We start from the raw sequence: 57379 nt of genomic DNA on the forward strand, positions 1-57379 counted from the left end.
CGAAGGCGGTGGATCATCCAACACCTCAGTTGACTGCCAGGCCGCCTTCGCGAGCAAGCCCGCTCCCACAGGGCCCCCCTCTGGAACTACTTGAAGATCAATGCCTGCGGCACATCCACATCCCACACCACACCAGGATCATCCACGCTCACTTCAACCACCCGCCCTTGGGCGAACAGCGGCTTGGCGCCGCGATCCCCCGATAACGCCATCAACCCCGCCGCGAAGTCCCGTCCGAACCCGACCGGATGCCCGTACCCGCCGTCCTGCACGGGCACGCTGATACTGTCATCGCCAATCCCCGCCACCACTTGCTCGATACTCGATGGCAGGATGAACGGCATATCCCCCAGCACCATCAGCCAGCCATCGAGTTGCTTGCAGGTAGCGACTCCCGCGGCAATGCTGTCGCCCATTCCCGTCGATTCGATCAGCACAATCTCGCAGCCATAGGCCTGAGCCATGCGAATCACTTGCGGGCGGTCAGCAGTGGTCACCAGTACGCGCTTGTCCAGCCTCGCCGGCAGGTTGACCAATGTGTGCTCGATGACGGACCGCACCACGCCGTCACGCCCGGTGCAATCGGCCACCAATTTATCCTTTTCGGCACCCGCCACCTGACGAAACCGGCTGCCCTGCCCCGCTGCCAACACGATAACGCCGATGGATTTGCTCATACGCTCTCCCGCAGGGCTTTCTTCTGCTTCAGTTCGATGCCGTTTTTGACCGCCACGATTTCCGCCATGAGCGACAAGGCAATTTCCGCTGGATTATGACTGCCGATGTGCAAACCGATCGGACCATGCAAGCGGTCAATCGCCGATTGCGACAACCCCAGTTGAGCCAGGTTTTCCCGGCGCTTCTGGCTGTTGACCCGCGATCCCAGCGCTCCGACGTAAAAAGCCCTGGAATCCAGGGCCGTGAGCAGCGCCATGTCATCCAGACGCGGATCATGGGTCAAGGCCACGATAGCCGTGCGTTCATCGGTCTGGATATTCAATACCGCCTCATCCGGCATGCCCGAAACGAATCGTCCGTGCTGTTCCTCCCAGCCGTAGACGAACTCGCTACGCGGGTCGCAAATCAGCACCTCAAAATCCAGCAGCCGGGCCATTTCCGCCACATAGCGCGACAGCTGCCCCGCGCCGATCAGCAGCAAGCGCCAGCGCGGGCCATGGATCACCCGCAAGGTCTGTCCATCGAACGTCAACACGTCAGTTTTACTGGCCGACTGCAAAAGTACTTCGCCGGTGGTCAGGTTCAGTTCACGCGCAACGATTTCATGGGCCTCGCAACGGGCGAGCAATTGCTCGACCCAATCCCCATCGTCGATACGTTCCTCGGTCAAGCGCAAGGTGCCACCACAGGGCAAGCCGAAACGTGCGGCTTCCTCGCGGGTCACGCCGTAGGTGATCAATTGCACCGGCGGCCCGTCAAGTGCGAGGCGTCCGTCGTGCAACCGGGCAATCAAGTCATCTTCGACACACCCGCCCGAGACCGAACCAATCACCATGCCGTCTTCGCGCAAGGCCAGCATGGCGCCGGGTGCCCGGGGCGCAGTGCCCCAGGTTTCGACCACGCTGTACAACACCACCCGCTGACCGGCGCGATGCCATTGCAACACGCTGCGCAGGACGTTCAGATCGGCGCTGTCCATCAGGCGCCGGCCTTCTGCCAACCCGACAGCTGATAACGAACCGGCAGATTGCGGATGCGTTTGCCGGTGGCGGCGAAGATCGCGTTGCACAGTGCTGGCGCAATCGGTGGCACGCCCGGTTCACCCACACCACCCAACGGGACATTGCCCGGCGGTGTCACCAGATGCACCGCCACTTCTTTCGGTGCCAGGGACATGCGCGCCACTTCGTACATATGGAAGTTATCCTGCTGGACCTTGCCGTCCTTGAAGCTGATTTCCCCCAGCACTGCATTACCCAGGCCCATGACGCAGGCGCCTTCGAATTGCGCGCGAATCCGCTCGGGGTTGATCTGCGGCCCGCAATCGACGGCGATGTCAGCCTTGTGCACCACCAGCGTACCGTCGTCCTTGACCTCCACCTCGATCACCGCCGCCACATAGGTCACGAAGCTGTAATGCACTGCCAGGCCCAGGCCGCGTCCCTTGGGCAACTCACGCCCCCAACCGGCGGCTTTGGCGGCGGTCTCCAGTACCGTGCGCAGGCGCGCGGTGTCGATCGGATAACGCTCGGGGGATTCGCCGTAGTTCCACTCTTCACTCAAGGTACGCGGATCGATCTGACGGTCCGGGCCGAGCAATCTGATCTGGTACTTCAGCGGATCCTGCCCGGCCTTGTGCGCCAGTTCATCGATAAAACTCTGGATCGCGAAACCATGGGGAATGTTCGACACCGAGCGATACCAACCTACCCGGGTATGCACCATTGCCTCGGGGTTTTCCAGGCGAATGTTGGGGATCGCATACGCCATGTTGGTGAACCCCATGCCCAGTTCGAACGCCGCCTCATGGTTCATGCCCGGCGCAAACAACGCGGTGATGCTCGGCGCCACCGTACGGTGCAACCAGCCGGATGGCAGGCCATCCTTGTTCAGGCTGGCCTTGAGGTATTCGGCCGACACGGTGTGAAAATAGGAACAGTGGATGTCGTCTTCGCGGGTCCATTGCACCCGCACCGCTTTGCCGGGGAATTCCTTGGCGAGGATGGCGGCCTCGATGATGAAGTCAGGCTTGGACTTGCGTCCGAACCCGCCCCCGAGCAGGGTCACGTTGAACGTGACCTTGTCGAACGGCAGGCCCAGGCGCTCACCGATCCGTTCCCGGGTGACCTGCGGCGCCTGGCTTGGCCCCCAGGCTTGGCACGCACCGTCCTTGAACCGCGCAATGGCGACCATCGGTTCCATCGGCGACTGTGACAAATGCGGCAAGTAGTAGGAGGCTTCCAGCGTGCTATCGGCGCTGGCCATGGCCTCATCGAGGTTGCCGGTATTGCGCACCACCTTGCCGGGCTTGAGCGAGGCGGCTTCGAGTTCCTTGCGATAGGCAATCGAGTCGTAGCTGGCGTTGGGGCCGTCGTCCCATTCGATTTTCAGTGCCTCACGGCCCTTGATCGCCGCCCATGTATTGCTCGCCACCACGGCGATGCCGCCCAGGGGTTGGAACTCCGAAGGCAACGGACGGCTTTCGATCTGTACCACTTTGACCACGCCTGGGACTTTCATCGCCGCGCTGCCATCGAAGCTTTTGACCTTGCCGCCATACACCGTGGGCCGCGCGATGGTCGCGTACAGCATGCCGTCGAAATGCACGTCGGCGCCGTACACCGCACGACCATTGACGATGTCCTCACCGTCGATGGCCTTGGTGCCTTCCTTACCGATATATCGAAATTCCGAAGGTTGCTTGAGTCTCAGGTTTTCTCGCGCAGGCACGGCCAACGCGCCAGCGGCGGCGGCCAGCACGCCATAGCCCAGTTCGCGGCCCGACGGTTTATGAATGACTTTATGAAGTTGGGCCTGGCACTCGCCGACTGACACTTTCCATTGGTCAGCGGCGGCTTGTTCCAGCATCGCGCGTGCGGCGGCACCGCAGCGACGCATCGGCTCGTACCAGTGACGCATGCTGCGCGAGCCGTCGGTGTCCTGGTTGCCGAAGCGCACTTCATCGCCGGGGGCCTGCTGTACCTTGACCATCGCCCAGTCGGCTTCCAGTTCATCGGCCACCACCATGGTCAAGCTGGTGCGCACGCCCTGGCCCATCTCCGAGCGGTTGCAGATAACGGTCACCGTGCCATCGGCGGCGATACTCACATAGACTTTCGGATCGTCGACCCAACCGTGGGGCATACCGTCGGCGCCGAACTTCTTCTCTTTCTCTTCGGCAAACGCGTCTTGCCAGCCCCAACTCGCGGCGACCACCAGCGCACCGGTCGCCCCCACGCCCTTGAGAAAACCACGGCGACTGAGGTTGCTCAGGGCGAAATCATTCGGTAACCGGCTCATGCCTTGGCCTCCTTCAGGTGAGTGGAAGCCTGACGGATCGCGGTCTTGATACGGTTATAGGTGCCGCAGCGACAGATGTTGCCGACCATGGCTTCTTCGATCTGCTCGTCGCTCGGGTTCGGATGGGTCTTGAGCAGTGCCGTCGCCGACATGATTTGCCCGCCCTGGCAGAAGCCGCATTGAGCCACTGCCGTGTCGAGCCAGGCTTGCTGCACGACTTTGCCGATCGGGTCGGCGTGCAGGTTGTCGATGGTGCTGACATTCTGCCCGACGACTGAACCGATGGGCGTAATGCAACTGCGTGCCGGAGCCCCTTCAATATGAATGGTACAGGCGCCGCACAGGCCCATGCCGCAGCCGAATTTGGTGCCGTTGTAACCGGCCACGTCGCGGATCGCCCAGAGCAGCGGCATGTCCTCGGTGACGTCGAGTTGATGGTCTTGACCATTGAGTTTCAGGGTAATCATGGGCACGCCCGCATAGGTCTTGAGTTATGGGGTCGAGCAATCTGCCGCTGGATCTCGGTGGGTCGCACGCAGATCGACTCAGGCTAATGGGCTCTCTTATGCGGACGCAAACGGTCTGCACCGGGCCTTTGGTGGAGCAAGAGTGTGCATCGTTAGCTAACTAAGTTAACCGAGCATTAACAAAAAAGCCCTGCACAATAAACATTGTGCAGGGCTTTTTGATCCGTCTTGAAAGCTTAGCTCAATACCGGTTCGGCTCCATTTCCAGATCGACATGGAAACGCTCGAGAATGTCTTTCTGGATGCGCTGCGCCAGGTTCAGCAGTTGCAGGCCCGTCGCGGCTCCATAGTTGACCAGCACCAGCGCCTGCAATTTATGCACGCCAGCATCGGCTTCACGGAAACCTTTCCACCCTGCCCGCTCGATCAGCCAACCGGCGGCCAGTTTCATCTGCCCGTCGGGTTGCGCATAGGCCACCAGGTCCGGGTATTCGCCCTTGAGCCGTGCAGCCAGCGCCGACGACACCAAAGGGTTCTTGAAAAAGCTGCCGGCATTGCCGAGTACGGCCGGGTCCGGGAGTTTTTCGTTGCGGATGCTGCAAATGGCCTGGCTGACATCGCTGGCGGTCGGATGCTCGATGCCTTGTTCGGTCAGGCGCTGGCGCACCGGGCCGTACTCCAGGTGCAGATGCGCGGCGCGGTCGAGGGCGAAACGCACACGCAGGATCAACCAACGCCCCGGCTCCTGCTTGAACAGGCTGTCGCGGTAGGCGAAGTTGCACTCTTGCAGGGTAAAGTCGCGCAGTTCGCCGGTCTGGCGATCGAGGGCGGTCAGGCCGGCGAAGACGTCCTTGATCTCGACGCCATAAGCGCCGATGTTCTGCATCGGTGCCGCACCGACAGTGCCGGGAATCAGGCTGAGATTTTCCAGGCCGGACAGCCCCAGGGACAGTGTGTGTTGCACAAATGGATGCCAGGGCTCGCCTGCCTCGGCCTCGATCACCACTTTGCCGCCCTCATCGCTCAGCACGCGAATCCCGCGCGTGGCCATGCGCAGAACCAGTGATTCGATATCCGCCGTCAGCAACAGGTTGCTGCCGCCGCCGATCACCAGCACCGGGACCTTGTGCTCCAGCCCGTAGGCCAGAGCTTCGCGCACATCGGCGTCGCTATGGGCCTGGGCAAACAGCCGGGCCTGGACATCCACGCCAAAGCTGTTGAACGGCTTGAGCGAAACCTGTGATTGAACCTGCAAACTCATAACCGTCCCTTCAATTCGATCACCAGCAAATCACTGGCGTGCTCGATCAGGTCCAGCACCTGCTCGAAGCCTTGTTCGCCGTCGTAGTACGGGTCCGGCACTTCATCGACTGGCGACTGGTAGCGACGCAGGAACAGGTCCAATTCGGCCTTGCCCTTGGCCGGCTGCAAGGCCTTGAGGTTGCGCAGGTTGCTGTTGTCCATCGCCAGGATCAGGTCGTAGGTGGCGAAATCGGCACGACTGACTTGCCGGGCGCGCTGGGCGGACAAGTCATAACCGCGCAGCTTCGCCGCGGCCTGACTGCGCTTGTCCGGCGCCTTGCCGACATGCCAGTCACCGGTGCCGGCGGAAGCGACTTCGACCTGATCGGCCAAGCCGGCCTCGCGCAGCTTATGCCGCAGCACGCCTTCGGCCGTGGGCGAGCGACAGATGTTGCCCAGGCAGACAAACAAAACCCGCATCACGCCTCCAGCAGGCGACGAACGCGCTCAAGGTCTTCAACGGTGTCGACACCGGGTGGCGGCGCGATCAGTGCATCGGCGACGTGAATTCGTACGCCGTGCCACAGCGCACGCAGCTGTTCCAGACACTCGGTGTTTTCCAGCCAGCATGGACCCCAGCTGACGAAATCCTGCAGGAATCCGGCGCGATAGGCATAAATGCCGATATGGCGGCGGTACGGCACACCTTCGGGCAACTGCTCACGGTTCACGGCGAAGGCATCCCGCGCCCAGGGCAAGGTAGAACGACTGAACGTCAGCGCCAGGCCATTGAGGTCGCTGACGACCTTGACCACGTTGGGATTGAACAGGGTGTCCACGTCTTCGATCGGCTCGGCCAGGGTGGCCATGCGCGCTTCGGCGTGGGCTGCCAGGTTGGCGGCCACCTGATCGATCACGTTCGGCGGGATCAGCGGTTCGTCGCCCTGGACGTTGACCACGATAGCGTCGGGCGCCAGGCCCAGCTTCATCGCGACTTCGGCCAGGCGATCGGTGCCGGAGTTGTGATCTTCGCGGGTCAACACCACTTCGGCGCCAAAGCCATTGCAGGCCTCGACGATGCGCGCGTCGTCGGTGGCCACCACTACCCGCTCGGCGCTGCTTTTACTCGCCTGTTCCCAGACGTGCTGGATCATCGGCTTGCCGGCGATCAGCAGCAGCGGCTTGCCGGGCAGGCGTGTGGAGGCGTAACGCGATGGAATGACGACGGTAAAGGCTGTGGTCATTTATCCAGGCGCTCGTCGGTGGTCAGGGTGCGCGCTTCGGATTCGAGCATCACCGGGATGCCGTCGCGAATCGGGTAGGCCAGGCCTGCGCCCTTGCTGATCAGCTCGGTCTTGTCGGCGCTGAGCTTGAGCGGGCCTTTGCAGACCGGGCAAGCGAGGATATCGAGCAATTTGGTGTCCATGAGCATTCCCTGGAAAAAACGGAGTTAAGGCAACAAACGAGCCGGCAGCAGGCGCATCAACTGCGTGTCGAACCAGGCCACGAAGGCCGGCGACGGCACAGCATCGACCGCCAGGTACCACCAGTCGGCGGCGGCAAAGGCACGGCATTTCACCGCGTCCTTTTCCGTCATCACCAACGGCAATGACGGCGTGAAGTTCAACGCCTCCACGCTGTATTCGGCGTGGTCGGCAAACGCATGTGGAACCGGCTGCCAGTGTAGCGTTTCGAGGGTCTTGAAGAAACGTTGTGGATTGCCGATGCCGGCCACCGCGTGCACGGCCTGGCCTGCGCCAAAGTGGTCGAGGGGACGCCGTTCGCCGCTGCGCAGGTTGACCAGCGCGGTGGGTTGCAACAGGAAGGCAAATCCATCGTCGCGGTCGGCCACGGCACCGTTGTAGAGGACCGCGTCGACGCTTTGCAGGCGCTCGACCGGCTCACGCAATGGCCCGGCAGGCAGGCAACGGCGATTGCCCAGGCCACGGGCGGCGTCGATCAGCACCAGTTCCAGGTCACGGGCCATGCGGTAGTGCTGCATGCCGTCGTCGGACAGGATCAGGTCCAGCGGCTCACTGGCCAACAAGGTTTTGACGGCGTTGCTGCGATTGGGGTCGATCATCAGCGGGACGCCCGTGCGCTGGACGATCAGCAACGGCTCGTCACCGGCGACGTCGGAGCTTTGCTCGGCCTCGACTCGCCATGGCAGTTGCGGCGGTTTGGCGCCGTAGCCGCGGCTGACCACGCCGACCCGCAGGCCGCTGCGCTGGCAGTGCTCGATCATCCACAGAATCAGCGGTGTCTTGCCGGTGCCACCCACGGTGATGTTGCCGACCACGATCAGCGGCACCGGTGGCTGATAGATCTCGCCCTCTCCGGCCAGAAAGCGCTTGCGCTTGTTCATGACCACGCGCCGGTACAGCCATTCCAGCGGCTGCAACAGTTTCAGGGCCGGATGACCTGCGTACCACGCGGCGAGCAATCGATCGGACATGGCCATCAGGACGCGGGGGGCGCCGCTTCGACAGTGGTCATGCGCAAATGGCTGAAACCGAGCTTGCCGGCCGCATCCATGGCGGTGATGACGGACTGATGCTGTGTCTTGCCATCAGCGCTGATCGACAGTGGCCGGTTGGTGTCGCCATTGGCTTCCTTTTGCAGCGCGTCCATCAGCGAAGCCAGGTCGCTTTTCGGCAGGATCTGGTTGTTCACCGAGAACACGCCGTCGGCACTGATGGCGATGTCCAGAGGCTTGTTCTGATCGTCGGCCGGCGCGCCGCTGACCGCTTCCGGCAGATCGACGCGCAGCTGGGTTTCACGGGTGAAGGTGGTGGTCACAACAAAAAACAGCAGCAGGATGAACACCACGTCGATCAGCGACGCGAGGTTGATGTCCACCGTTTCCCGTGGTTTGCGGCGGAATTTCACGCTTTGCTCCCGGCCAGGTCCACATCGCGGTCGCCCTGCACTACCTCGACCAGTTTGATCGCTTCCTGCTCCATCCCTACCACCAGTTCATCGATCCGGCGTTGCAGGAATCGATGGAAGAATACCGCCGGGATACCAACCATCAAACCGGCAGCCGTGGTGATCAGGGCCTTGGAAATACCACCGGCCAGTACCGAGGCGTTGGTGGTCATGCCTGAGCCTGTGAACGCGCTGAAAATATCGATCATGCCCAGCACGGTACCGAGCAAGCCCAGCAACGGGGCCATGGCAGCAATGGTGCCCAGGGCGTTGACGTAGCGTTCGAGCTCATGGATGACCCGTTGAGCGGCCTCTTCGATGCACTCCTTCATGATCTCGCGGCCATGCTTGGAGTTGGCCAGGCCGGCCGCCAGGATCTCGCCCAAAGGCGAATTGGCGCGCAGTTCCTTGAGCTTTTCCTTATTGAGCTGTTTGTCCTTGATCCAGACCCATACCTGCCCGAGCAAGTGCTCCGGGGTCACGCGGCTGGCCCGCAGGGTCCACAGACGCTCGGCAACGATCGCCATGGCCGCGATGGAACTCAAAATGATCGGCAGCATCATCCAGCCGCCGGATTTGACCAATTCCCACACAGTGACAGCCCCCTCGAAAAAGTGCGCCACTCTAACATAGGGGGTGGACGCACCGAAGACCGTGATGTCGCATCCGGTCGGGCTTTGATAACGCTCGGTTATGGGTTCAAGGGCGGCGGATCGAGCCAGAAACGCCGTTCCTGGCGCAATGACCACGGCGGCTCGAAGCGTCCCAGTTGCAGACGAATGGCACCCTGTTCGACGCTGTCGTAGATCGCCATTCCACGTTTTTGATAACGCGCGATGACCGTGGGATGCGGATGGCCAAACGAATTGCCCTGCCCGCGGGAGATCAGCGCACCTTTGGGTTGCAGGACATCCAACAGGGCATTGGACGACGAGCTGCGACTGCCGTGGTGTGGCGCCTGCAGCCAATCGGTGGGCCGGGCCAACGGACTGTCCAGCAGGGCTCTCTCGGCGGCGGCATCGATGTCGCCACTCAACAGCAGCCGTTCGCCATTGGCCTCGATCAGCAAGATACAAGAGTTCTGGTTGCTATCGCCGGCCAATGGCCAGTGCCAAAGCTGGAAATCGACTTCATCCCAGGTCCATCGCCGACCGCTCTCACATCTCCCGGCCTGCAGTTGCGCAGGCAAGTCTGACGGTTCACCACTGACCACCTGTTTCACCGGCAACCCCCTGGCAATCGCCGAGGCACCGCCGGCATGATCGGCGTGGGCGTGGCTGATCAGCATCAGGTCTATGCCCTTCACCCCCAGTTTGCGCAATGCCGGCAGCACCACCCGTTCCCCCTGGTCGAGTTCTCCGAAACGCGGTCCGGCGTCATACAGCAACGTGTGATGCCGAGTGCGCACCAGGATCGCCAGGCCTTGACCGACATCCAGTTGCCAGACTTCCGCCATGCCCTCCTGCAACATCGGCCTGGGCGAAAAAACCAGCATCAACAGCATGGGCCACCCTAACGGGCGCATCGGCAAGCCTCGCGGCAGCAAGAGCAAAAAGGCGCCAATAGCACCGATTGCCCAGGCCCATAGCGGGACTGCCGCGGGCACCCACGCAGGAACCTGACCGGAGACGAACCCCAATCCGCTGAACCAACCGTCGATCAGGCCGCCCGCCAACCACAGCAGTTTCTCACCCACATAAGGCACCGGCAGCAACAGCGTCCCGAGCAACGCCGGTGGCAATACCACCAGACTGATCCAGGGCACCGCAAACAAATTGGCCAGCGGCCCGCTCAGACTGATGGGCAACCCCAGTGCCAATAACAACGGGCACAGCCCGATTGCAATCAGCCACTGGGCACGGGTCCAGGTCTGCCACCAACGCCACGGCCCCAAACGTCCGCCGAAGGTCAATATCAAGACTGCCACGGCCGCGAAAGACAGCCAGAAACCAGGCTGGAGACTCGCCAGCGGCGCCAGCAGCAAAATGCCGTTGAGTGCCAACAACAGTGGCCACCACGCACCGAGATGACGGAACCGCAGACGCCACAACAACACCAGACCAATCATCAAGCAGGCCCGTCGCACCGGCACCTCGAAACCGGCCAGCATCCCGTAGCCGAGCGCAGCGGCGAATGCCAGGCCACACGCCTAGGGCAACCATGGCAGACGGTTCGGCCATAACCCAAAGCGGGCCAGGCCGGCGATCAGCAGATACACGACGCCCGCCAGCAATCCGATGTGCTGCCCGGAAATCACCAACAGATGAACCGTGCCGGTGTCCTGCAATACCTGCCAGTCTTCGCGACTCAACCCGGCGCCGTCCCCGAGCACCAACGCCGTCAACGCGCCGTTTCGCCCTTGGGCATCCACCGCCAGCAAACGCTGACGGATTGCATCGCGCCAGGCCCACTGGGCTGGCGCAAGGCGTTCGCCCTGCTTGATCGTCCCGGTCGCCCCGATGCGTTGTGCCAGCAACCAGGCCTGGTAGTCGAAGGCCTGCGGATTGAGCAGCCCGACCGGACGCTTCAACTTGACTGCCAGGCGCCAGCGCTCGCCACTGTTCACCGGCGGCCCGCCATACCAGGCCAGACGCATTTGCTGCGGCAGCCGGGTACGTCGGGACTGGATGTCGGTCAACTCGAAACGCACGACACCGTCGTCATGCCGGGGCAAGCCAGTGACCCGCCCTTCGACCCAACGGGTTTCTCCGTCCAGCGCCGGCGGTAACCGGTCATCCAGCGCCCACTGCGCATTCGCGCAGGCCCAACTCAGGCCGAACAGGTAAAACGCCACCGGATAAGTCCTGAACGGCAGCAACATCAACCCCGTCACCGGCATCGCCAGCCATAACCAGACCGGCGGTAATGCCGGTAAAAAACGCAAGGTCAAAAGACCCAACGCCAGCGCCATCATCCCTGTGCGCATAAGCCCGTCCTTGAAAGTCCCCTTCAAGGCTTAGCCCGCTCGTCGCATGGGCGCCGTCAATAATTGTCACAAAATCTGAATAGGCAGTTCATGGAATCCAGACATACTTGCCGCCCTGACCGACCGAGAAGCCTTATGCCCCGGCGCTTATTCAAACGCTACATGCCAGACCCGATGAGCATCAGGGAACACAAGTCCTTACGCTTTCTCGGCACGCTGTTGCATGACCCGAACCTGTGGCACCTCAACCGCCACTCCGTTGCCCGCGCCATGGCGGTGGGGCTGTTCGCCGCGTTCCTGCCGATCCCGCTACAGATGCTGCTGGCGGCAATCCTCGCCATCATCGTGCGCGGTAACATGCCGATTGCCGTGAGCCTGGTCTGGCTGACCAATCCGATCACCATGCCTGCCGTGTTCTTTTGCACGTACCAGACCGGCGCCTGGCTGATGGACGTTCCCGCCCGGCAGTTGCCGGACTCACTGAACTGGGAATGGATCACGGGTGAAATCTCGACCTTGTGGCAACCGTTTCTGTTGGGCTCAGTGGTAACGGGGCTGGTACTCGGCGCACTGGCCTACTTCCTGGTGATGATGTATTGGCGCTGGTGGGTGGCCAGGCAGTGGAAGCGGCGCAAGAAGAGCCGGATGTGAGAATGCAAACGGCCTCCACTTGGGAGGCCGTTTTTTTGCGGTGTCCGGGCTGACGCCATCGCGAGCAAGCTCGCTCCCACAGGGATCTTCAGTGCTACATGGATCCATGTGTGGGAGCGGGCTTGCTCGCGAAACAGACGACTCGGTATTTCTCAGGTACGCATCCCGCGCCCGCTGACCAGCAACCTTGCACTACCGAAATACAGCACCGCGGTCGCAACCAGCATGAAGGCGATGGCCACGCTGATGCGGATATCCGATACGCCAAGGATGCCGTAGCGGAACGCGTTGACCATGTGCAGCACCGGGTTGGCCAAGGACACGGTCTGCCAGAACGGTGGCAGCAAGGTGATCGAGTAGAAGACCCCGCCCAGGTAGGTCAGTGGCGTCAGCACGAAAGTCGGGATGATCGAAATGTCATCGAAGTTGCGCGCAAACACGGCGTTGATGAAGCCCAGCAACGAGAAGATGGTCGCGGTCAGCACCACCACCAGAATGGTCACGCCCAGGTGATGCACCTGCAAGTGGGTGAAGAACAGCGACAGCAGGGTCACGATGATCCCCACCATCAGGCCACGCAGTACGCCGCCCAAGGTATAGCCAATCAGAATGGTGTGCGGCGACAACGGCGAGACCATCAATTCTTCAATGGACCGCTGGAACTTGCTGCCGAAGAAACTCGACACCACGTTGCCGTAGGAGTTGGTGATCACCGACATCATGATCAGCCCCGGCACGATGTACTCCATGTAAGTGAAGCCACCCATGTCGCCGATCTGCCGACCGATCAGATTACCGAAGATCACGAAGTACAGGACCATGGTGATGGCCGGCGGCAGCAGGGTCTGGGGCCAGATCCGGGTGAAACGCCGGACTTCACGGTAAACGATGGTGTTGAGGGCAACGAGGTTGGGGCGCAGCTCGGAACTCATACCGCCACCTTCGACAGATTTTTCTCCACCAGGGACACGAACAACTCCTCGAGGCGATTGGTTTTGTTACGCAGGCTCAGCACTTCGATGTTCTGCTGCGCCAACTGGGTGAACAGCGCGGTGATGCCCATGGACTTTTCCACCTGGACTTCCAGGGTGTGGCTGTCGATCAGCCGGGACGGATAGCCGAGCAACTGCGGCGCCGCTGGCAGGTCGCCCTTGAGGTCCAGCAGGAAGGTTTCGACATGCAACTGGCTGAGCAACTGCCGCATGCTGGTGTTCTCGACGATGGTGCCGTGGTCGATGATGCCGATGTTGCGGCACAGCTGCTCAGCCTCTTCCAGATAGTGGGTCGTGAGGATGATGGTGATGCCTTTCTGGTTCAGCTCGGTGAGGAAGCTCCACATCGAGCGACGCAGCTCGATATCCACCCCGGCGGTCGGCTCGTCGAGGATCAGCAGACGCGGTTCATGAACCAGCGCGCGGGCGATCATCAGGCGACGCTTCATGCCACCGGACAGCGAGCGCGATGGCACGTCCTTCTTGTCCCACAGGCCGAGCTGGGTCAGATACTGTTCGGCGCGTTCCTTGGCGATTTTCGCCGGGATGCCGTAGTAGCCGGCCTGGGTCACGACGATGTCGAAGGTCTTTTCGAACTGGTTGAAGTTGAATTCCTGAGGCACCACGCCGATGGAGCGCTTGAGCTGCGCAGGATTCCTGTCCAGGTCGTGACCGAAGATGTTCACCGTGCCGCTGGTCTTGTTCACCAGGGTCGAGAGAATGCCGATGGTCGTGGACTTGCCGGCGCCGTTCGGGCCGAGCAAGGCGAAAAAGTCACCTTCGGCGACATCCAGATCGATACCACTCAGGGCCTGGAAACCGTTGCCGTAGGTTTTGGTTAGCTGCCGGATGGACAGAGCGGAACTCATATCTGATTTACGCACCAAGAAGGGAAGAAAAGGATAAGTATGGGCGGCGGCGAACAAAACAACCGCAGCGGAGTGGCACAATGGTGCTTGTCGCCGCCACACAAGTACAGTCAAGCGTGTCGATAGTGAGTATTAAGTCAACGCGGTCATGACCGCCTTTTGATACGCCGGACGCTGTTTCAACCGGCCATACCAGGCCTGCAGATGCGGTTGTGGCGCACGTTCGATCGGCATCTCGAACCAGGCATAAATGAAACTGCCCAGGGGAATATCGCCCATGCCGATCTCGTCTCCGGACAGGTAGGGCTTGTTCGCCAACGCCTGATCGGCCATTGCCAGCAGCGTGTCGCACTCCTTGATCGCCGCCTTGATGGCGGGCCAGTCCTGCTGGTCTGCCGGGGTACGCAGCACACCCCAGAACACGGTACGGAACGGGCCGGCAAAGCTTGAGGTGGTCCAGTCCATCCACTTGTCGGCAGTGGCCCGCGCCTTGGGACTATTCGGGTACCAGGCCGTGCCGCCGGCATGCAAGGCCATCAGGTAACGCACGATGGCGTTGGACTCCCACAACACAAAACCGTCGTCTTCAATGACAGGCACGCGACCATTGGGATTCATGGCGCGGTATTCGGGTGTATCGACGACACCAAAGGCGCCACCGGCATCGATCGCCTCGTAGGCCAGTCCCAGTTCTTCGGCGGCCCACAATGGTTTTCTGACATTCGACGAGTTTTTCCGACCCCAGATCTTCAGCATGACCGCCTCTTTTTCGGTAAGTGGGCAGGCAGCATACGCCGGATCAGGCGCGACTCAAATCGCTCTGCATATCGCCCAATAGTGGTTGCTGTTGCTCACCGAACAGGTGCGGATAGCACTTTTCCAGGTGTTCGAAAAAGAACGCTTCAGGTACGTCGGCGAACTGGCCGTGATCGACCAGGTACTCCATCAGCTTCGCGCCATCGCGGTTGAAGGGATGAAAAACGCTGTCGTTGATCCCGTCGAATTCCAGCGGCGCCACATTGAACAGGTCGCAGAGTTTGCGGTTGAACGCGGGTGTCGCCTTGACCCAGCGATCCTGCAAGTAAAACTCGGTGTAGCCGTGCATGGCGAACATGTCGCTCTTGAGCAATTCGAGCAGCCGTGGCGTCGACAAATGATTGCGCACATCCGCCAGGCCGATCCGCGCGGGAATCCCGCAATGCCGCGCTGCACCTGCCAGCAACGTGGCCTTGGGCACGCAGTAACTCTCCCCGGCCGCCAGCGCATAACTGCCGCGCAGGGTCTGCGGGTCGCGACTGAACGTGTACGGGTTGTAGCGCACCGCTTCGCGCACGGCGTAATAGAGACTGATCGCCTGCTCTAGCGGATCGCGACTGGCGCCACGGTGCTTTTCGGCGAACTCCACCACGGACGGATGGTCACTATCGATGAAGCGGCCGGGACTCAGATACTCGCGCATGAAAATAATCTCCTGGGGAAGCCCCGAGTCTAGCGAGAGCTTCAGCACAGAGATAACGACGTTTCGGCCAAACATGGCCGCTTTGCCGCTCGCTCAATGAACGTATTTCCCACGTGTGCGGCCCATTTGTCGCACGAAAATCATGCTGGGTTTCCCACGACTCGAATCACATCGCTCCAACCAGCCTGTTTCGCGGATGCCGTCTAAGCTCTGTGGGCTGGTTCGCCCTGGTTTCACGGAGGAATGAATATGCTGTTGTTGTGGATACTGGTTTTGCTGGTCGGGATTGCTTATTTGGCCCACCGCCGCATCGCCCCGCTGCCCGCCTTGGTCATCGTGGCCATCTATGTCGTGGCCATGGGCGCTTTCAGCCGCGCACCGGGCTGGCTGCTGCTGGTTTTCTGGGCGTTGATCGCCGCCGTCGCCGCGCCTTTGCTGCTGCCCGACCTGCGCCGCAAATTGTTCAGCGCGCCGATGTTCAACTGGTTCCAGAAAACCCTGCCGCCGATGTCGCAAACCGAACGCGATGCCATCGACGCTGGCACGGTCTGGTGGGACGGCGAACTGTTCAGTGGCCGTCCGGACTGGAGCAAGCTGCTGTCCTATCCCAAGGCGCAATTGAATGAAGAGGAACAGGCCTTCATCGACGGGCCGACCGAAACACTCTGCGCCATGGTCAGTGAATGGCAGCTCGGTCAAACCATGGACCTGCCGCCGCAAGCCTGGACATTCATCAAGGACAACGGCTTTTTCGCCCTGATCATCCCCAAGGAGTTTGGCGGCAAGGGCTTCTCCGCCTATGCCCACTCGCAAGTGGCGATGAAACTGGCGAGCCACAGCGGCGACCTTGCCTCAACCGTGATGGTCCCCAATTCCCTCGGCCCGGCCGAACTGTTGCTGCATTACGGCACCGACGAACAACGCAATCATTACCTGCCTCGCCTGGCGCGCGGCGACGACATCCCGTGCTTTGCCCTGACCGGTCCGCTGGCCGGCTCCGACGCCGGCGGCATGCCGGACTCAGGAGTGATCTGCAAAGGTGAATGGGAGGGCCAGGAAGTCCTCGGCCTGCGCCTGAACTGGGAAAAACGCTACATCACCCTCGGTCCGGTGGCCACCCTCCTCGGCCTGGCCTTCAAGGCCTACGATCCGGATCACCTGCTGGGTGACAAGGAAGACCTGGGCATCAGCCTGGCACTGATTCCGACCGACATCGCCGGTGTCGAGATCGGCCGCCGGCATCTGCCATTGGGCGCGGCATTCATGAATGGCCCGAACTCGGGCAAGGACGTGTTCGTCCCGCTGGAGTTCCTCATCGGCGGCCAGGAGATGCTCGGCAAAGGCTGGATGATGCTGATGAACTGCCTGTCGGTCGGGCGTTCGATTTCCCTGCCGGCGGTGGGCACCGGCATGGCCAAGTTCACCAGTCTGGTAACGGGCCAATACGCTCAGGTTCGCGAGCAGTTCAATGTGCCGATTGCCTCGTTCGAAGGCATCCAGGAAGCCATGGCCCGCATTGGCGGCAACGCCTGGATGATGGACGCCGCCCGCATGCTGACCGCCAATGCGGTCGATCTGGGCGAGAAACCGTCGGTGCTGTCGGCAATTCTCAAGTACCACCTGACCGAACGCGCCCGCGACTGCATTAGCGACGCCATGGATGTGCACGGCGGCAAGGCGATCATCATGGGGCCGAACAACTACCTCGGCCGCAAATGGAACGGTGCGCCGATTTTCATCACCGTCGAAGGCGCGAACATTCTCTCGCGCAACCTGATGATCTTCGGCCAGGGCGCGATTCGCTGCCATCCCTTCGTGCTCAAGGAAATGGCCCTCGCCGACCGTGAAGACAAGGATCAGGCGCTCAGAGAATTCGATGACCTGCTGCTCAAGCACATCGGTTTCGCCGTGGGAAACGCCGCCAGTACGCTGGTGCTCAATCTCGGTTTCGGGCATCTGGAGCACACCCCGGGCGACAAACTCAGCCAGGGTTATTTCCGCGCACTCAACCGTCAGGCCGCTGCTTTCGCCCTGCTCGCCGACCTGAGCATGATGTTGCTGGGCGGCGCACTGAAACGCCGCGAACGCCTGTCCGCACGGCTAGGCGACGTATTGAGCAACCTTTACCTGGCGTCCGCCGCGCTCAAGCGCTACAACGACCTTGACTCACCGCAGTACATGACACCACTGCTGACCTGGGCCATGGAAGAAAGCCTGGGCCAGGCGGAACGGGCGATGGATGAACTGCTGAGCAACTTCCCGAACAAAGTCGTGGGCTGTCTGTTGCGAGTGATCGTGTTCCCGTTCGGGCGCCGGCACAAAGGGCCATCGGACAAACTCGGCGCCGAAGTCGCAGGGGTGATCGGCCGCGCCAAGGGCGACCCGGCACTGGAGGAAGTGCTCCTGGGGTGCTACCGCCCGCAAGCGAGCGACGATCCGGTCGGTGCATTGCAACACGCCTGCAATCTGTTGAGCGCCGCACAGTCGCTGCAGAAAAAACTGCATATGGCACTCAAGAGTGGCCAGGTCAAACCGGTGGCCGGCGAGTCGGTGATCGATGCCGCCCTCGAGGCTGGTGTATTGCAGCCGGTGGAAGCCCAAACCCTGCGAGAAGCCGAAGCGGCCCGGCGCAAGGTGATCGATGTCGATGACTTTGACCAAGAGGCCTTGGCACTGGCCGAGGGAAAAGTCCGCTGATCCCGTCAAGCATGTAAAAACGGGCGCGGGCGCTTTATACTCCCGCGCCCGTTTTGCTCTTGAGGACTTATCTCGTGTCCAACATCGTTGCCGATCATCTCGTTTTACTCGACCACCTGCGCAGCATCCTGGTCGCCGTAGGTGAGGCCGAGCAGGTTCCCGACGAAAGTCATGCCTTGTTCCTTGAGCGCTTCGACGAACTGCTTGCGTTACTGCCTGTCGACCCGATCGAAAGCCAGTACCTGGGCCAGGACATCCTGTGCCAGGTCATCACTCGCTACCCGCAAATCGCTCACCTGGTCCCGCGCGACCTGCTGTGGTATTTCGCCGGCGACTGTCTGCACTACATGCCCGATGATGAAATCGACCTGTATCAGGCACTGGAAGAGCGCCGCTTCGAAGCCGAACAGAACGACGAGCCCTTCGACTGGAACCAGGAAAAGCAGTTGCTGGCGCTGTCGAACCAGGACAGCAAGCACTGATCATCAATCAGTGATGCCAAAGGCCCGCATGCTTGAGCATGCGGGCCTTTTTTTTCCTTCAGCGCACCCCGTCAACTTCAGGCAACCGCACTGTGCTGCGACCTTTTCCGCAACGTCCGCCTGCCTATCTCCAGTCTTTGCACCAATAGTTTTCTCTCTATCTCATGGCACTTTGGTTTGATTGAACTACCTTCAAACTACAAGAAGTCATAACGGCTCGAGTTTTCACGTTAGCTTCAGTGATCAGATAGCGGATTGGCAAAAGGAGTTACCTCACCATGATCCTGGCAGGCGTTTTCCGGCTCTGTACCTGCATTGCCGATGACTTTCCGGGGGGACCAGGTCGAACCATAGGCGCGAGTATCGCTCCGACGGGCAGTCCAGGTCACCGGATCACTGAAAACCGTTTCAGCAAAGGTCGCTCGCTATCCAGCCAGATCAGCGAATTGCGCCCGTTTGTGTGTAGCACGCAAGGAATAACGCCGAGGCCGTGGATAAGTGGTCTGGCGCATTGGGGGGAGATAGTCCGGTCCCCGTGAAGTGATCCGAGACAACTCAGCCTGACTAAAGATGGCCTATCCAGTGAGGATGTACTTAATGAGCCTTCGTACCGTGCCCGCTTTCAAGCGAATTTTCCATGGCCTGTTCTGGATGGGCCTCAGCGTGGATGCGGCTCAGGCCGCGCCGGCCAATTGCTCGCAACTGGACAATTGGCCGTCTACGTACGAGGTCGGCCAAGGGCTGCAGAATGAACTGCGCAGCCCCGTTCCAGTAACACAACTGGCGGTGGGTGACCCGAAAATTGCCGACGTGCAGCCCAGCGGCAGCAGCGCGTTCATACTCACGGGCATTGCGCCGGGGACCACCAGCCTGATGGTCTGGACCGCCTGTTCGAAAACGCCACGCCAAAGCATGGTGTTCGTCAAGGGTAGAGCCACATCGGCGCTGACCAGTGTGCCGTCGGTGCCCTCCGACGACCCGTTGCTACCGAGCCAGGTGCAGACCGATATCCGCTTCGTTGAAGTCAGCCGGACCAAACTCAAGGAAGCCTCCGCCTCGATTTTCGGCATCCGTGGCAACTGGCTGTTCGGCTCGCCGAGAACCTTGCCCACCATCGGCGGCATTGTCACGCCGTCGATACCGGTGAACAACGACAACTTCAACCTCACGTTTGCTACCGGCAGTACCCTGGTGGCGCTCAATGCGCTGGAGGGCAGCGGCTTCGCCTACACCCTGGCACGGCCAAGCCTGGTAGCGCTCAGCGGGCAGAGTGCGAGCTTCCTGGCCGGCGGTGAAATACCGATTCCGGTGCCCAGTTCAGGCAGCGATAACGTGTCCATCGAGTACAAAGAATTCGGTATCCGCCTGACCCTGACGCCGACCATCGTCGGGAAAAACCGTATCGCGCTGAAGGTGGCGCCGGAAGTCAGTGAACTGGACTTCACCAACGCCGTGAGCATCGCCGGCACGGTCGTCCCGGCCCTGACCGTGCGCCGTACCGATACCAGCATCTCCCTGGCTGATGGCGAAAGCTTCGTCATCAGCGGTCTGATCAGCTCCCGCAACAATTCCCAGGTGAACAAGTTTCCGGGGCTGGGCGATATCCCGGTTCTGGGCGCGTTTTTCCGCGACAACACCATCAACCGTGAAGAGCGCGAACTGCTGATGATCGTTACCCCGCATCTGGTCCAGCCACTGGCTGCCAATGCACAACTACCGTCATTGCCTGGTGAGCAGCTGCGCAATTACGACCCGAACTTCTACCGCATGTTTTTCCTGGAAAATGGCGACTTCGACAGTCTCAGCGGACTCTCGAAATGAACGGGAGCCTGAAGCAGACTTGCCTCGCCCTCACTCGTAACGGTGACGTTGAACGCTTGCCGGGTCAGCTGTATTGCCATTGGCCAGGCGTTCAACCTGTTGTCGCCAGGGGACATTCGATGAAAGCAGTCATTGCAATAGCGGCGACATTAATGCTCGCAGGTTGTGCCAGTAATGGCCTGTCTTCGCGACCGGCCAGCTGTGCCAAGCCCGGTTCGGAGCAAGAACTGGCCCTTAACCTGGCCGACAACATGGCCGACGAAGGCCGTTTGTATGCCAGCCTGGCGAATCTGGAAGGGTTGCCCGATAACCTGATCCAGGTTCGCCTGCGCAAAGCGCGGGTGCTGCGCTTGATGGGGCGCAGCGGCGATGCGCAGCCGTTGTACGAAAGCTTGCTCGGCACCTGTCTGGCGGCTGAAGGGGAACATGGCCTGGGTCAGTTGGCCGCCGCCAAAAATGATAACGCCAGCGCTGCCACTCACCTTGAGCGTGCGGTGAGGATGGCCCCCACCGACGACAGGATGCGCAATGACCTGGGGGTCGTCTACCTCAATCAGCGACGGATCCCTGAAGCACGCTTTGAGTTCATGACAGCCATGGAGCTCAAGCAGGCAAACACACTGGCGGCACTCAACATGGTGACGTTGCTGATCTATCAGGATAACTGGAAGGCGGCAGCCGAACTCGTGACCCGAGCCGACTTGAGCCCCAAGCAAGTAGTAGAGGCTCAAACCCGCGCGGAAAAACTCAAGGCCTCCGCCAAAAAAGTGGTGGCTAGCGATGGGAATCGCAAGGCTGAGGTAGCCGATGCCTCTACCAGTGCGAACAAGTAGAACGTACGAGGAGTCGAGATGAATACCAAACGGCTGTTGATCGTGTGCACGGCTTGCCTGTCGACCACTGCCTGGGCCATTGAGCCGGGCCCCTCTTCGCCTTATCAACAAGGCACCGAACAGTGGTTGCAGCTGCAGATTCGCGGAGTGGTTGCCTCCCCTAAACTGCAAACCGCTTCGGCCACCGAACGTGACCTGGCCATGCAGCGCTGGCTGAATAGCTTCAACTACCCGATTCCGGAATTTTATGACCAGGATTCAGCGGGACAAATGACCATCGGCGACTGAGGCATGACGATGGGTGATCAGCCTCTGGTGTAGTGCAGAGTGGCCTGGCTAAAAAGCCAGGCTTAATCACGTGTGCAGGAAAATACAACCCAGGTATTAAAAAGTGGAGCTGGCGATTGGAGTGAATACACTCCGTACGCCTGCTCCACCGCGTTCTTATGCAGCACAGCCACCTTGCTCGACAGCAAACCACTCCTGCTCACTTACCGAATGCCTTGAATACCCCGATCATGGCGGGGCCAATGGCTATCAGGAAGAAGCTCGGCCACAGACAGAAAATCAGCGGGAATATCATCTTGGTGCCAATTTTCGCCCCCATCTCTTCGGCAGCCTGCGTACGCCGGTCACGGAACTCATCGGCATAGATGCGCAGGGTATCGGCCACGCTGGTACCAAAGCGGATACTCTGCGCCAACAGGTTGACCAGCCCTTGTACGTCATCCAGGCCAGTGCGTACAGCCAGTTGCTTGAGCGCCTCGGTACTGGAAATGCCCGCGCGGATTTGTGCATTGACCATAGCCAGTTCTTCAGCCAGTTCGACCTGACTGACCGACATCTCCTCAGCCACCCGTTCGATGGTCGTGGGCAAGGCCAGGCCCGACTCCACGCACACCACCATAAGATCCAATGCATCCGGAAACGCGGCACGCAGCCGGCCTTGTCGCAACTGCTTGCGCTTGGCGACATACAGCGCTGGCACCAACCATCCGATAGCGGCCACCACGAACACCAACAGCAGCCCCATGATCAGGGACACCTTGGGAATCATCGGCAACAGCAGCAACGCAATACCGATCAATAACAGCGGCAACATCAAGCGCACTGCCCAGTACATCTGCACCGCCGACGAGGAGCGGTATCCCGCATGTATCAACAGAGTCTGGGTGACGGAAGTCTGAGCCGATTCGGCCGAGGTAAAACGCTGGCCAACCCGCTCCAGCAACAGTTGCAGGTTACCCGGAGCTTCCTGCCCGGTCGTGTTGCCTAAATGGCCACGTTTGATCAGCGCCAGACGCCGCTGCACCGGGTCCTGAAGACCCTGCATCAGCAAGATCACGGCGACGACCGCAAGCGCTGTACTCAAACCGATCGCGCCAAGAAACAACAAGCGCGCCGTCTCCTCGTTCCCTGTGACCCGACCGAACAACTCAAGCAAAAAATCCATGACCTGTACTCCCGGTAGCGAATACCGCTTAAACCTGAATCCGGATGATTTTGCGAATCCAGAAAATCCCGGCCAACATCGAACAAAAAGCCCCGATTATCAGCTTATGGCCCACCGGATCATTGAGCAGTAACGGCATGTATTTAGGGGTGGTGAACACGATCACCGCCGCCAGCACGAAGGGAATAGCCACCAGTATCCAGGCCGACATCCTCCCTTCGGCCGACAGGGTCTTGACCTTACGCTGGAAGCGAAAGCGCCCGCGGATCAGGCGACTCAGACGCTCCAGCACTTCGGTCAAATTGCCGCCGGTCTCGCGATGGATGAGGATCGAGGTCACCAGCATCATCACCGTCATGCTTGGCATCCTCTCCAGCAGACCGAGCATGGCCCGGCGTACATCATTGCCATAGTTGATATCGGAGAAGGTCAGGCCAAACTCATGAGCGACCGGTCCCTTGTGCTCCTCAGCCACCAGGCGCAGGGTTTCGTTGAACGGGTGCCCGGCGCGCAGAGCGCGGCACATGGCATCCAACGCATCCGGCAGGCCTTCCTCGAACGTAGCGAAACGCTTGCCACGGTCGCGAGAGATTTTCAGTATGGGTAACCAGAAAACCGCGAAACCCGCCAGCAGCGCCATCCACCAGACTGACGAGACCATCCAGATCAAGATGCCCGCCCAGACACCCAACGCCAACCCGAGCAGCAATACCCGATAGGCCCGGTATTCGTGCCCGGACTGCTCAATCATCTGCGTCAATGCTTCCATAAAGGGCAGCTGCTCAAGCCTGGCCTCCAGGGGCGACAAGCGCGTCAGGTATTTCTGCCGCAACACCGTCTGCATGTTGGGCAAATTATTGGCTTTCTCCAGTACGTGCAGGCGGCCGCGGATGCGCTTGCGCATCTTGCCGGCCTCGCCGAATACCGGAACCGCCACGCCCTGGGACAGGAGGAAGACGGCGATAAACACCATGCCGAGAAACATCAGAATGAATTCACCGGGAATCTGGTTCATGACTGCCGCGCCTCCATCCACTCAGGCCTGAACATCGTCAGCGGCAACTCGATGCCGCGCTTGGCCAGCACATCACGGAAGGCGGGGATCATGCCGCTGGGTCGATAATCACCCAGTACCTCGCCGTTTTCGCCCATGCCATGACGCGCGAAGGAGAAGATTTCGGTCATGGTGATGATCTCGCCTTCCATGCCGTTGATCTCCTGCACGCTGACCAGGCGGCGCTTGCCGTCCTCCTGGCGTTCCAGCTGAATGACCACATCGATGGCCGAAGCGATCTGCTGACGCATGGCCTTGATCGGGAAGGTCGCCCCGGTCATCGACACCATGTTCTCGACCCGCCCCAACGCATCGCGCGCGGTGTTGGCGTGGATCGTGGTCAACGAGCCGTCGTGGCCGGTGTTCATCGCCGTCAGCATGTCCAGCGCCTCGACGCCGCGCACTTCGCCGATCACGATGCGGTCCGGGCGCATCCGCAGGCTGTTGCGCACCAACTCCCGCTGGCTCACCTCGCCACGCCCCTCGATATTCGAAGGCCGGGTTTCCAGGCGAACCACGTGGGGCTGCTGCAGTTGCAGTTCGGCCGAATCTTCGATGGTCACGATCCGCTCGTTGTGCGGAATGAAACTGGACAGGACATTGAGCATAGTGGTCTTGCCGCTGCCGGTACCGCCAGAAATCAGCACGTTCAAGCGCCCACGGACAATCGCCTTGAGCAGCAGGGCAATGGCCGGGGTCAATGTACCCACCTGGATCAGGCTGTCGGTATTGAGCAGGTCCACCGCAAAGCGCCGGATCGACATGCTCGGGCCGTCGATGGCCAGCGGCGGGATAATCGCGTTGACCCGCGAACCGTCCTTGAGCCGGGCATCCACCAAGGGCGAAGACTCGTCGATACGCCGACCCAGGCTGGAGACGATGCGGTCGATGATGTTCAGCAAATGCTGGTCGTCGCGAAATCGCACATCGGTGCGTTGTAGTTTGCCAAAGCGTTCGACATAGACCGAGGCAAAGCCGTTCACCAGAATGTCGGACACGCTGTGATCAGCCAGCAACGGTTCCAGAGGGCCAAGGCCTAGCACCTCATCGGTGATCTGCTTGATGATCAACTGGCGGCTGGAAGTACTCACCGGTGCCGAATGCTCATCGAGCAGGCGCTGGCAAATATCGCGAATCTGCCGCGTGGCCTCAGCCTGTTCAAGGGAGTCCAGCAAGGACAGGTCCATGACCTTGAGCAACTGCTGATAGATCTTTTCTCGCCACTCGGCTTCCACTGGGGTGACCTGACTTCTGGTTTCGTAAAGAACGTCCGGCGTTGCACGTTCCCACTCCATTATTTCCTCGGCCGGATCCGGCTGGTCGTCACCCGGCTGGTTAGCCAGCGATGAGGCGGGTTTACCGGACTGTTTGCGCAAACGGTTACGAAAGTCGCTGATCATGGGTCACCCCCCGAAAAAACGGTTGAAAGCGCGTTTGAACACGCCTTTTTTTCCAGCCATCTGGTTGCCGACCAGCTCATCGGCCACGTTGCGCAGGGCAGCGGTGATCGCCGCCTTCGGCGCATGCAGTTCCAACGGCACGCCAGTGTTCTGACTCTGGCTGACCAGGTTGAAGTCGTTGGGTAATTTCGACAGGTTCGTGCTGCGTAGCGCCTCGCCGATATCCTTGAGGCTGACCGCTGCCGCCTTGTCATAGCGGTTGACCACTATCTGCAACTGATCCCCACGCACGCCCAGGTCTTCGCGAAGAATCCGCACCAGGGAGCTGGCATCCCGCAGATGGCTGACGCTCTGCTGCACCACCACGTACACCCTATCCACCTGTTCCAGCACGGAGCCGGTGAGGTGGTCGATTTGCCGCGGCAGATCGATCACTACCCAGTCATAGCTGGCGCGGGCCAACTGCATCAGGGTGTCAAGTTGTTCGGGTTGGGCATCCTGCGGCAGACACAGCTCACCGGCCCGGCCACCCAGTACATGCAAAGTCGGGCTGAAGTGGCTGCAAAAACCCCGTAGCGCGACACTGTCCATACCATCGATCTGATGCAACACCTCAAGATGGCTGTGGGTTTGCGCCACATCCAGATAATGCGTCACGCTGCCAAATTGCAGGTCCATGTCCAGCAACAGGGTACTGCCACCCTTCATGCTGAGCTGCTGAGCCAGGTTGCAAGCCAGCATGGTGCCGCCGGATCCGCCCTTGGCGCTGATCACGGCGAGCAATTTCCCTTCTGTCCCGCTGCCGGTCCGAACCTCCATGACCAGCCGATTCAAGGCGGCGACCAGTTCCGTCTCGGCGACGGGTTCCGGCAGCACGTCCCGGGCGCCGGCCTGCATCGCCAGGCGCATGCCTTCCTGTTCGCTCAGCAGCCCGCACACCAACATCGGCGGACGCTCATGGGCCGGGCGCTGCAACAGTGCCGCCAGCTCCTCGCGCCACAGGTGGCTGACGCGCAACAGCAACAGATCGGGCATCCGGTCCAGACCGTAGAGCGGGTCGACATGCCCATTGCTCACCAGGCGAGTGCTCACCTCCAGGCTGGGCATGCGTTGGCAGACGCTCTGCAAGTCGCGCAACGACGTGGCATCTCGGCTGCTGATCAGCAACCTGAGACCGGCTTTGCCGGTCGAACTGGAGAGTGGAGTGTCCTTGGTATTCAGCATGGCGTGATCTCCCCGGAATCGGAATGACGCCCGAGGCTTTCACGTGGCAACGTTGCCCTGAATGCAGGCAAGGTAATGGACACGCCGAACCCGGGAATAAACAGATTGAAAACGAAGTTTGGCAGAGTCAACTGGGCATCACGGCTGGCCTGCAGCAGCACGTTGTACTGATAGAGCATGCGACCGAACTCACCGAAGGTCAGCGTATTAAGCGTGGCAGCGCGTGTCGCGTTGGCAATGGTGGGAATGTCGACACCGCCTTCCATCTGGCGAAGGGGTTTGGCGCCACTCTGGGCGGCATCCACCGCATTCTGCAGGCGCGTTTTGTTCAGCATCATATGCCCGCCGTCCAAAGCCAACGCCGCAATCATGGCCATCGCCGCAAACGCGATCACCATCAATACACTCACCGATCCTACCTGGCGCCTTGGCGTCGAAGTGAACGGCCGCTGAATACGAAGATTCATCATCAAGCCCTCGATTGCCGATACTAATCCGGATCGGCTCCGCCAATACCTGGGTGCCCAGGCACCCCTACCGCCCTGTCAACGCATATTCACTACACTGGCCTGGACTCCACGGATAATGGTGACGGCTCTGCCCCCCTCTCCATTACCACGCGGCACCATGCGTTTTGGCTCTGTAGCGGTAGCCACCGCCATGACCGGTGCGGCAGGCGCAACGGTCGCGATTTTTTTCTCGGTGTTCAGCGGGTTGCGCAAGGTCAATTGCAATTTCCCTTCCGATTGCGCCGTGACCAGGGTTTCAGCCTCTGCGGTCGTCATCTCCAGCGTCACTGCACGCACCACCACCGGTTGGGTTTTGTCGGTACCGGCAGTCTGGTCCACCGCCAATACCCGCAAATTCTCAAGAATGGTCTTGGACTCGGCGTTATTGCCGGCACTTTCCGAGCGTTTGGTCGCCAGTACGTCGACCCGGTTACCCGGCAACAGGAATCCGCCCACGCCGACCACATCGTCCACCCGTACCGATATCGCGCGCTTGTCAGGCGCAATCAAAGAGGCCAGGGTGCTGCCCCCCAAGTGCTCACTCAGACGCGCGCCCCGCACAATGTCGCCCCTGAGAATGTCGAACGTTGCAATCTTGCCCACGGCTTTTTCGCTGGAGTCGAAGGCATCGTTCGGGATCGTATCCATGGGCATGCGCACGGTCGTGACCTGCTGGGGCTCGACCTTTTGCCCGAAAGGAATCTCTACCGTGGCGACCACCACGCTACGAAGGTGGTCATCCGGGCTGGCATTGAGCCGCGCGCTCAACCAGGAATCGGCCATCCATGCAGCCCCAAGGCCCATGGCCAAGGAAACACCTATCAGGGTCAGCGTACGAGAGCTCATGTCAGTATCTCCGTATCAAAGAAAGTCGAGCTGGACGAAGTAGTTGTGCCAGGCCCATTCCAACTCTTTCGGTGACAGTGGTCCGGAACCGCCGATATAACGCTGGCGATCGAGTGCCATGTTCAGGAGATCGCGGGGATGGCAAGGCACCAGGGGCATGCCTTCACTTGCATAAAGCCTTTGCAGCACATAACGCACCAGCAGCGGGTCATAGGAAATGCCCAGACGCTCGCTTTCCTGACGCCAGATCTTTTCGTACTGCTCGGGCTTCAGGTAACCGAATTGCAGCTTGTAGCCAATCCGGCGGAGGAAGGCCTCATCGGCCAGTTCCAGGGGATTGAGGTTGGTGGAAAACACCAGAATCAGATCGAACGGCAGCTCGCAATGCCGACCGCCACCCAGGTTGAGAAAGTCGCGTTTCTCTTCCATCGGGACGATCCAGCGATTGAACAGTTCGGCGGGGGCCATGCGCTGACGCCCCATGTCGTCGATGATGAACAGGCCATTGCTGGCCTTGAGCTGCAAGGCGGCCTGGTATAGACGGGTGAAGGGATCATAGCGAACGTCGAGCTGTTCCATGCTCAACTCACCACCAGTGATGACGATCGGGCGTTTGCAGCACAGCAGTCGGCGGTCGATCCCTTCGTTGAGCATCAGATTGTTCTGTTGAACGTTATCATCGAGCCGCTGATGCACCTGCGGGTCATAGATCTCGATCACCGACTCGTTGATGACGATGGCATGAGGGACCCAGATGGCCTCGGCGAACAGACGGATCAGCCGACTGCTGACATAGGTCTTGCCGGTACCCGCGGGGCCATAAATCATGATCGCGCGCCCGGAGTTCATCGCCACACCCAACTGATCGAGCATCTCCTCCGTGAGCACTACGCCAGCCAGGGCATTGCGCATATCGTTGGCATTGATGCGACCATGGTGAATGGTCTGTAGCTTGATCAGGGAGCGGTAGGTACTCACCGGGAACGGTGCCGCACCGATATAGCCACTTCGCGACAGGGCATCACGGGCGGCACTGCGACCACGCTCCGTCAGGCCATAACGCAGCATCTGCCCGCCCGTCTGACTCGCCTGGCCAAGGACTTCGACGCGTCCATCCTTGCGCAGAAACGCCAGGACCTCTTCAAGTACCGCGCCGGTCAGCGCCAGGCGTTCCACCAGCCGCGACATGTCCAATACACCGGCATCAAACAAATGCTTGCACACCAACTCGCCGAGAAAACTGTCGGTCAGGCCGGTTTCGCGGATAGTGCACGGCTGAGGAGCCAGTCGTTGCACCGCGTTCCGATCGCTGGGGTAGGCATCACTTTCGACGATGACGTGCATGTCTAACCTCCGAATCCACCGGCAGTAAGTTGCCAGTAGATGCTGTTCAACGTCCCCAGCAGGATCGCAACCGTATAAGGAAAGGGCTTGCCGGCCACCTCGTCTGAACTTGGCGCCATATAGGCCCGCGCCCAAAACATCAACCGATAGCGCCCCAGGGTCTGCAACAATTGACCGCGCACCAGCACGATCAGGAAACCGCACAACCCTCCCCATAGCAGGCTGAAGAACACAGCCCACAACGCGTAATGGGGGGGTAGAAAACTGCCAACCATGGCCATCAGCTTGACGTCACCGGCAGCCATGCCGCCCAGGGCATACATGGGCAGGAACAACGCAAAACCGATCAGGAGGCCCAACAGGCCATCCCCCATGCCACTGATCCCACCTGAGTAAGTCTGGCCGGCCAACCCCAAGACCAGACCTACCAGGATCAGCAGGTTGGGAATACGGTGGCGACGCAAGTCGCTCACCACCGCCACGCCCATGAGTCCGATCAGCACAACGGTAGCAACCAGCTGCTCCATGGACATGTCGCATCCTCCTACCAAAGTTGTCGTTATGCGGCAGGGGGGCAAGCATCAGCAACAATGGTATTACAAATTTCCCGGATTCTGGTATCCACCGCCCCGCCTAGAAGCGTGAATGCCCCGACAACAGCCGCCGTAATCAACCCGCCGGCCACTGCATATTCCACAATGGTCAGACCATCTTCGTCTTTGACGAACTTCACTACCGAAGCCTTGATTGTTTGCATGATCATTTTGCCCACCTCACTCGAATGTTGTTTTTTCTGAGGCAGTACTTTCTGCGCTGCCTGATGCAACCCTAGTCAGGGACAAGGCATTGGCGTTAGGAAGATTTTGCACATCGTTAGGACTTTTTTGCGGGGCGGCCAAATACGGGGCATTGGCCTTTGCAGAAGTAACGGGAGGGGTGAACAAGGCATTGAAACGCAAAGGCAATTGTCATTGATTCACAAGCGACAGGCGGCTAAACCCAGGTTTATCGACAACACACGAGCAAACACTCGCCCGGGGCTGCCCTCCAGGTAACCCATAGAGCGAAAAGAACTAAAAATCGTCTTTCCTATCAGGATTAAATCTGCAAAGTGATGGCACCTTGGCAATACTCATTAGCGAGAGAGTCACCAAGAACCCCAGAGTAGAGACATGACGTCCAATTTGACCAAAAGGCCATCGCTCCTGTGGTTCGATCTGACTCATGATCGGTCCACGAAAGAACTCGTCGCGCAGTTCGAGGGCTCCTGCGACTGCAATCTGGCGAAAAACTCCGTGCTGCCCATCAGGGAACAGGCAGACATGATCTGCGTCCATTTTGATCGCCCCGACACGCCAGGCTTGAGGCTGTTGCTGGAGATCAAACGCACCACCCCCAGCATCCCGATCACCATGTTCACCGTGCAGCACTCGGAGGAACTGGCTGTCTGGGCCATGCGCTCCAGCGTCTGGGAATACATGGTGCTCCCGCTCTCGACCACCGAGAAGAAGCGTTACCTGACGGCGGTGGTGCAGCTCTGCGAGCTGCGCCGAAATGCCCACGGCCAGGTCAAATCATCGCAAATCGACCACGCCCCGACCCTGCCGGACAGTATCCGGCGGACCTCAGGACATCAAAAACACCAGGCGCTGAACAATGTCATGCTGTACATCGAACAGCACTTTCGAGACAGCATCGATCAGAGGGAATTGGCTCAGCGCTGCGGCATGACGACATTTCGCTTCAGCCGCCTGTTCAAGGAAGCCAATGGACTTGGCTTCACGGATTACATCCTGGACAAGCGCATGAACTTCGCCAAAGAACTGCTCGACAACAGCCAGATGCCGATTACCAGCATCGGCTATGAGGCCGGCTTCAAGGATCCTTCCTACTTCGCCCGTGCCTTCAAGCAGTTCGCCAACTGCACACCCAGCGAATACCGCCTGGCACGCCAACTCAGAGCGGCTGCAGCTGTGCAACTGGAGCAGGATGAAGAAACCTCTGAAGCGCTCGAAAGCCTGGTACAAAGCCTCAGCAGTTGACCTGTTTTTTTACGCGCAAACAAAAACGCCGCTCAATGAGCGGCGTTTTCGTTAAATATGGAGCGGGAAACGAGACTCGAACTCGCGACCCCGACCTTGGCAAGGTCGTGCTCTACCAACTGAGCTATTCCCGCAAATGGCGTCCCCTAGGGGACTCGAACCCCTGTTACCGCCGTGAAAGGGCGGTGTCCTAGGCCACTAGACGAAGGGGACACGCTACCCGGAACACATGGTGTGTGTTTCGGTGTCCAGAGCCGTATCCGAAGACTTGGTTCTGGTTTCACTCAGCCCTGCCCGAAAGCAACGCTGTTTAAAATTGGAGCGGGAAACGAGACTCGAACTCGCGACCCCGACCTTGGCAAGGTCGTGCTCTACCAACTGAGCTATTCCCGCATTGGCGTCCCCTAGGGGACTCGAACCCCTGTTACCGCCGTGAAAGGGCGGTGTCCTAGGCCACTAGACGAAGGGGACACACGTACAACATTCACTCCCTGCTTCGTTTCGCTGTGTGCTTTACGCTGCAAGTGGCGCGCATTCTATGGATGGATTGAGAGGTCGTCAACCCCCTGATATAAATTTATTTAAATCAATGACTTCGCCCTGCTTTTGGGAGCCATTGCGGTTTTTCCGCTGCCCGGCGTTTGACGCCTATATTCTGGCACCCGCCAAGACGTTATAGTCCACCCGATGATGGCAATCTGAGTATCGAGTGCCATCATTCATAGAAGCGGGGCTCCGGCCGATAGTAAGAACAAGCATGTCCGATCCAACCCGTCGTGCGGGCCTGGGCGCTCAAATGCCAAGCCACCAGACTCGCATGCGTAACCTATAAAGAGGTCTTACCGGTGACGCCACTCATGATCACCCTGCTAGTCGTAGCCGGGATCGCACTGTTGATCGCCATTGGCTACATGAACCATGTGGTGGAAAACAACAAGCTGGAAAAGGCCCGTACCAAGATTGAGCTCAACGATCGCCTGCGACGCTGCGGCGAAATCACCGAGACGTTCCCCGGCCAGCTGATGACCCCGGCCCTCAAGCTGCTCTTGGCCCGCCTGGAACTGAACGTCTGCCAGCGCCTGCTTAACCTGGAAAAATCCAGCGCCAACCTCAAGGCACGGATCGCCGAACTGGAGGCCCTTGTCGGCCAGGGTGAATCCATCCCGGTCAACAATCCGCCAGCACCGATCCAGACTGAAGCCAAGGCCAAGGATGTGCGCTTCCTGCTCGAAGCCCTGCACGGCCAGGTTACCCGCGCGGCCCAGGACGGCTTTCTGCCCCCCAACGAGGCCAAGCGCTGGATTCGTGAAGTGCGCCACATCCTGGTGCTGCTGCACATCGAGTTCTTCAACAACCTCGGCCAGCACTCCCTGCAACAGAACCAGCCCGGGCAGGCCCGCCTGGCATTCGAACGTGGCGTGCAATACCTGCGCAAACAGCAGGAACCACAGGTCTATGCCGAACAACTGGAGTACCTGGAAAAACTCCTGGCCCGGGCCAACGACCAGGTCATGGATCGCATCGCGCCGGTCGAAGGCGAGGTCAACCAGTTGACCGAAGGCCTCAAGGACGTCGAGGCTGACGCGGACTGGAAGAAGAAAGCGATCTACGACTGATCAGCGAAAATGGAAAAGCCACCTAGAGGTTAATGCCGATCAGTCAACGGTTTGAACACCGCCACCCTGTGGGAGCGAGCTTGCTCGCGATGACGGTTGGACAGTCACACAAGGGGTGCCTGACAGTCCGCCATCGCGAGCAAGCTCGCTCCCACAGGTTTAGTGTGTTAACTGATGAGCATTAACCGAGAGGTGGCTTTTTTAGCCTGGCCGATGATCATTTCAAAGCCTGAAATGCCCCACCATCCCCTTCAGCTCAACCCCCAGTTGCGCCAGCTGAATACTCGACGCTGCATTGCCCTGCATCGCCAGCGATGACTGATCGGCACTGGCGCGAATACTGGTGACACTGCGGTTGATCTCCTCGGCCACCGAGCTCTGTTCCTCGGCCGCCGCGGCAATCTGTTGGTTCATCTGCTGGATCAACGACACCGCCGCCGCAATGCTTCCCAGCGCACTCTCGGTCTGCAAGGCATCGCTGACCGCCAGCTTCACCAACTCGCCACTGCTCTGGATCTGCTGCACCGACGACTGCGCCGCCGAGCGCAAGGCACTGACCAGGCGTTCGATTTCCTCGGTCGATTGCTGGGTTCGCTTGGCCAGCGCACGCACTTCATCGGCCACCACTGCAAAGCCCCTGCCCTGCTCGCCGGCCCGGGCTGCCTCGATCGCCGCGTTCAACGCCAGCAGATTGGTTTGCTCCGCCACGCTTTTGATCACACTCAAAACCGTGCCGATGTTCTGGATTTCCGCACTCAGGCTTTCGATGCTCGAACTGGCCGAGGTGGCCGAGTCCGCCAACTGCTCGATCCGCGCCATGCTCTGGCGCACCACCTGCTGACCACTTTCAACCTTGCCATCAGCGGTTTGCGCGGCCAGCGCAGCTTCCTCTGCATTACGCGCGACGTCATGCACCGTGGCCGTCATCTGATTCATTGCGGTGGCGACCTGTTCGGTTTCCTCCTTCTGCGTGCTGACTTCGAGATTGGTCTGTTCAGTCACCGCCGACAACGATTGGGCGGAAGTCGCCAACTGCTCGATACCCGATTGCAAGCCGCTGACTATGTGGCTGAGCCCCGCGCCCATTTGTTGCATTGCCTGCATCAACTGGCCGATTTCATCACGGCGGGTCACGTCAATGGTCGCACTCAAATCCCCTGAGGCAATCTGCTGTGCCACCTGAATCACACGGCGCAGCGGTGCCACGATCAACCGGGTGATGAACCACGCGGCAACCAGCCCAACCAGCAAGGCCAGGGCGGAAGAGCCAATGATCAGCAGCGAGTTCTTTTTCAGTTCAACCTGCATCGCCAGGTCTTGCGCGACATACGCTTGATCCACCCGCTCGACCACTTGGGCTGCGCGCTGGTGCAATTGTTGATAGACGGTTTTTTCCTGTTCCAGCAGGCCGGTGTACTCGGCGAGCTTGTCACTGAAACTGACGATATGACCCATCACCTCATTGAGGACGGTCTGGTAACCCTCGTCCTTGACCGTAGTCTTGAGCTGCTCGGCCTGGGCCAATGCCTGGCTGGCCTGTTCGATCTTGCCCTGCCCGGCGCTGTCGTCGCCTTTGCGGCTTTGATCCAGACGCACGCGCGCTTCATTCATGGCTTGCAGCATCAAGCGTGAAACCTGGCTGACCTGACTGGCCTGCTCGATGAATTGCGCACCGTCCTTGCCTTCGGAATCTTTCAGCGTATAGGTGCCGTCATCGGCGAGCCCGGATTGCAATACATCAAGGTTATTGGCCACGCTGGACACCGACCAACTGGCCATTTCCAGCGCCAGGTCCTTGGCCTGGCTGAGCGAGACAAACTCGTCGAAGGCCTTGCGATAGGCTCCCAGGGACTGTTCGACATCATTCATCACCGGCACGTTGGCCGCAGACGCGGCCTTGAGCTGGCCGGCCAGGGCGATCAAGCCATCGACGCCCTCGTGCAGGGCATCGACGGTTTTCGGATTGCCGTGCAAGGCGTACTCCTGCTCCAGTAGCCGCACCTTGAGCAAACCGCTGTTGAGCGATGACATTTGCTTGAGCCCATCGAAGCGCTGGCTGATGGTTTGCAGGGACCAAACGCCAATGCCCGCCACCAGCGCAGTCAACAACAGCACCAGGACAAACCCGACACCCAGTTTTTTCGCCATACCGAGGTTGGCAAAACGTCCTTGCACGGCCGAATTCATTGCACTTAGTCCCCTGCCAAAGTCTGTAGACGCAGATTCGCAACGGGCCAGTGGCAACACAAGGCTCTGGCTTCGGAATAATGGCAAAAAGCTACGCCAACGTCGTTTTCAGAACGCTTGAGGTCGATCCCGGGCAGTGGCCTGAAAGAACGCCCGGGCACGCGGATCGCAGGCATATGTCACGTTGATACGCTGCCAGTCACTGACCTCACCCGAGGGGTTGAAGGCGGTCTTCGATGACAGCAGTACACCCAGGCGCCGTGCCTGGGTTCGCAGCTGATCGTAGTCGGACATTCGTGATCGCGCCCAGATGAACAGGCCTCCCGCCGGCTTGCCGAAAACTTCCCATTCGGCATCTTCGAGCAATTGCAGCACCACCAGCCGGTCGCTGCTCAAACGTTGGCGCTGACGCTGTACCAGTTTGCGGTAGGCACCGTTAGCCAACAGGCACGCCAGCACCGATTCGCAAAATCGCGAAGCGCCCATGCCACTGATCATCTTGACCTCGGCCAGACGTGTAATGACTTCGGCATCGGCCACCACGAAACCGACCCGCAAGGAACTGCTGAGGGTCTTGGAAAAGCTGCCCACGTAAATCACGTTGTCGTCCAGCGCAGCCAGTCGCATACCGGAACCGCTGTGCAAATCCGCATAAACGTCGTCTTCGATCACCTGCACGCCGAAGGCCCTGGCCAGTTGCAGCAGGCGGCGCGCCACCACCGGTGCAAGGCTGCTGCCGGTCGGGTTGTGATAGAAGCTATTGATGAACAGCCCTTGGGGCCGGTGTTTGACCAGCACCGACTCGAGCACGTCCACGTCCGGCCCGCGCGGTGTTCGCGGTATCTCGACCATGCGGATGCCGTGCAGCCTGAGCAGATCGAACAACACCGGATAACCGGGACTCTCCACGACCACACAGTCACCGGCCTTGAACAGCGTCCGCACAATCAGGTCGAGCCCCTGACTGGCACCCGCCGTGGTCATGATCCGGTTGTCCTTTGCCCGGATATCCAGCTGCCTGAGGTGCTTGAGGATCTGTTGTCGCAAGGCTGGCAAACCCAACGGCGTGCTGTAGTTGAACAGGCTGGCCGTGTCGGTACGACTGACTTGCCGAATCGCGTAAGTCAGATCGTCTGTCTCGCGCCAGCTTTCAGGCAGGCCGCCACAGCCCAGCCTCAACTCACTCGAAAAAGTCCCGTGATCGGGCTCCGCCCCCTCGAACCACACCGGCTCGTGCTTTGTGCCTGTGGCCAGTGCCGGATCGGCAACCGCATAGCCGGCTCCATGACCTGACACCAGCATTCCCTGTGTCACCAGGCGTTCACAAGCCTGAGCGACGCTTAACTGACTGAGCAAATTGATCCGCGCGATCTGTCGCACCGAAGGCAGGCGCGTACCGGGCGATACCCCGCTGGAATGAAGCCAGCAGGTCAGTGCGTCAACAATTTGCTGTACGACGGGCACCAGCGCCTGTCGGTCGATTCTCAATTCCATGAGCAAGCAAACTCCTGTTGATTTTGCGATTAGCAGTTAATCACGGGCGTGTTCGAAGACTTGTGCGACAACGCCGCCAAAACCATTCGATCTAATCATTTGATACACATTGCCTGGCCCTTTAGCGGAACCCCAAAAAAGTGGGAGCGGGCTTGCTCGCGAAAGCGGTTTGCCAATCCACATTGATGTCGACTGACACTCCCCCTTCGCGAGCAAGCCCGCTCCCACAGGCTGCGTGTGTACTCGTGAATCTGTACGTCGCTTTTTAAAACGCAGTAACGCCGCCATCCACCGCCAGCGAATGGCCGGTAGTGAACGCCGCGCCATCGCTGCACAGGTACAGCACCGCGCTGGCGATCTCTTCGACCTTGCCGATGCGACCGACCGGATGCATGGCGTTGGCGAACTCGCCTTTTTTCGGGTCGGCTTCATAAGCGCGGCGGAACATATCCGTGTCGATCACCGCCGGACACACGGCGTTGACCCGGATTTTCTTCTTGGCATATTCGATGGCCGCCGACTTGGTCAGGCCGATCACCGCATGTTTAGAGGCTGCGTAGATGCTCATTTTCGGCGCCGCCCCAAGGCCGGCCACCGATGCCGTATTGACGATCGCGCCGCCCCCTTGCGCCAGCAGCAGCGGCAACTGGTATTTCATGCACAGCCAGACACCTTTGACGTTGACGCCCATGATCGCGTCGAACTCGTCGAGCGTACCTTCGGCCAACTTGCCCTTCTCGATTTCGATGCCGGCATTGTTGAAGGCATAGTCGAGGCGACCGTAAGTATTGATCACCTCCCCCATCAGATTTTTTACATCGTTTTCCAGGGTAACGTTGCAGCGCACGAAGGTCGCTTCGCCACCGGCTGTACGAATCAGCGCCACCGTGCCCTCGCCGCCTGCCACGTCCATATCGGCCACTACTACCTTCAGGCCCTCGGCGGCAAATGCCTGGGCGGTCGCGCGGCCAATACCGGCCGCCCCGCCTGTCACCACGACCACCTGGCCGGAAAACGTCATGCTCATTTTGTTATGTCCTCGAAAAGAAGAATGCGGGGAATCGCGTAGGACCAGTCTAGCCATGGAGGTCTTGAACACGGCAGCACTATCAAGGCTCCGGTTGGGCGCCCATGAGTTGCAGTGATGGAACTGTCGTACCAACTATCACTGCACTGGATCAACCTGCATTCGCCGCATCAGCCGAACTTGCAGCATCGTCGCTGACCGGCTATCAACAAAGCTTCATTCAACTTGAGTGCCTGCCATGACCTCCCAGACCAATCGCCAATTCCTGCTCGCCAAACGTCCGGTTGGCGCGGCGACCCGCGAGACATTCACCTACCAGGAAGTACCGGTCGGCGAGCCGGCGGCGGGTCAGATACTGGTCGAAAACCAATACCTGTCCCTGGATCCGGCCATGCGTGGATGGATGAACGAGGGCAAGTCCTACATCCCGCCGGTCGGGCTCGGCGAAGTCATGCGCGCCTTGGGTGTGGGCAAAGTCATTGCGTCGAACAACCCGGGGTTCGCGGTCGGGGATTACGTCAACGGCGCCCTGGGCGTGCAGGATTTCTTCCTCGGCGAACCACGAGGCTTCTACAAGGTCGATCCGAAACTGGCACCGCTGCCACGTTACTTGTCCGCGCTAGGCATGACCGGAATGACGGCGTACTTCGCCCTGCTCGACGTCGGCACTCCGAAGGCCGGTGACACCGTGGTGCTGTCGGGCGCGGCGGGCGCCGTGGGCAGCATTGCCGGGCAGATCGCCAAGATCAAAGGGTGCCGGGTGGTCGGCATCGCCGGTGGCGCCGACAAGTGCAAGTTCCTGATCGATGAACTGGGTTTCGATGGCGCTATCGACTACAAGAGCGAAGACGTCCTCGCCGGCCTCAAGCGCGAGTGCCCGAAGGGCGTCGACGTGTATTTCGATAACGTGGGTGGCGACATCCTCGACGCAGTGTTGAGCCGCCTGAACATGAAGGCGCGGGTGGTGATTTGCGGTGCCATCAGCCAGTACAACAACAAGGAAGCGGTCAAGGGACCGGCCAATTACCTGTCACTGCTGGTCAACCGCGCGCGCATGGAGGGTTTTGTGGTGATGGACTACGCCGCCCAATACGCCAGCGCCGCCCAGGAAATGGCCGGCTGGATGGCCAAGGGGCAGCTCAAGAGCAAGGAAGATATTGTCGAAGGACTGGAGACTTTCCCGGAGACGCTGATGAAATTGTTCAGCGGGGAGAATTTCGGGAAGCTGGTGTTGAAGGTTTAACCCACATTTGAAATGGCCACAAATCCAAAGTGGGAGCGGGCTTGCTCCGGGCGGCGTTCCGACGAAAGCGGTGGGTCAGTCGATATCAATGTCGACTGACACGCCCTCTTCGCGAGCAAGCCCGCTCCCACATTTGGATCCTGTGTGTCTGATCAGGCCAGCTCGGCCACGACCGAAGCCAAGGCTTTGGCAGGATCCGCCGCCTGGCTGATCGGACGGCCGATCACCAGATAGTCGGAACCGGCATCCAGCGCCTGACGTGGCGTCAGAATGCGGCGCTGATCGTCCTGGGCGCTGCCCGCCGGACGAATCCCCGGAGTCACCAGTTGCAGCGACGGGTGCGCCGACTTGAGCGCCTGGGCTTCCAGGGCCGAGCACACCAGGCCGTCCATCCCGGCTTTTTCCGCCAGGGCGGCCAGGCGCAGCACCTGCTCCTGGGGCTCGATGTCCAGGCCGATGCCCGCCAGGTCTTCACGCTCCATGCTGGTCAACACGGTCACGCCGATCAGCAGTGGTTTCGGACCGGTGCGCTGATCCAGCACTTCACGGCACGCCGCCATCATGCGCAGGCCGCCGGAGCAATGCACGTTAACCATCCACACGCCCATTTCCGCCGCAGCCTTGACGGCCATCGCGGTGGTGTTCGGGATGTCGTGGAACTTGAGGTCCAGGAACACTTCGAAACCCTTGTCGCGCAGGGTGCCGACGATTTCCGAGGCGCAGCTGGTGAACAGTTCCTTGCCGACTTTGACCCGGCACAGCTTCGGGTCCAACTGATCGGCCAGCTTCAGTGCGGCGTCACGGGTAGGGAAATCCAGGGCGACGATGATGGGAGTCTGGCAGGCGGACATGAGTGGGCTCTCAGGCAAGTCGAAATCGGCGCGCATTGTAGCGGAACAAGCGCCGCTGCGGGACCCGATGATCGGTAAATCGTCGCGACGGCTCAGGCAAGACTAGCCCTTGAGGCCATTGTGTCGAGTTCGATACAGACACGACACACCCGCAACACCCTGAACCGCTACCCTCGGCAACCGCAACGGGTCCCTACAACAGCACTTCCCGCCTCAGGGCCGGCGATCTTCACCCCGTGCCTGGGTCGTGCTCCAGTCGATCAACAGGCTGTAGGCCACCGCCAGCAATGTCGGGCCGATGAACAGGCCGATAAAACCAAAGGCAATCAGCCCGCCAAACACCCCAAGCAGCACAATGACCAGCGGCAGGTTGCCGCCACGGCTGATCAGGTACGGCTTGAGCACGTTGTCGACACCGCTGATGATGAATGTGCCCCAGATGCCGAGGAATATGGCCATCCCGTACTCGCCTTTCCAGACCAGCCACGCGGTTGCCGGAATCCACACCAGCGGCGGGCCCATCGGGATCAGGCTGAGCATGAACGTCACGATGCCAAGCACCAGCGCACCCGGTACGCCGGCAATCAGGAACCCTATCAGCGCCAGGATCGCCTGGGCCGCCGCAGTGCCGATCACACCGTTCACCACCCGTTGTACCGTGCCCGCCACCAGCTCAATGTAGTAGCCGGCCCGTTGACCGATCAGCCGCTCCAGCAGTGTGTGTACAAATGCCGCCAGGCGCGGCCCGTCACGATAGAAAAAGAATACAAAGACGACGCTCAGGGTCAGTTCGAGAATACCGCCGCCGATCTGCGCGCTGCGCGCCAGCAACCAGTTACCCACCTGCCCCAGATATGGCTTGAGCGACACCATCATCGCCGCGCCCTGCTCATCGATACTGTTCCAGATCCCTACCAGCCGCCCGCCCACCAGGGGAATCGAACCCAGCCACAGCGGCGCTTCGGGAAGCCCCTCAACCTGTGCATCCTTGATGAATGCCGTGGCATCGCGCACATGATCGGCAAGGTTGAAACCCAGCCACACCAAGGGTGCCGCTACCAACACCATCCAGCCCAGCGTCAGCAATGCCGCCGCCAGCGACTCGCGGCCATTGAGCCAACGGGTCAGCAAGCGCATCAGCGGCCAACTGGCAAACGCCAGGACCGCGCCCCAGAACATCGCCGACCAGAACGGCGCCATCACCCAGAAGCTCGCGCCGAACAACGCCACGAGCAGGATCTGCACCAACAGGCGATCGTTATTGATCATCAAAAGTCTCGAAAAAGTCAGTCAGCAAAAGAGTAGGCGAACGCGACGTACGCGCTCGCCCGGTACAGCCTAGCGCAATAGCTCGATGTGCAGGCCAGAGCCTTCGGCACTACCGGTTTCCAGCCGCGCGGCACGCACGCCCTGGGCAATCAGGGCCTGACGCCAGGCTTCGGCGTTCGCTCCGGAAATGCTGACCCGCAAGGTGGTATCCAGATTCAGTCCGCGAGAAATCAAGCGGAGCCAGGTCTCGTCAGGTGCGCTGTTCAACGTGGCAAAATCGAGCTCGCCGGTGCTCTTGAGTTCACGCAGCAAGGTCGCGGAGGTCGGTAACAACTCGCCCAGCGGTGTCGAAGCCTCGAACTGTTCGACATGCAGGTAGGCTTTGCGATTACCGCGGGTGATGCTGTACAGCGCAACGAGCGTGTTGTCCCTTGGAGCGGCAAGTCGCAGCAACAAATAGGCTTGCTGATCGTCGGCGCCGTACAGCTTGGCGTTGCCAAAGACCTGGTTGGCCCAGAGGCTGCTTTCACCGCAATCGCGCGCCTGGCACCAGAAGAGCAACCCGGCGTCCTGCTGTTGCAAAGCCTCGCGGGCAGCGGTGAACGCCTCGATGGATGAATGTTCCGAGGGTAATTCGTAGGTCACCGAAGTGACGTTGCCGCGGGCACTGACCTGGCCGTCGAATCGTAACTGGCCACTGATTTTACGGATCGAGCCCAACGGGTAGATCCGCTCCAGTTCGGCGGTGGGGCGATAGTCGACAATCTGGGCGTCGACCATGCGCGGCACTATCGGCAGGTCCTGACTGCCCGGAACATCGGCGGCGAATAACAAGGGACTGAAACTGCACAGCACCAGCAAACTGAATGAACGCATGGATAGACTCATCGGATCAGCATGGCCTGGGCGCCCTTGATAATACTGGCTTCATCGGCGCGTTTCGGTACTTGCAGGCCACGCTGCACCGCCGGCCGGTCCTCCATGGTTGCCATCCAGCGTTGCAACGCCGTCAAGCCTTCCACCGAGACGCCCGACCACTCGTAGCCGCGCACCCAGGGAAAGGTGGCAATATCGGCAATGCTGTACTGATCGGCGAGGAACTCCACGCTTTGCAACCGCGTGTCGAGCACTTCGTAGAGGCGACGGGTTTCATGCTGATACCGGTCGATGGCACCCTGGAGTTTTTCCGGAAAGTAGCGGAAGAACACGTTGGCCTGGCCCTGCATCGGGCCGATGCCCCCCATCTGGAACATCAGCCACTGCAATACCAGCGAACGCCCCTTCGGGTCCGATGGCATCAGTTTGCCGGTCTGTTCAGCGAGGTAAATCAGGATGGCGCCTGACTCGAACACGGCGAAATCGCCATTGGCGCGGTCGACAATCGCCGGAATCCGGCCATTGGGGTTGATCTTGAGGAAGTCCGCGGACTTCTGCTCCTTTTTGTCGAAACTCAAGGCATGCACCGTGTAGGGCAGGCCGAGTTCCTCGAGCACGATAGAGACCTTGTGGCCATTCGGGGTCGCAGCGGTGTAGAGATCTATCATGGTTGTCTCCCTTTTCAACCCGCCAAGCCTCGACAGTTGCCCGGCGCAAGTCAAGGAATGGCGAAAAACCGATTGAAACAGTCTGCGACAAGATCGGCACCAGACTCATCATTGAGGTGCAAATGGTGGCCGCCTGGCAGCTGTTCCCGGCTAAAGGGTAGACGCTCCAGCAACTCTGGGTGTTTGGCGATCATGCCGTCGGCGGCAACCACCAGTGTTGCAGGACACTTGACCCGCTGGACGAAGGCCATGGCCTGTTCGGTGGTAAGGCGCAGCGGCGATGGCAGCGTGAGGCGATTGTCGGTGCGCCAGGTGTAACCGCCCGGCACCGGCATCAGGCCACGCTGCGCCAGCAGTTCAGCGGCCTCGCGGCTGACCGCCACCAGGCCTTTCATGCGCGCTTCGACGGCTCGGTCGAGGGTGTCGTAGACCGGTTTGCGCTTTTCCCGCAGATCCAGTTGCGCCTGCAGGGCCATGCCCATGCGCTCGGCAGCGTTTTCACCTTTGTCTGTAGGAGGAATGATGCCGTCGATCAACGCCAGGTGGGTAACCCGCTCAGGCATCGACCCGGCGATGATCAACGAAGCAATGGCGCCCATCGAATGCCCCATCAGCGCAAACCTGCGCAGTCCAAGCTGCTCGGCCACTTGCAGCACATCGTGGGCATAGTCCCACATGGCGTAGCCGGCTCCCGGCGGGCGATGCCCGGAATGACCGTGACCGGCCATGTCCAGGGCGATGATGCGCAGGCCTTTAAGCTTCGGCGCCAGACGGGCAAAACTGTTGGCGTTGTCCAGCCAGCCATGCAGGGCAATCACCGGCAAACCGTCTTCAGGACCGAACAGGTGCGCCGCCAGTTCGATGTGCGGCAGGCTCAGGCGGACCTCTTCGACGACGTGGTTCATGCGCAATCCTGTTGTCGACGGCCGCCCCAACGGTAGAACAGGCCTTTGAGCATGTCAGCGGTATCAAGGGGACGTTCGAGCGGAAACATGTGGCCACCAGGCATGGTCAACGACTCGCCCAACGGCAGGCGGTCGACCGAACTGGCGTGATGGCGCATCACCACGCGGCTGTCGTGCCCGCGTACCACCGCCAGCGGCACTTGCAACTGCCGGGTGCTGCCCGGGCTGGTGTGCGGCACACCGCGATAGATGCTGATTTCCGTGGCCGGGTCGAACCGCAGGCGCAGCTTGTCGCCGACCTGATGCAAGCCGTGTTGCAGGTAGGCATCGAAACATTCCGGGTCGAAACCGCGAAACAGGGTTTTACCGGCGAAATACTTCCGGGCGCTTTCCAGGTCGGCGAATTCTTCACGGCGGCCCAGGGTACGCCCGGCCGGGGTCAAGCGGTCGATGAAACCAAAGCGTTTGGCCGCCCGTATGACCCATTGATCGGTCCGGGTCAGCACTGGCGAGTCGAGCATCACCACCCCGCGATACAACTCGGGGCAACGCAAGGCCGCATGCAGGTGCAACACGCCACCGAAGGAGTGACCGACGCCCCACACGGGTTCGGCCTGTTGTTGCAGGTGATGGATCAGCTCATCCACCAGGTTGTACCAATTGTCGTCCGCCGGGAAACGCGGATCGTGGGCGTGCTGCTCCAGATGCGTCACCTGAAACTCGGGTGCCAGCGCCGCAAACAACTTGCCGTAGGTCCCCGAAGGAAAACCATTGGCGTGGGCGAAAAAGATCTGTTGCGACATACCTGCAAATCCATGAGCGAGAACAGGTGTAGATTGTCCGCAAGACCGCGTCCTACAGCAATGACCGTAACTGCCAGGAAGGGTGACAGACCTGCCGTTGTTAAAACGCCGTGCGTGGCAATACCTATTATTTCTGACAGTTGACAGTCAATCCTCCCGACGCGGATAAGAGTCTGTCATGCCAAGTCATGGGCACGATCGTAATAACCCACGCCAACACCCCGCTATCAAAGCGTTAGATCCTCGCGGGTTGGGTGTGCGTGATATCGCCTATCACCGTCGCGACAGTGCATCATCGCCGGAACCTTACATCTCCCAGCAGGTGTACGACACTCCCACGCGTGCAACCAACAATAGCCTAGAATAACAGCGGGTGCGATAGAAGGCTTCGCTGTCGCGCTTGTCGGCGGTGGGCTGGCTGCCAGAATCATCCTGGCGCGGTGGGGCTCGGCGCGGCTCCAGGACTCCTTGTTGGAATTCAGCCGGCGATCTGGAGTGCCAACGACGAAGTAGCCGATACTGAAGAGATCGAGCGCAACCAAGTCGCTATCAATCGAATCCGTGTGGAGGCTGGGTCAGTTGCCCGGGAACTCTCGCAACAAATACTCATAGGGCATGGATTAAACTTCCCTTGGGGCAGCGTCAATGTACGGCAACGGTTGCCGACCATCGGTAGGACAGCGCTTGCCTATTCCGCACCGGCCGGACTCAACGGTGCGTTCAGTCAATTCGTGCCGGAATCCATGTGTAGCTGGATCAGTCCGATGATGGATTGGAATAACTATCCATAAAACCCTTTAAGATAAAGAGTTACAGTGGCCTTCTGTTCCGTTCGTACCAGTTCTGTACCACCAAGCTCTCTCAATCCACCTTTTCGCTATGGTTAACTGCGTCTACATCAAGCTATAACGGCCATTAGCGACGGCCACTACACTCTGATTTGATCAATTGATTCAATCTGACTGATAACCTCAGCCCTATAGAGTACGGCTATATCGAAGCAAGCAAACCACTTCAATTCGCGATTAATATTGCAAAAATCTGGATAGCTACAGTCCCATGGAGCGATTTGAAATAAACCCTCGATTAATGGGTGAGTATCGCAAACTTACCTATATTGTTGATTTCTATCGACAAAACGTCAGATCGAGTGAGAGCAGGCTTCTGCGGCAGTTTTTTTCAGCAGCCAACTACACAACAAAAAACCCACAAATTAACGCTATACAGGCTTTACTTTTGGCCAAATGAATCTATGGTAAATACGTAAACAGCTGATTGCTTACGAAGCAACGAAGTCACGAGTTAAGTGGCGCATGCAAGTCTAGAGCATGCATTGTCGCACAAGAAGGTTCAGGTAGCAAAGGTGGGTAGCATGAGAAAAAAACAACAAGGACTTGCCGCTATCGAACTCTCGCTCGTGCTGCCAGTTCTTTTCCTAATCCTATTTGTAATTATGGAATTTAGTATTGCCCTTTATAATAAGGCCATAATAACAAATGCCAGCAGAGAAGCAGCAAGAGCTGGCATAGTATTAAAATCGCCGAAACTCACCACTGCTCAAATCCAGAGCGTTGCCAACAATTACTTAGGTTCTCACTTGATAACATTTGGTTCTTCCGCCACCCCGGTGGTAAGTGTTCCGCAAGGGGCTGGAGGACCTTTTGGAGCGCCACTCACCGTCCAGGTTTCATACGAATACTCCACTATGATTCTTGGCGGTATTCTTCACGTAGTCGACAACCCCATGAACTTGTCGGCGACAACAGTGATGCTAAATGAGTGACTTCAATTTAGGATGCTCACCATGTGCACAGCGATTGAAACTAAAAGCATTGCCACACGCAAATATAGCCAAAGAAAAATAGCAGGCCATATTGAGACTAAGAGAAACCAGCAAGGCGCAGTGTTGATTTTGTTTGTCCTTGCACTGCCCATACTATTTGGTTTTTCAGCATTGGCTATAGATTATGCTTATGCTTACGTTGTGCGTAACGAACTTCAAAACGCCGCTGACGCCACTGCTCTTGCAGGTACGGGGTGTCTATACCCACGCATTGAATGTGGAAACTCAACTAGCAGCGCACCAGATTTCACCACAGCATCTAGTCGCGCAAATACGGCGCTTTCACTAAATAAAACCGCAAACGCCACTATAACTAACGGTAGTATCGTAACCGGTTACTGGAATGTTACAAACCCTTCAAGTGGCATGCAAGCCTTTCCGGGCGCATCACATTTTCCAGCTGTGCAAGTGACTATCAAAAAAGATACAGGCCTAAACGGCGGACCTGTAAATACTTTTTTTGCCCGAATTTTTGGTATTGACACCGTACCTATTACTTCCACTGCTACTGCGATAATATCAAGCCCCGGAACCGTTATGCAGGGGCTTCTCCCCATCGCAATGACTCAATGTATGTACGATAATTTTTGGGATTCAAGCTCAAACCAACCGAAAAATGACCCTGCCACGGGAAAGCCCTATGTATTTAAAATTGGATCATCCTATCATTACGGACCATGCGAATCTGGGCAGTGGACATCATTTACTCAAGACACTAATAACGTTCCAACAATAAGAGACCTTATTACTCAAGGAAACCCAACACCACTCAGTATCGGGACTAATACCTGGATTCAGCCGGGCACTCAAAATACAGTTTTCACTTCGGTAAATGACTGTAGTGCGGCAGGGGACAAAAGCTGCGAGTATGTTACGATTCCTATCGTTGTAAATGTATCTACTCATTCGTCTGTTCCCATTGTGGCTTTTGCTTGCCTCCACATCGACTTAGCGGTTGGAGGATCGGAAAAATACATCCAAGGTGAAATGAGTACAAAGTGCACCCCTCTTAACTCAAGTGGCATTGGCCCGGCGTATGGCGCCATTACACCACCACGACTTGTTCAGTAGTGCAAAAACGATAAGCATCATTGGTACCGCCTATGGCGGTATCGTCTTACTGCTGTTCACACTTTCTATTTTTCGAACATCTGAATGGCTAGACTTACCGGGCTTCTATCTTTACCGAAGGAGGAGTTCTCATGATTACCGTGACGCATCCGGAATCGGCTGAATCGCCCACATTTCTGCAGTAGGCTTTGAGCGGCCGCTTTTGGTCGAGGCTGTGTAAAAACAATTTGGATTGTCGCTTTGCCCGAGATCACGCGGAAAATCGCACTCCTGGGTAAAATTCAGGTCTGCTGAGTAGCGGGTCTACACCAAACTCCACGTAGGAACACAGGTTTCGAAACCACAAGCCCGTTTTACACACTCTGGGGCGAAAACAGTCTATCGAAAAGCTTCATATTGGCAATCGTTAGGCTTGCTGGGGCCCAGCTTGAGTTCACACTTCATCTTCCGACGAAGAACTCTGCTTCCACCGTATGCTAAGGAATTCGGTCGTAGCCTTTCTGGCCTTTTTTGGCTTGACCTGGGTAGCGGTCCGTCAAAAGTCGGCAGGCCAAGGCAAAAAGCACTCCAAAAATCCAAAAGAGCAACCCGATACCGACAATCCACCAGGAAAAGATCGCATTCGTCAGTGACTCAGTAATCGTGAACCAGACTCCCCCAAGGAATGGGCCTATTTGAAGCAATGATCCAAGCCTGTCCCAAGCAGTCCTTACCAACCCACAGAGGTCAGACAGCCGACTGCTCAAACGATCGTTACTAAAGCGCTCGGATGAGAACTCTATTACCCGGGAAGTGAGCTTTTCATAAGTTAGGTCCTCTACAGCCACACCTAGTTTTATTGCGAGATCCTCCAACTCAGCTTTGTCGTTCTTATCTATCTCCCATGGTGGAGGGGATAGATGGATTCATCGGAACATGGCTGCGAGGCCTTCATCCGGGAACCAGGCACAGTGCAGGTTTCCTCTCGCTACAGACACCGCCGCCGCTCGATACCCTATATGGGTCGGCCGGCAGGGTGACCGGGTCTGTGTAAAGCTACGGTGCGGCGAGGGCGGTTGAAGCCATCACCCAACTGGCAACCGCACTACCCAACTCCGAGCGAGGGGCGCTGGCAACCATCCTGAGCGGTGGTGCAAGCGGAATTCTCTCTGCGGCTACCGAATATCGAGGCGCGATCATGCAGGCCACTCGGGATGGGTATCGTCAACTTAACCCACAAGTGCGAACAGCATGAGCGCGGACGTTCAGACGACAGAAGCCATATTTCCCGACAGAACTATCACCCGGCGCCACAGCGTCCACGACATTTGAATCTGCCAGCAGAGAGAGTCGTCAACGTTATGAACTGCTCGGCGGTGTTTCCCCCAGCGGCACCACTGCCATGGTCAGTCGCGACACACAACTGGCCTTGCCCTCATCGCTGGTCAACCGAATATCCCAGACATGGGTCGTGCGGCCGATGTGGATCGGCTTGGCCACCGCCGTCACCCGTCCGCTGCGCAGGCCGCGCAAATGGTTGGCGTTGATTTCCAGGCCCACGCAATAGAATTTGCTGGCATCGATGCACAGGTAGCTGGCCATCGAGCCGACCGATTCGGCCAGCACCACCGAGGCACCGCCATGCAGCAAGCCGTAAGGCTGATGGGTGCGGTGATCGACGACCATGCTGGCGGTCAGGGACTCATCGTCAAAAGCTTCGAAACGGATGTCCAGCACTTCGCCGATGGTGTTTTTCTGGATTGCGTTCAACTGCTCGATGTTCGGGGTGGTGCGCCACAGGCTCATCGCAGAGTGTCCTCGTTGGTTTTGTTCGTGGATCAATCCTGCCACAGCACCGCTTCGCTGCGCTCGCTCCATTCCTCAAAGCGTTCACCGTAAGCCGCCTCGATCACGTTGCGCTTGATCTTCAGGGTCGGGGTAAGGAAGCCGTTTTCCACGGCCCAACTGTCCTTGACCACCACCAGGCGCCGAAGTTGTTCATGCTTGTCGAGGGCACCATTGACCTCCTCCAGCAGTTTTTCCAGGCTCGAATGCAAACCGGCGCGCGCGGTCCCTCCGGCATCCTGCTGGCCAACCGCCGACAACACGCACAAACCCAGCGGCGCACTCAAGCCATCGCCCACCACGCAGACCTGTTCGATGCGCGAATGCACGGCCAGGCGATTTTCAATCGGTGCCGGGGCCACGTACTTGCCTTTGCTGGTCTTGAAGATTTCCTTCAGGCGCCCGGTCAGGCGCAGATTGCCTTCGGCGTCCTCCTCGCCCTTGTCGCCGGTACGCAGGAAGCCGTCCTCGGTAATGGTGTCGGCGGTTTTTTCCGGCTCCTTGTAATACCCGAGCATGGTCGCACCACTGCGCACCATGACCTCCCCCGTCTCGGCGATCCGCACTTCGACTTCCGGACACGGCTTGCCGATCCAGCCCGGTTTGTTCTGGCCCGGCATGCCGATGTGGGAGTAACCGCAACTCTCGGTCATGCCGTAGACCTCCAGCACGTCCAGCCCCAGTTTGCGGTACCACTGCAACAAGGTCTGCGGCACCGGAGCCGCGCCGGACAACGCGATGCGCAACGCATCCAGCCCCAACCCGGCGAGGACTTTATGCCCGACCCGTTTGCCGATGATCGGCAGGCCGAGCAGGAAGTCGAGACGTTTTGCCGGGATCTTGCTGTACACGCCCATCTGGAATTTGGTCCAGATGCGCGGCACGCCAAACAGTGCGGTCGGGCGCGCACGGCGCAGGTCGGTGAGGAAGGTATCGAGGCTCTCGGCGAAAAACACCGTTTGGCCGGTATAGATCGATGCCAGCTCGACGAACATGCGCTCGGCAACGTGGCACAGCGGCAGGTAGGACAACAGCCGGTCCGACTCGTTGAGACCGAACAACGCAGTGCCGCGGGTGGTGGCAAACCCCAGAGTGCCGAAGCTGTGCATCACGCCCTTGGGCATGCCCGTGGTGCCGGACGTGTAAATGATGGTCGCCAGTTGATCGGCGTCAGGCTTGGGATTGTCCTGGATGGGCGAACTGCGTTGCAGGTCGTCCCAACTGAAATCGAAGTCGCCGGGAGGATGCAGGGGCAGGCTGATGGTCGGCAGGTCGGGGCTGACACCACGGGACATACCTGGCCAGTCGTCGAGCTTGCCGATGAATGCCAGCGCTGCTTGCGAATGTTCGAGTACCTGGGCAACGGTCTCGGCGGTCAGGTTGGGGTACAACGGCACCGACACATGCCCGGCCATCCAGATCGCGAGATCGGCAACTATCCAGTGCGCACAGTTCTTCGAGATCAGGGCGATATGGCTGCCCTGCGGCAGTTCCCGCGCTCGCAGCCAGTGGGCGGCGCAGCGTGCTTGATGTCCGACGTCCGCCCAGGTCAAGGTCTCGACCTGGCCGCCCCCGACAGGCTGGACCAGAAAGCGCTGGCGGGGATGACGGGCCTCACGCTCGTAGAAAACGTCCAGCGGCAAACGAAAAGCAGCAGACATGCGACTCGCTCCTGTGATTTTGGTCTGGAGCAAGCGTAGTCAACCAAGCAAGTGCTTGGTTGACTATTTCATACAAAACTTTCTACATCTGTGGGAGCGAGCTTGCTCGCGATGGCGGACGAATATTCAACATGGATGTCGACTGGCTTGACGCTATCGCGAGCAAGCTCGCTCCCACAGTGTTGGGCGCCCACTTCAAGTCAAGCTTTGCCCTATGAAACCCGTGGTCAGGGATGCTTGATGCTGTCGAGTTTCATTGACCCGACCAGCAGCTCTTCACCCTTGAGCTCCGCCAGACCGGCAGTGCTGACCCTTTCCGGCGGATGTCCGGCACCATGCTGCAGGTAGCTCAGCAGATTCCCCACCAGCGGGTTGTGACTGACCAGCAAAACGTTGCTTACCGCGACCATCTGTTCGGCCACCTTGTCCGGCTCCGTGTCCGGTGTCAGCCACTCGACGGTGCGGATTTCCGGTACGAAACCCAATGCGTCTCGTACCAGTTGCGCTGTTTCCTGCGCTCGCAGGTACGGGCTGGCGTAAATGCCGGTCAGTGGCTGACCCATCAGCTCTGCGGCGATTTTCAATACTTCCTTACGACCGTTATCCGTCAGTTCCCGCTCCGAATCGTGGGGACGGGAGCCGTGTGGTACAGCTTCACCATGACGCAATACCCAGAGTTTCATAGCTTGGGTTCCTCATCTCGGGCCGGATGCGGTGCCGGTGCCACGACATGCGGCGCCTCACCTTCCGGTGTACGCGGCGTTGGCCAGTCGGCGAACGGCCAAGGCTTCTGGTCGCTGTGAAAGCTGCCGAAACGACCGATCTGCGCCAGAAACTGGCTCAGGCTGTCGCCGAAATTCATCAAGCTGGCGCTTGGGGCGCCATAGAACAAACGATAGATCAACTGCACCAGCACGACGGCGCCGAGGATGAACTGCGCCACTTGCCACACCAGCACGAAGAGGATCATCCACAGCACCCGCAGCAGGATGGACTCGTACTTGGCTTCTATTTTTGGATCGTTCATGCGCAACTCCCTGCTTTTCTGGCAAGCGTGATTAGTTGAAACCACTGGTGGAAATAAAGTCGACGTCGGTTTTCGGCTCGCCACGCATTAACAGACCGATGACCTGCTCCAGCGTGCGCCCCTCGAACAGGATCGCGTGCAGCCCGGCGACCAGCGGCATGTACACGCCAACCTCCTGGGCCTTGGACTTGAGCACTTTAAGGGTATTGACCCCTTCGGCGACTTCACCCAGGCGCGTGACCGCCTCGTCCAGGCTCAGGCCCTGGCCGAGGGCGAAACCGACCTGATAGTTGCGGCTCTTGGGCGACGAACAGGTCACGATCAGATCGCCCACGCCGGCCAGCCCCAGGAAGGTCATCGGGTTGGCACCCTGGTTCACCGCGAAGCGGGTCATTTCCGCCAATGCCCGGGTAATCAGCATGCTCTTGGTATTTTCTCCCATGCCCAGCGCCACCGCCATGCCGGCGATGATCGCGTAGACATTTTTCAGCGCTCCACCCAGCTCCACGCCGAAACGATCGGCGCTGGCGTACACACGAAAGGTGCGCCCGTGCAGCGCGGCCTGAACCTGCTGGCAGAGTTCTTCGTCTTCACTGGCGACCACCGTGGCGGTCAGCGCGTGCTCGGCGATTTCACGGGCCAGGTTGGGTCCGGACAGGACGCCGATGCGCGCCTGCGGGGCGATCTCTTCGAGGATCTCGCTCATCAACTTGAACGTGTGGGCTTCGATGCCTTTGGTCAGGCTCACGAGCATTTTGCCGGTCAAGCGTTCGGCGTGCGGCACCAGCACCGAGCGCAGCGCACTGGAGGGCAATGCGACGAAACACAGGTCGCAGGCGTCCAATGTGGCTTGCAGGTCGGTGACCGGCGTGACGCCGGGCAGAATCTTGATGCCTTTGAGGTAACGCGGGTTCTCGCGATTGACCCGAATGGCCTCGGCCTGTTCGGGGTCACGCATCCACTGAAGGACCTGATGCCCGTTCTCGGCCAGCAGATTAGCCACGGCGGTTCCAAAACTTCCGCCTCCCAGGACCGCAATCGGGCGCTGTTCAGTCATATGCAATCCGTTAATCCATACCAGTGGCGATGTCGGCATTATACGGGGCAGTCCATCGACGGCCAGCCCCGACATCAAATACCTGCACCCGTAGGAAGAAGACCAATAAAACCGAGGAAAATGCAGACATCGTGAATGGAAAAGTCATTCGGCTCGGTTAACATGCGCGCCAACAATCACTGACAGGGATGTGTTGTGTCTCCGGGCTCTCCTTCACCGCATTCACCTCTGGTACTGGCGCTGATTTTCAGCTCGCCGGCGCTGGCCGACGACTTGTTCCTGGACAGCGAACCGCTGCCGCAAGTACTCACCGCCACGCGCCTGAAGCAGTCGCCGGCGGCCGTGCCGGGGAGCATGACGGTGATCGACAGTGCCCTGATCCACGCCAGCGGTGCCCGTGACATCAGCGAACTGCTGCGCCTGGTGCCGGGGATGATGGTCGGCAACATCAGCGGCAATCAGGCGACGGTGAACTACCACGGCACCAATGCGAATGAAGCGCGGCGCATGCAAGTGCTGATCGACGGGCGCTCGGTGTATCGCGCCGGCCTGGCCACCGTGGACTGGAGTGACATTCCGGTGGCCATGGAAGACATCGAGCGCATCGAAGTCTTTCGCGGACCGAATACCGTCAGCTACGGCGCCAACGCCCTGATGGCGGTGGTCAACATCATTACCCGGCGCCCGGCCGACAGTCACGGCACGCGTATGAAGGTCACCCGGGGCCAGCGCGGCATCAACGACTTTTACGCCAGCCAGGGCCTGGGCTGGGAGGATGGTGACATGCGCCTGTCCCTGTCCGGCCAGCAAGACGACGGCTTCGACACCGACAGAACCGGCGCTGACTACCATGACAGTCGTCGCCTCGAGCGCTTCAACCTCAGCGTCAGCCAGAGCCTCGACGAACGGCAAAGCCTCGATTGGCAATTGAATGCCAAGGACGGCACCAACCAGCGGCCCTATACCTACCGGCCGGTGTTCCCGGGAATTACCCGCGCCGGCGACGACTCCGACGTCACCGCCAAGGACTACGCCGGGTCATTGCGCTGGAATCTGGACGTCAATCCGGACCACAGCCTTTATATCCAGGGGTCGGCCCAACACTGGGATCGCCAGCAAACCTGGCGCGCCTGCGACGCAGAAGTTTCGTTCAGCCCGCAACTGACCGAACTCTGGCAATTGAACCCGAACTACACCGAGCGCCTGGCCCGCAATATCACGCGTTTCATCGGCTCTGGTGCGCCGGCCGGGACGCCCGCCGAGCAGGCGCTGGCCAACCAGGTACTCGATCAATGGCGCAACGGCGCGAACCAGACCGTTTGCGGCGACATCGACCAGAGCACCCGGGAATCGCGCTACGACCTCGAACTGCAGGACACCCTCAGCCTTGCCGATAACCTGCGGCTGGTCAGCGGGATAAACTACCGTTACGACCGGGTGAATTCCGAGACCTACTTCAATGGCACTCTCGATGACAGGATCTGGCGAGCGTTCGGCCAGTTCGAGTGGCGTGCCACCGAACACTGGCTGCTGCAAGGCGGCGCCATGTTCGAGGACACCCGGTTGACCGGCAGCTCGCTGACACCTCGCATGGCGGTCAACTACCTGATCAACCCGCGCCACGGCTTGCGTGCGGTGTACTCCGAGGCCATCCGCTCACCGGACATGTTCGAGAACAACGTCAACTGGAGTTATCAGGTCACCAACCTCAAGCCCGGTGCGTTTGGCCAGTCCAGCGCCCGTTATTTCGTCAAGACCCGTGGCCCCGGCGACCTTGATCAAGAGCACATGCGCTCTCGGGAACTGGGCTACAACGGCTATTTTCCCGAACCGGGGCTGGCGCTCGACGTGAAGCTGTTCCACGACGAAATCACCGGCATGATCAGTGAGCCGCTACGCAACAATCAGTACATTGCCAGCAATGCCAACAAGGCGCGCTTTTCGGGGGTCGAAACCCAGCTCGACTGGCGTGTCGGCAACCTCGATCGCCTGCGACTGACTTATGCCTACGTCGATACCGATGCCAGCAATCCGCTGGATGCCAGGCAGACTGCAAGTAACAGTGGTTCGGCCGGATGGCTGCGCGATTGGGGCCAAGGCTGGAACAGTGCGCTTTTCTATAATGGCGATGACGCCCTCAACGGCTACCGCTTTGAACGGGTCGATGCGCGCATCGCCAAACGTATCGCCTTGGGCAAGGCCAGCCTGGAACTGGCCGGGGTGCTCCAGCAACGGCTGGACAATCAGCCGACCACCTTCATCGACAATAATTATGACCAGCGCCAGGTGATGTATTTCAGCGCCGAGCTGGAGCTTTAAGATGCCGAATCGCCCGGCTTGCAGAATGCCGCCCCTGGGTCGGCTGCTGGCCATACTCTGCCTGCTGACAAGCGGCCTGCTGGGCAGCCTGGCGAGTAACGCGGCCGACATTTTGCTCACAGGGGCCGAAGACAGCCCCGGTGTGCGGGCGTTTACCCAGGCCCTGAGCGAGTTGCGACCACGCGATAACGTACGCTTCCAGACGCTGGCAAAAATGCCGATACCGGACCAGCTGCCGGAAAACATCCGCTTGATACTGCTCGACCTGCCCAGCCTCGACTGGCGCCTGCAAAACGCCCAGGGCCCGGCGACTCTCGTACTGCGCATCAGCCGCCTGCAAGCCCGGCAACGCTTGAACAATACGTTGCCTGCGCGCCTTTGCCTGCTATGGAGCGATCCACCACTGGACCGCCAGTTGCGCTTGACCCGCACCCTGTTGCCACAAGCCAGACGCATCGGCGTGCTCTACGACACCCACAGCGAATTCCTGTTGAATGAGCTGCGTCAGGCCGCCCTCCCCCAGGGCCTTGAGATCGTCACCCAGCGCTGGGACAACACTCACGACAGTCGTCCATTACAGGCACTGCTAAATAACAGCGACGTGTTGCTGGGACTTGACGATGCCGACCTGTACAACCCGCAAACCGCAAAGAACCTGCTGTTGAGCAGCTATTCGCGGCAAGTGGCCCTGATCGGACCCAACGCCGGATTCGTCAAGGCCGGAAGCCTGGCCAGCACCTATAGCGATCAGAGCGACTGGCTGGCGGTCCTCGACGAATTGCTCGACCGGCCACCAGCCACCTGGCCGCGCACGCACTATCCCCATCGATTCAAGGTCGCGAGCAACCCGCAAGTCGCACGTTCATTGGGTATCGAACAGATAAACGAAGCGTCTGTCGCCACACTGCTGGCTGAAGGAGAACGCCGTCCATGAGCTTGCGCCGTCGCTGGGACATCAACACTCGCACCCAACTGATCAGCCTCGGCCCTGCACTGCTGCTGACCTTGTTGCTGATCAGTTTCTTCACCTTCGTGCGCATCCAGGATCTGCGTCAGGAAATCACCCACACCGGCCAGTTGATCGCCAATCAACTGGCCCCGGCCACCGAGTACGGCGTGATTTCGGGCAACATCGAAGTGCTCGAAACCTTGCTCAAGGCAACGCTGGCCACGCCCAACGTGAGTTTTCTGGAAATTCAGGACAGCGCCAACCGGGTACTGGTGTACGTTGAACAACCAAGCGAACACCACAATCGCGCGCTACAACTCGAGGTGTTCCAGGCACCGATACGGCTCCAGCGTATCGCGTTGCACAATGATTTTTTCCAGAGCAGCAAAACCGCCACTGCCGCCCCCACCGAGGACTACCTCGGTCGGGTGATCGTCGGGCTGTCCAACGATGCCTTCAGCCGGCGCCAACAGGAAATCGTGCTCAAGGCCGCCATCCTGGCGCTGTTTGCCCTGCTGTTTACCTTCCTCGTGGCCCGCCGTCTGGCGGGCAGCCTGTCGAAACCGATCCGTGATATCGGCAATGCGGTCAAGGCGATCCAGGACGGCGATTACAACACACCGCTGCCCATTGTCGACGACACCGAGCTGGGGGCGCTGTCGCAACACATCAACAACCTCGCCAGCGGTCTCGAGCAGGCCAGCCGCGAACAGCATCAGGCCATGGCGCAGTTGATCCAGACCCGCGAAGAAGCGGAAAAGGCCAACAACGCCAAATCCGATTTCCTCGCCATGATGAGCCATGAACTGCGCACGCCGATGAATGGCGTACTGGGCATGCTGCAGTTACTGGAAACCACCGACATGACCGAGGAGCAGGTGGAGTACGCGGCGCTGGCCTCCGAATCCACCGAGCATTTGCTCAAGGTCATCAACGACATCCTGGATTTCTCGCGGATCGAACGTTCAGAGCTGGAACTGGAGCACATTGCGTTCAACCTCACCGACCTGATCGGCAGTTGCGCCCAGTCGTTCCAGCACAGCGCCGCGCAACGCGGTCTGGACCTGCAACTGATGATCCCCGACGACATGCGCGGTTTGCAGGTCAAGGGCGACCCGACGCGTATCCGTCAGATACTGGTCAACCTGGTCGGCAATGCGCTGAAGTTCACCGAGCAGGGCCGCGTCACGATCGAGGCGCAGTGGCAATCGCTGGACCACGAGTTGCTGTGGTTCACCTGCACCGTGCGCGACAGCGGGATCGGCATCCCGGCGCAAAGCCTGGAATTGATGTTCAGCGCTTTCCAGCAGGCCGACAGTTCTATTTCAAGACGCTACGGCGGTACGGGGCTGGGCCTGCCGATTGCCCGTACCCTGGCCGAACGCATGGGCGGCACCTTGCGCGCGCAGAGTGAGGAAGGCCGCGGTTCGGTGTTCACCCTGGAAATTCCCCTGGCATTGCACCAGCAGACA

The 57379-nt window shown here is 59.5% G+C and carries 52 protein-coding genes, 4 tRNA genes and 2 pseudogenes (1 of these 58 cut by a window edge); 14 read left to right on the top strand and 44 right to left on the bottom strand.

The window, feature by feature from the left end; genetic code table 11:
• Positions 1-86 precede the first annotated feature (86 nt).
• The 12 genes and pseudogenes from KGB29_RS17260 to KGB29_RS17315 form a co-directional block, all read right to left on the bottom strand.
• On the bottom strand, positions 87-677 hold the full coding sequence (locus KGB29_RS17260; protein WP_223543736.1) for an NTP transferase domain-containing protein: 591 nt from the start codon (positions 675-677) through the stop codon (positions 87-89).
• A complete protein-coding gene (locus KGB29_RS17265) occupies positions 674-1657 on the bottom strand; it encodes an XdhC family protein (RefSeq protein WP_223543735.1) in 984 nt (327 codons plus the stop codon). The genes KGB29_RS17260 and KGB29_RS17265 overlap by 4 nt, the downstream gene beginning before the upstream one ends.
• Positions 1657-3978, bottom strand: a complete 2322-nt coding sequence (locus KGB29_RS17270; protein WP_223543734.1) for a xanthine dehydrogenase family protein molybdopterin-binding subunit — start codon at positions 3976-3978, stop codon at positions 1657-1659. The genes KGB29_RS17265 and KGB29_RS17270 overlap by 1 nt, the downstream gene beginning before the upstream one ends.
• Entirely contained in the window at positions 3975-4445 is a 471-nt protein-coding gene (locus tag KGB29_RS17275; protein WP_015096391.1) for a (2Fe-2S)-binding protein, read from the bottom strand. The genes KGB29_RS17270 and KGB29_RS17275 overlap by 4 nt, the downstream gene beginning before the upstream one ends.
• 241 nt (positions 4446-4686) lie before the next feature.
• The gene (gene murB / locus KGB29_RS17280; protein ID WP_223543733.1) at positions 4687-5706 is read right to left on the bottom strand and encodes a UDP-N-acetylmuramate dehydrogenase; all 1020 of its coding nucleotides are present in this window, start codon (positions 5704-5706) and stop codon (positions 4687-4689) included.
• Complete coding sequence (locus tag KGB29_RS17285) at positions 5703-6167, bottom strand: low molecular weight protein-tyrosine-phosphatase (RefSeq protein WP_090457215.1); 465 nt, start codon at positions 6165-6167, stop codon at positions 5703-5705. The genes murB and KGB29_RS17285 overlap by 4 nt, the downstream gene beginning before the upstream one ends.
• A complete protein-coding gene (gene kdsB / locus KGB29_RS17290; protein ID WP_090457217.1) occupies positions 6167-6931 on the bottom strand; it encodes a 3-deoxy-manno-octulosonate cytidylyltransferase in 765 nt (254 codons plus the stop codon). The genes KGB29_RS17285 and kdsB overlap by 1 nt, the downstream gene beginning before the upstream one ends.
• Complete coding sequence (locus KGB29_RS17295; RefSeq protein ID WP_003179363.1) at positions 6928-7113, bottom strand: Trm112 family protein; 186 nt, start codon at positions 7111-7113, stop codon at positions 6928-6930. The genes kdsB and KGB29_RS17295 overlap by 4 nt, the downstream gene beginning before the upstream one ends.
• A 24-nt stretch (positions 7114-7137) precedes the next feature.
• Entirely contained in the window at positions 7138-8148 is a 1011-nt protein-coding gene (gene lpxK, locus KGB29_RS17300; protein WP_223543732.1) for a tetraacyldisaccharide 4'-kinase, read from the bottom strand.
• Positions 8148-8576 carry an ExbD/TolR family protein gene (locus tag KGB29_RS17305; RefSeq protein ID WP_057713701.1) on the bottom strand — a complete coding sequence of 143 codons (429 nt, stop codon included), beginning with the start codon at positions 8574-8576 and terminating at the stop codon, positions 8148-8150. The genes lpxK and KGB29_RS17305 overlap by 1 nt, the downstream gene beginning before the upstream one ends.
• On the bottom strand, positions 8573-9208 hold the full coding sequence (locus tag KGB29_RS17310) for a MotA/TolQ/ExbB proton channel family protein (protein ID WP_057713700.1): 636 nt from the start codon (positions 9206-9208) through the stop codon (positions 8573-8575). The genes KGB29_RS17305 and KGB29_RS17310 overlap by 4 nt, the downstream gene beginning before the upstream one ends.
• Before the next feature lie 98 nt (positions 9209-9306).
• Positions 9307-11541, bottom strand: a pseudogene (locus KGB29_RS17315) (DNA internalization-related competence protein ComEC/Rec2).
• Between the two features lie 135 nt (positions 11542-11676).
• Between KGB29_RS17315 and KGB29_RS17320 the strand changes: the two are divergent.
• Positions 11677-12192, top strand: a complete 516-nt coding sequence (locus tag KGB29_RS17320; RefSeq protein WP_057713698.1) for a DUF2062 domain-containing protein — start codon at positions 11677-11679, stop codon at positions 12190-12192.
• 152 nt (positions 12193-12344) lie between these two features.
• Here the strand turns inward: KGB29_RS17320 and KGB29_RS17325 are convergent, their stop codons facing one another.
• The 4 genes from KGB29_RS17325 to KGB29_RS17340 all read right to left on the bottom strand — a co-directional run bounded on the left by KGB29_RS17325 (position 12345) and on the right by KGB29_RS17340 (position 15512).
• Entirely contained in the window at positions 12345-13124 is a 780-nt protein-coding gene (locus tag KGB29_RS17325; RefSeq protein ID WP_057713697.1) for an ABC transporter permease, read from the bottom strand.
• Positions 13121-14053, bottom strand: a complete 933-nt coding sequence (locus KGB29_RS17330; RefSeq protein WP_057713696.1) for an ABC transporter ATP-binding protein — start codon at positions 14051-14053, stop codon at positions 13121-13123. Before KGB29_RS17330 ends, KGB29_RS17325 begins: the two co-directional genes overlap by 4 nt.
• Before the next feature lie 132 nt (positions 14054-14185).
• The gene (locus KGB29_RS17335) at positions 14186-14809 is read right to left on the bottom strand and encodes a glutathione S-transferase family protein (RefSeq protein WP_223543731.1); all 624 of its coding nucleotides are present in this window, start codon (positions 14807-14809) and stop codon (positions 14186-14188) included.
• Between the two features lie 43 nt (positions 14810-14852).
• Positions 14853-15512 (bottom strand): transglutaminase-like domain-containing protein, encoded by a 660-nt coding sequence (locus KGB29_RS17340; protein WP_057713694.1) that lies wholly within the window; start codon positions 15510-15512, stop codon positions 14853-14855.
• Between the two features lie 249 nt (positions 15513-15761).
• Here KGB29_RS17340 and KGB29_RS17345 point away from each other — a divergent pair, with 249 nt between their 5' ends.
• The 5 genes from KGB29_RS17345 (at position 15762) to KGB29_RS17365 (ending at position 21633) form a co-directional block, all read left to right on the top strand.
• Positions 15762-18209 (top strand): acyl-CoA dehydrogenase, encoded by a 2448-nt coding sequence (locus KGB29_RS17345; protein WP_223543730.1) that lies wholly within the window; start codon positions 15762-15764, stop codon positions 18207-18209.
• A 74-nt stretch (positions 18210-18283) separates the two neighbouring features.
• Complete coding sequence (locus KGB29_RS17350) at positions 18284-18691, top strand: PA2817 family protein (RefSeq protein ID WP_007972361.1); 408 nt, start codon at positions 18284-18286, stop codon at positions 18689-18691.
• Between the two features lie 597 nt (positions 18692-19288).
• Complete coding sequence (locus KGB29_RS17355) at positions 19289-20512, top strand: type II and III secretion system protein family protein (protein ID WP_223532455.1); 1224 nt, start codon at positions 19289-19291, stop codon at positions 20510-20512.
• Positions 20513-20631: 119 nt separating this feature from the next.
• Positions 20632-21345, top strand: a complete 714-nt coding sequence (locus KGB29_RS17360) for a tetratricopeptide repeat protein (protein ID WP_223543729.1) — start codon at positions 20632-20634, stop codon at positions 21343-21345.
• A gap of 18 nt (positions 21346-21363) precedes the next feature.
• Positions 21364-21633: a DUF3613 domain-containing protein gene (locus KGB29_RS17365; RefSeq protein ID WP_223543728.1), complete on the top strand. Its 270-nt coding sequence runs from the start codon at positions 21364-21366 to the stop codon at positions 21631-21633.
• 199 nt (positions 21634-21832) lie between these two features.
• Here the strand turns inward: KGB29_RS17365 and KGB29_RS17370 are convergent, their stop codons facing one another.
• The 9 genes from KGB29_RS17370 to KGB29_RS17410 form a co-directional block, all read right to left on the bottom strand.
• Positions 21833-22798 carry a type II secretion system F family protein gene (locus KGB29_RS17370; protein WP_223543727.1) on the bottom strand — a complete coding sequence of 322 codons (966 nt, stop codon included), beginning with the start codon at positions 22796-22798 and terminating at the stop codon, positions 21833-21835.
• A gap of 28 nt (positions 22799-22826) precedes the next feature.
• A complete protein-coding gene (locus KGB29_RS17375) occupies positions 22827-23813 on the bottom strand; it encodes a type II secretion system F family protein (RefSeq protein ID WP_223543726.1) in 987 nt (328 codons plus the stop codon).
• Positions 23810-25252 carry a CpaF family protein gene (locus KGB29_RS17380; RefSeq protein WP_223543725.1) on the bottom strand — a complete coding sequence of 481 codons (1443 nt, stop codon included), beginning with the start codon at positions 25250-25252 and terminating at the stop codon, positions 23810-23812. The genes KGB29_RS17375 and KGB29_RS17380 overlap by 4 nt, the downstream gene beginning before the upstream one ends.
• Before the next feature lie 3 nt (positions 25253-25255).
• Positions 25256-26476, bottom strand: a complete 1221-nt coding sequence (locus KGB29_RS17385; protein ID WP_223543724.1) for an AAA family ATPase — start codon at positions 26474-26476, stop codon at positions 25256-25258.
• Positions 26470-26946 carry a pilus assembly protein TadG-related protein gene (locus KGB29_RS17390; RefSeq protein ID WP_223543723.1) on the bottom strand — a complete coding sequence of 159 codons (477 nt, stop codon included), beginning with the start codon at positions 26944-26946 and terminating at the stop codon, positions 26470-26472. The genes KGB29_RS17385 and KGB29_RS17390 overlap by 7 nt, the downstream gene beginning before the upstream one ends.
• A gap of 75 nt (positions 26947-27021) precedes the next feature.
• On the bottom strand, positions 27022-27831 hold the full coding sequence (gene cpaB, locus KGB29_RS17395) for a Flp pilus assembly protein CpaB (protein ID WP_223543722.1): 810 nt from the start codon (positions 27829-27831) through the stop codon (positions 27022-27024).
• A 15-nt stretch (positions 27832-27846) separates the two neighbouring features.
• Entirely contained in the window at positions 27847-29175 is a 1329-nt protein-coding gene (locus tag KGB29_RS17400; RefSeq protein WP_223543721.1) for an AAA family ATPase, read from the bottom strand.
• Between the two features lie 2 nt (positions 29176-29177).
• Positions 29178-29708, bottom strand: a complete 531-nt coding sequence (locus KGB29_RS17405; protein WP_223543720.1) for a prepilin peptidase — start codon at positions 29706-29708, stop codon at positions 29178-29180.
• A gap of 26 nt (positions 29709-29734) precedes the next feature.
• Positions 29735-29938 (bottom strand): Flp family type IVb pilin, encoded by a 204-nt coding sequence (locus tag KGB29_RS17410; RefSeq protein WP_223543719.1) that lies wholly within the window; start codon positions 29936-29938, stop codon positions 29735-29737.
• Positions 29939-30347: 409 nt separating this feature from the next.
• Between KGB29_RS17410 and KGB29_RS17415 the strand changes: the two genes are divergently transcribed.
• Entirely contained in the window at positions 30348-31217 is an 870-nt protein-coding gene (locus KGB29_RS17415) for an AraC family transcriptional regulator (RefSeq protein ID WP_154860346.1), read from the top strand.
• A gap of 58 nt (positions 31218-31275) precedes the next feature.
• On the opposite strand, the gene KGB29_RS17420 is transcribed toward KGB29_RS17415, so the two are convergent.
• The 4 genes from KGB29_RS17420 to KGB29_RS17435 all read right to left on the bottom strand — a co-directional run bounded on the left by KGB29_RS17420 (position 31276) and on the right by KGB29_RS17435 (position 31688).
• Positions 31276-31351, bottom strand: a tRNA-Gly gene (locus KGB29_RS17420).
• Between the two features lie 3 nt (positions 31352-31354).
• Positions 31355-31430, bottom strand: a tRNA-Glu gene (locus tag KGB29_RS17425).
• A gap of 104 nt (positions 31431-31534) precedes the next feature.
• A tRNA-Gly gene (locus KGB29_RS17430) sits at positions 31535-31610 on the bottom strand.
• Positions 31611-31612: 2 nt separating this feature from the next.
• Positions 31613-31688, bottom strand: a tRNA-Glu gene (locus KGB29_RS17435).
• Between the two features lie 386 nt (positions 31689-32074).
• Between KGB29_RS17435 and KGB29_RS17440 the strand changes: the two genes are divergently transcribed.
• A complete protein-coding gene (locus KGB29_RS17440) occupies positions 32075-32833 on the top strand; it encodes a hypothetical protein (RefSeq protein ID WP_057713677.1) in 759 nt (252 codons plus the stop codon).
• Between the two features lie 222 nt (positions 32834-33055).
• Here KGB29_RS17440 and KGB29_RS28915 read toward each other — a convergent pair whose 3' ends face one another.
• From KGB29_RS28915 to KGB29_RS17455, 4 genes and pseudogenes are all read right to left on the bottom strand, one after another.
• On the bottom strand, positions 33056-33937 hold the full coding sequence (locus tag KGB29_RS28915) for a methyl-accepting chemotaxis protein (RefSeq protein WP_371918576.1): 882 nt from the start codon (positions 33935-33937) through the stop codon (positions 33056-33058).
• Positions 33917-35020, bottom strand: a pseudogene (locus KGB29_RS28920) (HAMP domain-containing protein); the annotation flags it as partial. The gene KGB29_RS28915 and the pseudogene KGB29_RS28920, both read right to left, overlap by 21 nt.
• A gap of 108 nt (positions 35021-35128) precedes the next feature.
• A complete protein-coding gene (locus KGB29_RS17450; protein WP_223543717.1) occupies positions 35129-36514 on the bottom strand; it encodes a PLP-dependent aminotransferase family protein in 1386 nt (461 codons plus the stop codon).
• A 265-nt stretch (positions 36515-36779) separates the two neighbouring features.
• Positions 36780-37541, bottom strand: a complete 762-nt coding sequence (locus KGB29_RS17455; protein ID WP_223502742.1) for an SDR family oxidoreductase — start codon at positions 37539-37541, stop codon at positions 36780-36782.
• A gap of 238 nt (positions 37542-37779) precedes the next feature.
• Here KGB29_RS17455 and KGB29_RS17460 point away from each other — a divergent pair, with 238 nt between their 5' ends.
• Complete coding sequence (locus tag KGB29_RS17460) at positions 37780-38784, top strand: NADP-dependent oxidoreductase (protein WP_223543716.1); 1005 nt, start codon at positions 37780-37782, stop codon at positions 38782-38784.
• Between the two features lie 152 nt (positions 38785-38936).
• Here the strand turns inward: KGB29_RS17460 and pyrF are convergent, their stop codons facing one another.
• From pyrF to KGB29_RS17490, 6 genes are all read right to left on the bottom strand, one after another.
• Positions 38937-39635 (bottom strand): orotidine-5'-phosphate decarboxylase, encoded by a 699-nt coding sequence (gene pyrF, locus KGB29_RS17465; protein ID WP_008051442.1) that lies wholly within the window; start codon positions 39633-39635, stop codon positions 38937-38939.
• Positions 39636-39848: 213 nt separating this feature from the next.
• The gene (locus tag KGB29_RS17470; protein ID WP_090457260.1) at positions 39849-40904 is read right to left on the bottom strand and encodes an AI-2E family transporter; all 1056 of its coding nucleotides are present in this window, start codon (positions 40902-40904) and stop codon (positions 39849-39851) included.
• A gap of 69 nt (positions 40905-40973) precedes the next feature.
• On the bottom strand, positions 40974-41780 hold the full coding sequence (locus KGB29_RS17475) for a DUF4892 domain-containing protein (RefSeq protein WP_218543282.1): 807 nt from the start codon (positions 41778-41780) through the stop codon (positions 40974-40976).
• An 8-nt stretch (positions 41781-41788) separates the two neighbouring features.
• Positions 41789-42448 carry a glutathione S-transferase family protein gene (locus KGB29_RS17480; RefSeq protein WP_090457264.1) on the bottom strand — a complete coding sequence of 220 codons (660 nt, stop codon included), beginning with the start codon at positions 42446-42448 and terminating at the stop codon, positions 41789-41791.
• A gap of 50 nt (positions 42449-42498) precedes the next feature.
• On the bottom strand, positions 42499-43353 hold the full coding sequence (locus KGB29_RS17485) for an alpha/beta hydrolase (RefSeq protein ID WP_223543715.1): 855 nt from the start codon (positions 43351-43353) through the stop codon (positions 42499-42501).
• A complete protein-coding gene (locus tag KGB29_RS17490; protein WP_154946994.1) occupies positions 43350-44156 on the bottom strand; it encodes an alpha/beta fold hydrolase in 807 nt (268 codons plus the stop codon). The genes KGB29_RS17485 and KGB29_RS17490 overlap by 4 nt, the downstream gene beginning before the upstream one ends.
• Positions 44157-45528: 1372 nt before the next feature.
• Here KGB29_RS17490 and KGB29_RS17495 point away from each other — a divergent pair.
• Together KGB29_RS17495 and KGB29_RS17500 are read left to right on the top strand one after the other, a co-directional pair.
• On the top strand, positions 45529-45939 hold the full coding sequence (locus KGB29_RS17495) for a TadE/TadG family type IV pilus assembly protein (protein ID WP_223543714.1): 411 nt from the start codon (positions 45529-45531) through the stop codon (positions 45937-45939).
• Positions 45940-45960: 21 nt separating this feature from the next.
• Positions 45961-47070, top strand: a complete 1110-nt coding sequence (locus tag KGB29_RS17500) for a TadE/TadG family type IV pilus assembly protein (protein WP_223543713.1) — start codon at positions 45961-45963, stop codon at positions 47068-47070.
• A 1338-nt stretch (positions 47071-48408) separates the two neighbouring features.
• Here KGB29_RS17500 and KGB29_RS17505 read toward each other — a convergent pair.
• The 5 genes from KGB29_RS17505 to KGB29_RS17525 all read right to left on the bottom strand — a co-directional run bounded on the left by KGB29_RS17505 (position 48409) and on the right by KGB29_RS17525 (position 52639).
• Complete coding sequence (locus KGB29_RS17505) at positions 48409-48855, bottom strand: hotdog fold thioesterase (protein ID WP_223456127.1); 447 nt, start codon at positions 48853-48855, stop codon at positions 48409-48411.
• 32 nt (positions 48856-48887) lie between these two features.
• Positions 48888-50555 (bottom strand): AMP-binding protein, encoded by a 1668-nt coding sequence (locus KGB29_RS17510; RefSeq protein ID WP_223616462.1) that lies wholly within the window; start codon positions 50553-50555, stop codon positions 48888-48890.
• Positions 50556-50782: 227 nt separating this feature from the next.
• Positions 50783-51238 (bottom strand): phosphohistidine phosphatase SixA, encoded by a 456-nt coding sequence (gene sixA / locus KGB29_RS17515; protein WP_154860352.1) that lies wholly within the window; start codon positions 51236-51238, stop codon positions 50783-50785.
• The gene (locus KGB29_RS17520; RefSeq protein ID WP_057713666.1) at positions 51235-51582 is read right to left on the bottom strand and encodes a DUF4389 domain-containing protein; all 348 of its coding nucleotides are present in this window, start codon (positions 51580-51582) and stop codon (positions 51235-51237) included. Before KGB29_RS17520 ends, sixA begins: the two co-directional genes overlap by 4 nt.
• A 31-nt stretch (positions 51583-51613) precedes the next feature.
• Positions 51614-52639, bottom strand: coding sequence for an NAD(P)H-dependent glycerol-3-phosphate dehydrogenase (locus KGB29_RS17525; protein WP_154860353.1), 1026 nt, complete (start codon positions 52637-52639; stop codon positions 51614-51616).
• A gap of 195 nt (positions 52640-52834) precedes the next feature.
• Here KGB29_RS17525 and KGB29_RS17530 point away from each other — a divergent pair, with 195 nt between their 5' ends.
• The 3 genes in view from KGB29_RS17530 to KGB29_RS17540 are tightly spaced (at most 1 nt apart) and all read left to right on the top strand, a layout consistent with a single transcriptional unit that may run on beyond the window.
• The gene (locus KGB29_RS17530) at positions 52835-54958 is read left to right on the top strand and encodes a TonB-dependent receptor plug domain-containing protein (RefSeq protein WP_223616463.1); all 2124 of its coding nucleotides are present in this window, start codon (positions 52835-52837) and stop codon (positions 54956-54958) included.
• A 1-nt stretch (position 54959) separates the two neighbouring features.
• The gene (locus KGB29_RS17535; protein ID WP_218543277.1) at positions 54960-55892 is read left to right on the top strand and encodes an ABC transporter substrate-binding protein; all 933 of its coding nucleotides are present in this window, start codon (positions 54960-54962) and stop codon (positions 55890-55892) included.
• Positions 55889-57379, top strand: partial view of an ATP-binding protein gene (locus KGB29_RS17540; protein ID WP_154946998.1) — the 5' portion only. It continues 411 nt past the right edge of the window; only the first 1491 of its 1902 coding nucleotides appear in the window; it begins with the start codon at positions 55889-55891; the stop codon falls past the right edge of the window. The genes KGB29_RS17535 and KGB29_RS17540 overlap by 4 nt, the downstream gene beginning before the upstream one ends.

It is taken from the genome of Pseudomonas sp. BF-B-30 (assembly GCF_019956305.1).
Classification (GTDB): domain Bacteria; phylum Pseudomonadota; class Gammaproteobacteria; order Pseudomonadales; family Pseudomonadaceae; genus Aquipseudomonas; species Aquipseudomonas jessenii.

Bases quoted from the DNA above. Each gene is read 5' to 3' on its own strand.
- KGB29_RS17260 (WP_223543736.1), bottom strand. From the start codon at position 677: ATGAGCAAATCCATCGGCGTTATCGTGTTGGCAGCGGGGCAGGGCAGC.
- KGB29_RS17265 (WP_223543735.1), bottom strand. From the start codon at position 1,657: ATGGACAGCGCCGATCTGAACGTCCTGCGCAGCGTGTTGCAATGGCAT.
- KGB29_RS17270 (WP_223543734.1), bottom strand. From the start codon at position 3,978: ATGAGCCGGTTACCGAATGATTTCGCCCTGAGCAACCTCAGTCGCCGT.
- KGB29_RS17275 (WP_015096391.1), bottom strand. From the start codon at position 4,445: ATGATTACCCTGAAACTCAATGGTCAAGACCATCAACTCGACGTCACC.
- murB (WP_223543733.1), bottom strand. From the start codon at position 5,706: ATGAGTTTGCAGGTTCAATCACAGGTTTCGCTCAAGCCGTTCAACAGC.
- KGB29_RS17285 (WP_090457215.1), bottom strand. From the start codon at position 6,167: ATGCGGGTTTTGTTTGTCTGCCTGGGCAACATCTGTCGCTCGCCCACG.
- kdsB (WP_090457217.1), bottom strand. From the start codon at position 6,931: ATGACCACAGCCTTTACCGTCGTCATTCCATCGCGTTACGCCTCCACA.
- KGB29_RS17295 (WP_003179363.1), bottom strand. From the start codon at position 7,113: ATGGACACCAAATTGCTCGATATCCTCGCTTGCCCGGTCTGCAAAGGC.
- lpxK (WP_223543732.1), bottom strand. From the start codon at position 8,148: ATGGCCATGTCCGATCGATTGCTCGCCGCGTGGTACGCAGGTCATCCG.
- KGB29_RS17320 (WP_057713698.1), top strand. From the start codon at position 11,677: ATGCCCCGGCGCTTATTCAAACGCTACATGCCAGACCCGATGAGCATC.
- KGB29_RS17325 (WP_057713697.1), bottom strand. From the start codon at position 13,124: ATGAGTTCCGAGCTGCGCCCCAACCTCGTTGCCCTCAACACCATCGTT.
- KGB29_RS17330 (WP_057713696.1), bottom strand. From the start codon at position 14,053: ATGAGTTCCGCTCTGTCCATCCGGCAGCTAACCAAAACCTACGGCAAC.
- KGB29_RS17335 (WP_223543731.1), bottom strand. From the start codon at position 14,809: ATGCTGAAGATCTGGGGTCGGAAAAACTCGTCGAATGTCAGAAAACCA.
- KGB29_RS17340 (WP_057713694.1), bottom strand. From the start codon at position 15,512: ATGCGCGAGTATCTGAGTCCCGGCCGCTTCATCGATAGTGACCATCCG.
- KGB29_RS17345 (WP_223543730.1), top strand. From the start codon at position 15,762: ATGCTGTTGTTGTGGATACTGGTTTTGCTGGTCGGGATTGCTTATTTG.
- KGB29_RS17355 (WP_223532455.1), top strand. From the start codon at position 19,289: ATGAGCCTTCGTACCGTGCCCGCTTTCAAGCGAATTTTCCATGGCCTG.
- KGB29_RS17360 (WP_223543729.1), top strand. From the start codon at position 20,632: ATGAAAGCAGTCATTGCAATAGCGGCGACATTAATGCTCGCAGGTTGT.
- KGB29_RS17365 (WP_223543728.1), top strand. From the start codon at position 21,364: ATGAATACCAAACGGCTGTTGATCGTGTGCACGGCTTGCCTGTCGACC.
- KGB29_RS17370 (WP_223543727.1), bottom strand. From the start codon at position 22,798: ATGGATTTTTTGCTTGAGTTGTTCGGTCGGGTCACAGGGAACGAGGAG.
- KGB29_RS17375 (WP_223543726.1), bottom strand. From the start codon at position 23,813: ATGAACCAGATTCCCGGTGAATTCATTCTGATGTTTCTCGGCATGGTG.
- KGB29_RS17380 (WP_223543725.1), bottom strand. From the start codon at position 25,252: ATGATCAGCGACTTTCGTAACCGTTTGCGCAAACAGTCCGGTAAACCC.
- KGB29_RS17385 (WP_223543724.1), bottom strand. From the start codon at position 26,476: ATGCTGAATACCAAGGACACTCCACTCTCCAGTTCGACCGGCAAAGCC.
- KGB29_RS17390 (WP_223543723.1), bottom strand. From the start codon at position 26,946: ATGATGAATCTTCGTATTCAGCGGCCGTTCACTTCGACGCCAAGGCGC.
- cpaB (WP_223543722.1), bottom strand. From the start codon at position 27,831: ATGAGCTCTCGTACGCTGACCCTGATAGGTGTTTCCTTGGCCATGGGC.
- KGB29_RS17400 (WP_223543721.1), bottom strand. From the start codon at position 29,175: ATGCACGTCATCGTCGAAAGTGATGCCTACCCCAGCGATCGGAACGCG.
- KGB29_RS17405 (WP_223543720.1), bottom strand. From the start codon at position 29,708: ATGTCCATGGAGCAGCTGGTTGCTACCGTTGTGCTGATCGGACTCATG.
- KGB29_RS17410 (WP_223543719.1), bottom strand. From the start codon at position 29,938: ATGATCATGCAAACAATCAAGGCTTCGGTAGTGAAGTTCGTCAAAGAC.
- KGB29_RS17415 (WP_154860346.1), top strand. From the start codon at position 30,348: ATGACGTCCAATTTGACCAAAAGGCCATCGCTCCTGTGGTTCGATCTG.
- KGB29_RS17440 (WP_057713677.1), top strand. From the start codon at position 32,075: ATGATCACCCTGCTAGTCGTAGCCGGGATCGCACTGTTGATCGCCATT.
- KGB29_RS28915 (WP_371918576.1), bottom strand. From the start codon at position 33,937: ATGCAGGCAATGCAACAAATGGGCGCGGGGCTCAGCCACATAGTCAGC.
- KGB29_RS17450 (WP_223543717.1), bottom strand. From the start codon at position 36,514: ATGGAATTGAGAATCGACCGACAGGCGCTGGTGCCCGTCGTACAGCAA.
- KGB29_RS17455 (WP_223502742.1), bottom strand. From the start codon at position 37,541: ATGAGCATGACGTTTTCCGGCCAGGTGGTCGTGGTGACAGGCGGGGCG.
- KGB29_RS17460 (WP_223543716.1), top strand. From the start codon at position 37,780: ATGACCTCCCAGACCAATCGCCAATTCCTGCTCGCCAAACGTCCGGTT.
- pyrF (WP_008051442.1), bottom strand. From the start codon at position 39,635: ATGTCCGCCTGCCAGACTCCCATCATCGTCGCCCTGGATTTCCCTACC.
- KGB29_RS17470 (WP_090457260.1), bottom strand. From the start codon at position 40,904: ATGATCAATAACGATCGCCTGTTGGTGCAGATCCTGCTCGTGGCGTTG.
- KGB29_RS17475 (WP_218543282.1), bottom strand. From the start codon at position 41,780: ATGCGTTCATTCAGTTTGCTGGTGCTGTGCAGTTTCAGTCCCTTGTTA.
- KGB29_RS17480 (WP_090457264.1), bottom strand. From the start codon at position 42,448: ATGATAGATCTCTACACCGCTGCGACCCCGAATGGCCACAAGGTCTCT.
- KGB29_RS17485 (WP_223543715.1), bottom strand. From the start codon at position 43,353: ATGAACCACGTCGTCGAAGAGGTCCGCCTGAGCCTGCCGCACATCGAA.
- KGB29_RS17490 (WP_154946994.1), bottom strand. From the start codon at position 44,156: ATGTCGCAACAGATCTTTTTCGCCCACGCCAATGGTTTTCCTTCGGGG.
- KGB29_RS17495 (WP_223543714.1), top strand. From the start codon at position 45,529: ATGAGAAAAAAACAACAAGGACTTGCCGCTATCGAACTCTCGCTCGTG.
- KGB29_RS17500 (WP_223543713.1), top strand. From the start codon at position 45,961: ATGTGCACAGCGATTGAAACTAAAAGCATTGCCACACGCAAATATAGC.
- KGB29_RS17505 (WP_223456127.1), bottom strand. From the start codon at position 48,855: ATGAGCCTGTGGCGCACCACCCCGAACATCGAGCAGTTGAACGCAATC.
- KGB29_RS17510 (WP_223616462.1), bottom strand. From the start codon at position 50,555: ATGTCTGCTGCTTTTCGTTTGCCGCTGGACGTTTTCTACGAGCGTGAG.
- sixA (WP_154860352.1), bottom strand. From the start codon at position 51,238: ATGAAACTCTGGGTATTGCGTCATGGTGAAGCTGTACCACACGGCTCC.
- KGB29_RS17520 (WP_057713666.1), bottom strand. From the start codon at position 51,582: ATGAACGATCCAAAAATAGAAGCCAAGTACGAGTCCATCCTGCTGCGG.
- KGB29_RS17525 (WP_154860353.1), bottom strand. From the start codon at position 52,639: ATGACTGAACAGCGCCCGATTGCGGTCCTGGGAGGCGGAAGTTTTGGA.
- KGB29_RS17535 (WP_218543277.1), top strand. From the start codon at position 54,960: ATGCCGAATCGCCCGGCTTGCAGAATGCCGCCCCTGGGTCGGCTGCTG.